This is a genomic window from Micromonospora andamanensis, assembly GCF_016863495.1.
GTDB lineage: Bacteria > Actinomycetota > Actinomycetes > Mycobacteriales > Micromonosporaceae > Micromonospora > Micromonospora andamanensis.
The window spans coordinates 1-57,032 of sequence record NZ_BOOZ01000047.1; the positions used below are offsets into that span (position 1 = coordinate 1).

The window sequence follows — 57,032 nt, forward strand, 5'->3', positions numbered from 1 at the left end:
TTTGAAACAGCAGGTCAGCGGCCTGGTCGAGCGATCTTCGACTAGGCCGCTGATTCGTTCTCCGGCCCGTTTTTCTCACACTTTCTCACATCGGGTTCGCGTGTCACGTTGTCCTGCTCCGTGTCGTCCGCTGCCGTCTCCTTCTCCGTAGTGCCGTACACCGCGCCGAGCGTGCCTCCCGCGGCCTTCAGTGCCTCGTCCTGGGAGTGCACGTAGGTCTTCATGGTGAAGGCCACGTTGGCATGGCCCAGCCAGGCCGAGATCACGGCGGCGGGAACGTTCCGCAGGTGCATCAGCGTGCCGCAGGTGTGCCTGGTGTCGTGCAACCGGATCAGCGGCAGCCCGGCCCGCCTCACCAGCACCTCGAACCGATCGGAGTACGACTCCGGATCCACCTCCTCGCCGACCTCATCCACGAAGACGTGGCTCTCGTTGCAGGTCTGGCACGAGGACCGGTAGTCGCGGCCCGCCTTGAGCCTTTCCTGCGCGCGACGGGACTTGAGGCGGCGCAGCGCCGCGACGAGGGTGTCGTCCAACGGAAGTGTGCGCTTCGAGCGCGCCGACTTCGGCGTGCTGTGGACCACCTGGTCTTTGACGATGATGCGGGTGACGCAGACGGTCAGGGTCTTGGCCTCCAGATCGATGTCACACCACCGAAGTCCAAGCACCTCTCCGCGCCGGAGGCCATAGAGGCTCAAGCACCACGCCGCGAAGAGGCGATCCTCGGCGACGTAGGCCAGGAACGCCGCTGCCTGCTCGGCCGTCCACGTCGACATCTCCTTCTGCGGCGCGGTGCCGGGGCTGTCCACCAGGCGTGCCACGTTCCGGACCAGGATTCCCTGCTTGACCGCGTCGTCCAGAGCCTGCGCCAACCTGCCGAGCGTCAGAGTCACGGTCGCAGGGGCCAGGGGGCGACCCTTCTTGCCGACCCGACGGCCCGACTCCAACATCCAGGTGACGAGGTCATCGACCTGCGTCTTCGTGAGCTTCTGAAGAGGGATGTGACCCAGCCGCTCGATCACGGGTTTGAGTGAGTTGGCGTAGTTCGTGCGCGTCGACTCCTGGAGCTTGCGACGCCCGGCCAGCCACTCCGGAAGGTGCTCGGCCACCGTCTTCGCCGAGTCCGCGACGAACGTGCCCTTAGCTGACTCCGCGATGATCTTCGCGCGCTGCTCGCGAGCCTCCTTCAAGGTGTTGTAGGTGTACGTGCGCTGGTCCCGGCGTCCGTCCGCTTTCCGGCCGACGTCGATGACGAACCGGTAGCGGGTCTTGCCGTTCTTCAGCGTGACCTTCTTGATCGGGTCCGATTTACTCACGTTCTCTCTGCTCCTTCCGCAGATGAGGGGTTGTGGTCGGCCGCTTACGACTCGGCGCCGCACCACACTGGTCCCGATTATAGGTACCGAAATGTGGTACCGCATCCCTGGTCGGGTGGCGGATGGTGATAGGCGATGTGAGATGTGGGACCCTCGACTCGCCATGCGGCCCGTTCGATCTGCTCGCCGAGGAGTTGAGAAATGCCGCGACAGCGACCTGTCGCCAACGACCTGCCGCCGTTGCCCGCACGAGAGAAGCGAGATCAGCAGGTCAAGATCAGGCTGACGCCGTCGGAGATTGAGAGGCTGGGAGAGCTGCGACCCGACCTCACGCCGCCCGGGATCGTTGCCCAGCTCGTCGACGACGTTCTTACCGGCCGGTACCGACCGGCGTGGGCTGCCGGCGCCGCTGAGTCGGCTGAAGAGGGCGGACCTCGGCACTCGGCGTAGGCTCCTGGTCGCCTGTCTCAGAGAGATCGATGCGCTCGACCGGCGGCCGTTCAACGCCGACGAGCCGGAGCAGGTCCACCGTACGGACACGGTAAGCGGTCCCAATCCGGAGCAGCGGACACGGGAAGGCCCCCTGCTTGGCAAGGTCGTAAGCCTTCGTTCGTCCAAGACCCAGCGCGCGAGCGGCCGTCGCCAGATCGACCATCGCGGGTAGCTGTAGCAGTTCGTCCTGGTTGAGCGTGCTGGTGATCATGTCGCTTGGTCCTCCGGTTGAGGTGAGCGGACGCCAAGGCGTCCGGTTGGGGAGGCACCGTCTGGCATGCCTCGGCAACGACCATTCCGTTCAGGCGTTTCCCACCGCGCTGCCGCAGGTGGTAACGGCGGGGGCCGGAAGCGGTGGTAACGCGCGTTCGTTCCCTCGACCTCGGGTGAGCACCGGGGCAAGACGTGTCTCCAGAGAAGGGTCGCTCCCCGAAGGTGTTCACCCACCTGCTCGCTGGCTTGTTCCTTGAGCGTCCGTTCCCTCTCTGCGTCTGCCCGTTCGCCGAGACCGAGCCAAACGCCGCTGTACCCAACCGTGGATGAAGGGACAGCGCGCAGCGGGCAGCGCCGCCCTGCCGCTGTTCGCTAGCTATGCGCAGCGAAGAGCGGAAGCGGCACGAACAAAGGCCCTACAGGAACAACAACCATGATCCCGAGGAGGGACAGGCACGGTCGAGAGCGATCTCTTGGCCCGGCTCGCCTTGCGTAGTGCCGGCCACCGTTCCCACGTACGCCGTTCACAGTGGTAACGGCAACGGCGGCGGCGACGTGTTGACAGCAGCATCCCGTAGCGGCCGTGCCCTTCGTCAGCGGCAACGACTGGCTCCCGACACAGGCGGCCGTATGACGAGACAGCCAGTTCCCGACGCAGCGGACGAGGGCAAGCAGCGCCGTTGCCACGCCGGCCGGCAGCGCAGGACGGTTCTCCGCGAGGGTTGTGAACACCATGGTCCACGCCGGCTCCCAGGGTCCCAGCGCCTCCATTCCTTGATGGACACCGGGCCAGAGGAGAAGAGAACGAACCGGGTCTGGCCGGCGAAGGAACGCTACGGCACGTCGGTGCATCGCCCTGGGAACAGCAGCTCAGGGAACAGCGTCCGGGAAGGGCACGGTCCTGCGGGTGCCCACTGCCGCTGGTAGCGAATAACGCCCGAGTGAACGAGTTCTGCGGCAGCCAACCGGCAACGCTCGATCCCGAGCCTGTACTCCGGTACCCGCAGTCAACGGGGCTGGCGGTGCCGGTGGAGGTGACGGAATGACCAGGCAAGCCGAGGACCGGCGCGAGTGCGCCGCTGGCGAGGGCCAAGGAACAGAGAGCGGTCTGGACGCCCTGGGCGGCTGGGCTCTCGACGTCGGAGCGCTGGTCGCATTCGCGGAGGCCGACACCTTCGTCGAAGCCATGGTTGCATCGTGCCGCCGTCGCGGGCAGACCGTGCTGATCTGCGACACGAGCCTTGCCTCGGCGTTGGCGGCGGTGCCGCAACACCGCGCCCGCCTGGTGCACCTCTGCCAGGAAGCCAGTTCGTGGCTCGCCGAACTGGCGACCGCGGACTCGGCTGCTGTTGTCTCTCGCCTCCCACGTGCTGGCGGCGATCTCGGCCTCGCCCATCTCGTTTATGAGGCGGCGCGGCGAGGCTACGCCGTACTCTCCGATCGCCGGGCCGAGGTCCTTGCTGTCGATGCGTCGCTTCTCGTCGAGGCCGCGTAAGCGGGTGGCCGTTGGGCTGCCTGGCTCAACCTGACGATTGTCCCGGCGGCACTGTCCTTCAGGATCATCCTTGCGGCCAAGGGCGCCGTCGCCGTTCCTTTGTTCTTGTGGAATTGTCCCGCTGTGCCCGGCCGGCGGATGCCGGCCGGGCACAGTTGATCTATCTGCGAGTCGAGCAGTCGGCCAGGCTGTGTTCGTACGGGGTGCCGCATCGCACTGCCGAGACGGCTTGGTTTCGTTCGGCGGGGGTCAGGGCGGGCTCGTGTGGCACTGGCGTGCCGGCACGTCCTTCAACTTCAATAATGCAACGGCCGGTTTCGTCGTACTCACCGCCGCGCCACGGGTTTCGGCTGCCAATGAGGGGCAGGTAGAGGTAGATGACGTGGCCGCAGTGCCGGCAGGTGGCGACCTGGGTGCCGCTTCCGTCGGCGAGTTGGGTGTAGGTTCCCTCGGCCAGCGGCACTATCTGCGGATTGGGGAGTCGAGGAACGCTCTGGTCGGTGTCGGCCTGGCACAGCGTGGTGGCGTGCTGGCCGTACGGCGGTGACCAGACGACCAGGTTGACCGCCGGACGTATGCACGAGAACTCCGTGCAGGTTGGCGCCAGCGGGCTGGTGGCCTCAAGGCAGAGCAGGCACGACAGGCCCGGATCGTGGTGTCGGCGGCAGGGCTGTTCCGCCGGTAGCGTCGACGGCCGGGCAAGGTGGAGGTCGAGCAGGTCGACCAGGCGGCGGGCTTCGACGGTGCCGGACGGGGACAGGATCTCGACGAACACGGCGCCGTCGGGATCCTCCCGGCGGGAGATCACGGCCGAGGGGCGGCCGGTGCTGGGATGCCGTACGGTGTCGCCGAGCCGGACCGGCGTGGTGAACGAGCCTGGGGCCAAAATCATTGATCGATTCGGGGCACCGGCCAGCAGCCCGCCTCGCTTGCCCACGACGAGACCTTCCACGAACAGGTCGCCATCGTGTTCGGCGCGGACGAAGGTGATCTCGATGATGACGTCGCGGGTCAGGATGTTGTGGGTGCTGGCGCTGCGGGCGTGGCCGGCCCGGACGCGGGTGTGGTCACCGACCTGTAGTGCCGGCGTCTGGTGGGTGATGTCGTTCATCGCGGGGTGCCTTCCGATGCGTGGGTGAGGGGTTGTGGACGGCTGCCGTTGTCGGGCCGGGGCGGGGCGGTGACGGCGAAGGCTTCGAGGCATGAGCCGCAGCGCCGCCAGATGCTGGCGTCCGCGTCATCGGCGTAGAGCAAGTGGCCTGCGGTGCGGTTACGGCTGAGGCGGTAGCCGGCCAGTAGGAGCCGGCGGGCGGCGTCGGCGCGGGTGACGAGATGCCAGCCGGCGGCCCGCAGGGCAGCTTCGGCATCAGTGGTGGATCGGCTGCCGATCGGCCGGGCTGGCTGCGCGGCCAGGTTGTCGGCGGCGAGGAGAGGGGCCGAGCGGTCGGCGATGGGACCGCCGTCGGTGTGGGGCCGGATTCCGATGAGGCCGGCGCTGCCGGTGGGCAGATGAAGCCATGCCTTGCCGATGCCGCCGGTGCTGGCGAGCCCTAGCAGCACCGACGTGAACGGGCTGGCCGCCCTCATGGTCGGATCCCCTCACCTGAGGGATCGGCGAAGGCGTGGAGAGCGGCCTGCGCTTCGCGTGCGCGGGCGGTGGCCAGCGGGTCGAGGTCGGCGACATCGACGGGCAGGCCCTTGTGGGACGGGGCGTTGTCCTGCGCCCTGGGTGCCGCGTACATCAAAATCCCGTGGGACAGCCAGTACAGGCCCTCGGTGACGGGGTCTGCGACGGCCGGTTGGCCTTGCGGCCCGATCCGGCACCTGTCGCACAGCCGGCCGGTGGTGCCCGGCGGGGCGGTGAGGCGGCGGGAGCACAGCCAGCAGGCGATTCCCGCCTCGGGGAGCGTGTCGCCGATCAGGTCCCGGTCCTGCACGACGTGCCGGGCCAGCGGTGCCAGTGCGGCCCAGGTCGGGGTGCGTGCGGCGCGGGTCCATTCCGCGTCGCTGAGGTCGTCGTCCTCGTCGAGTTGCTGCTCGCGGAGCGCGGTGACGGCGTCGGCGCGATCCCAGATCGCGTACGCCCACCCGAAGCGGGCGGCGAGCGCGTCGACCAGGAGGCGGGCGTCGGCCTCGACCAGGTCCGGAGGCAGGGCGACGCCGTCGGGCACACCACTGCCCCGGGCGTGCGGGTCTGCGGCAGAAGGCATGGGGAACTCCAATGAATGTTCAAGCGAAGAGGTGAGCTGAGGAGCCCGGCCGGGTGGTAACGCCCGGGGGCGGTAACGGCTGGTCACGCTGGCGGCAACCGTTGCCGGCTACCCTGGGCGGTGCTGACCGTCTGGCGGTCGCACTGGGCTCCATTGGGTTGTAGCGGCCCGGAGCCCCGGCGCTGGCCCACCGACCGTTGTCGCGTGGGCCAGCGCCGTCACCGGCATCAGGCCAGCCACTCCATCTCGTGTTGGGAAAGCAGTTGCTGACCCAGCCAGGTCCGGACGCGGTACCGGTGGACGGCCGCCGGGCCGGACAGCAGGGTGGTTTCCACGTCGACGGGCACCAGGGCGTCAACGACGCGGGTGTACGCGGCGACGAACGCACCCGGAGCGCCGGGTCCGGCGACCAGCCGGGCCTGTTCGGCGGCGGCGATGGCGCTGATGCCACCGAACACGGTCCCGGAGGTCGGGGTCAGCGTGGTCAAGATGATGTAGAACGCCTGCTGGCGGGTCGGGGTCGGATTCTCCGCCGGCATCCACCCGGGGCCGGACACCGGCCGGTTGCCGGGGGCGGTGGTGTCGCCCATGTGCACCTCCTGGGCACGGGCAGCCAGGGCAGGAGCGGCGCGACGGTCGCTCCTGCCGTGAGCTGCGACTGTCAGGGGTGCCGTCCCGGGCACTCGGCGGTGTGGTGGCGCGGGTCGTCGCCGTGGGTGCAGTAGAGGCCGTCCTGGTTGGCCTCGGTCAGCCCGTAGGTGTAGACCGGCGGGTAGGCCCGGTCGGTGTCGGCGTAGACCAGGACCCGCCACCGGTCGACGTCCAGCGGGTACGCCTGCCGCAACGCGACGTCCCGCGCGAGCTGCGGTGCCGGCCCGACGGCCGCGCCGTGGGAGACCGTCTCCCACGCGGTGTGCTCGCGGCCGACCTGCACCGCGTACGCCCGCTCCACCACCATGTCTTGCGGCGCCGGAGCGTCAGCCGGCGCCAGGTCCGGGACGTCGCGGCGCCGGGGGACACCCCGGTCGTAGGCCAGACACAGCGCGGTGCCCCACGGCCGCGAGAAGGTGCGGCGGCGGTCCTCGGCGGTCAGACCGATCACCTTGGCGTACCAGCGGTGGTCACGAGGGTGACCGGGATGGGTGCACTGGTACGCGGTGATGTCGAGGATCCGCAGGTCGGCTCCGTATTCGAGGATCACGTCGCCGACCCGCAGTTCCAGCCGGCCAACCATGTCGTATATGTGGTCGCCGTGCGCGATGGGCCGGGCGTAGTCGGGGTGTACCCGGGGGCCGTCGGGGTGGAACTGCACCCACCCGCCGGGGACGGGCTCCGGCGGTACGTCGTTGAGGTGCGCGAAGACGCCCTTGTCGCGCAGTTCCTCGAAGCCGCTGATCGCCAGCCGGCACCAGGTCTCGTCACCGCGGGCGAAGGGGCCGGCAACGGCATCGGTGACACCGCGCAGCGCCTCGTCCATGGTGTCGTCGGCGTTCTCGACGCCAGCGGCCACACATGCCCGAAACTCCGGCGTGCTGGCCGACTGCTCGATCTCTTTCCACCGCTGCACCGACGTGACCGAGGCCGGTTGTGCGTCCTCGGGGGCCAGCAGGAACGTCTGCGAACCGCTGAGGTTCGGCACGGTGCCGGCGTCGGTGACGACGTCGTAGCGCGTCCGCCGGCCCGCGATGGCGTCGAGGTGGCTGACCGTTGCGGTCGTGGCGCCGGTCTTGACCCGGCTCGGGTGCCACCGGCCGCCGGTGCGCGTGGACGCCTTGCTCAGGTCGTCGGTGATGAGGATGCGGTCGCCGGCACGCAGCCTGGCGGTGGTCTTCTTGCCCGTCGCGGTCACGATGGGCTCCCTTCCGTCTGGCGGTTGGTTGTCGTTGGCGGAACCTGGGTGGTAGCGACACCGAGGAACCGCAGAATGTGCGAGAAGAACGTCGGCGGTAGACACGACCGCCGGGGGTGCTCGGGGCCAGGCCGGGACAGACTGGGTCATGAGTGAAGCCTCCATTCCGTGTCGTGGCGTGCCGGTTGCTGAGTCAGAAGGCGGCGAACAGGTCGAGCTGCTCGCCATGGTCGGCCGGACGGCACGCCCGCCAGACGGCCAGCCCGGCGGCGCTGCACGCCCTATCGATCTCTCGCCACTCGACGCCGAACGGCGGTCCGTCGCAGGATCGGCGCCGTTGCATCGCCACGGCGCACTGCGCGATTAGGTCCCGGGGAACCGGGCGGGCGAAGAAGACCGCCGCGACCTCCGGCCAGGAGACCTTCAGTGGCCTGACCAGGTCGCCATCCCTGATCCACGCACCGCCTGTGCGCGTGTAGTCCAGCCAGCGTCCGCGCGGCAGGGAGCAGCCGCCGCCATCTCCGGGGCACAGCGCCAACGGATCTCCAGTGCGCGACAACCTCAGCGGGTACATCGCGTGCGACGACTCGAACACCCCGACGGCCCAGGCCAGCGTCGGACGGTGGCTGCCCTCGTGCGCGGTGGTCAGGATCTCGCGCGCCTGCATACGAAGCTGCCGGTCAGCGTCCACCGGTTACCTCGCCACGCTCCGGCCCGGCCTGAGCTACGTCTTGCCAGTCCTGCCCGTCCCAGATCTGCCACGTACCGTCCCGATCCGGCGGTGCGTTCCGAATGGCGGCGACCGCTGCATTGAAGTATCCCGATAGGTTGGCCGGAGTCGGATGCTCGGGCATGTGGGTGGCCTCCGGAAACTAAGGGGTCCGTGGCTTACGTATATAATGATACCCCCAAAGAATGTCGAGGGCTGTTGCCTGCCTCACTTTCTATGCGCTTTTCGCGCGATCTGAGATACCTGGACGATAAATTGCTTGACCGCCGATAGCCGGGTTTGTGAAGGCCCGATCGGGCGGCCTGACCTGACTGTCCGAACGGGGCCGCCCCGCTGTGTCAACGCCGGCACCCGGCCCGGGGCCAGCGAGAGGAACTGCGGCTACTCGGTGCTGTAGTCGTCGTAGTCGTAGGGATTGGCGGTTCGTTGCGTACCGCTGCCTTCCAAGCGCGGACGTCCCAGCCGCTCTTGCTGATGGGTGAGGTCGGGGTGCGCTTGGCCGCTGCCCGGATGCGCTTGGCCGCTTCAGGGCTCATTCCTGTTGGTCGGGCCATGACGGTCCTCCGTCGGCTCGGTGCCTCATCAACGTCACGGGCTACGCCGCTCGGTCGCCCGCGCGGCCGGCGATCTATCCCTGGGCTACGTCGGTAGCCCGCCCGCACTGTGCGGGTTGCCCATTGGCCGCCGCGCGTGAGGTCTCCGGTGGGATCTACCGGTACCGTTCACCTCGCGGTCCCGGCTGAGGATGCCCGTCCTTTCGATGATGTCCAGACTGCGGCGTCCAGCGACGATCCGGCCATGCCGCCCGCTCGGAGCAAGATATGCCGATTGCTTATCAATCTGCGACCGAGCGCGGTCGCAGATTGGCAATGGGAGCGGCCGGGCGGCCTTCCGGTAGGGCGGCGCCGCTGTGGCGGTAACGCCTCCGAGGCAGGATCCGCAAGGACGATTGGGTCGGATCGGCTTCAGCTTCCACCTGCCGCACAACAGGCAGGTACCGATTCGACGGAGCGAGGAGTTGGGCGATGCATCGGAGAGACTACGAAGAGGTTGCCCATGCCGTCTCGTCGGGAGTTGCTCGGCTAGAAGAAGCGCTGAGCAGCGGTGCGGTCGGACCAATGGATGAGGCGCAGACCAGGCGCATGGTCGCCGTCGTAATCGGTGGTATGGCGGAATACTTCTCCGATCAAAATCTGATTTTCAACTCCGAGGCGTTCTTAATCGCTGCCGGTCTGCGCGATGACGTCATGGCCCTGGCCCCGGATAAGCCCTCACGCCATCCCGGCGGCCCCATCGACTTCGAGCACGTACGCGTTGGTGACTCTCTGTCCTACGTCACGTCTGGTGGTCACCGCCGCATCGGCGACGTCGTGAAGACGAGTGACCTGACCATCACTGTCGACGCCGTGTGGGACCTGAAGTGGGGCGAGAAGGTCCCAGGGGTAACCCGGCTACGGCGGTCTAACTGGTCGCGTCACCACGTGCACCTGGAGGAGCACCCTGACACGATCGGGGCGGCCGGCCAGCTTGGACAGCGAGGCCCCAATGTTGCAGCCCAAGGATTCCCCAACCCACCCGGGGCAGGCAGCCGCTCACCAGATGTAGAGGCGGTCGCGGCGCAAGATCGGACTTCGTCTGAGGCTGAAAGGCGGAAGCGGCCGTTGCGGTAGCTGGCTCGTGCGGCAACGCCACGGCTCACGCTCCCGGTAACGCCCCAGACGCAAGGTGGGCGGCGATGGACGAGCAGCAGAAGAGTGCAATACCCGCGGCCAGGCACCGCACGCACAACCGGCCGGGTCGCCCTCACGCGATCCTGATTCGGCTCTCAGACGACGAGAAACGGCTCGTAGAGGTCGCCGCGGAGTCGGCTGGGTTAACCCCGACCGGCTACGCCGCGAAGATGGCTGTCGAGGCCGCAACAGGGCAAGAACCGAACGCTGCCAGCGGGGACCTTCGCGAGCTGCAACGCGAGCTGTTTGCCGCTCGACGGGCAGTCAACATGTTCGGAAGCAACGTCAACCAGGTCGCTGCTGCCTGGCATTCGACGGGCGAGTTGCCTGAGTGGGCGGCTGAGGCGGTCCGGCTGTGCGCGCGGGCTGTTGACCGGCTCGACCAGTTGACCGCGCGGATCCACCGGCGATTGCGATGATCTCGCGGGTCCACCCCCGAGGGCGCCGGGTCGCCGGGCTGCTTCGGTACCTGTATGGGCCGGGGCGGCGTGAGGAGCATCGGAATCCGCGCCTGGTGGCGGCGTGGGACGGCGCCGGGGACCTCCAATCTCTGGAGCCACGCATCACCGCTGCGGGGAAGCGGGACTTTCGTCGGCTGGTCACGTTGCTCGAAGAGCCCGTCCGGCGCATCGAGCGTCCGCCGAAGCGGTACGTGTGGCACACCTCGATGCGACTGGCGCCCGAAGACCGCGCCCGCACCTTCTCCGATGAAACCTGGGGGCACATGGCCCGTGAGATGCTGCGCGAGATCGGCGTGGCGACGCCGGCTGACGACGAGGGACTGCGGTGGGTGGTGGTTCGCCACGGCGACGATCACGTGCACATCGTGGCGACGCTGGTCCGCGAAGACGGCCGCATCAGCTGGCTGAGGAACGACTACCCGCGCACCGTGGCGGCGACCTACGACGTAGCCCGCCGGTACGGGTTGCGCCGTGCGGTCGCTCCAGCGGACCGCACCGCGCATCGCCGGCCGAGCGCGGCGGAGTTGAACAAGTCCGCCCGGCGTGGCCGGCGTGAGACACCGCGCGACGAGCTGCGGCGGCGGGTCCGGATGGCGGTGGCGGGTGCCGCGACGGAGACCGAGTTCTTCGACCGTGTGCGTGGTGCGGGGCTTCTTCTTCGCCTGCGGAACAGCACGACGGCGTCCGGCCAGGTCACCGGGTATGCCGTCGCGCTGCCTGCGGACCTCACTGCCGACGGCATGCCGGTGTACTACGGCGGCGGCAAGCTGGCGGCGGACCTGGCCCTGCCGAAACTGCGTCGACGGTGGGCAAGCCCGGCATCGACTGACGTGCCGCCGGTCGGCCGGGCCGAACGTACAGCGGCGCTCGCCGACGCGGCACGAGTGACGCGGGCGGCAGCCGACGAGATCCGGCAGACGGCATACGCCGATCCGGCGCGGGCTCAGGCGGCAGCGTTGGCCGCCTCTGACCTGCTCACCGCGCTGGCGTACACGGTCGAGGGCGATCGGCGGGGCAACCTGACCCGGGTGGCCGAGACGTTCGACAAGGCGGCCCGGGACATCCGGGGCCGGGTGGTAGGGCACACCGGTCGGTCGTACGAGCTGCGGGCGATGTCGCGTCTCGTCGTTCTGATGGGGAGGGTTTCGGGCGACGGCGACATGCTCGCCGCGCTGGCCCTGATGATGGACCTCGCCCGCCTGGCGGATGCCCTGGAGCATCTCCGCCACGCTCAACGCCGCCTCCACCAGGCACAAGCCGCTCGATCGGCCGCCGCCGCGCTCAGGGAACTCGCCGATAGACCAGGCATGCCAGCGGGATCAAGCCTTACGCCCACGCCTGCCACCGGCCCGAGCATGGCTACCCCCCGCCGCACCGACCTCAGCCGGTGACCCGCCGGGCTGACTACCGCAATCGCAGCGGTAACGCCTGAATGTGCCTGGTAACGCCGCCGCTCACGCCACCACCAACGCCTCCTGCTGAGGCTCAGCATGCCGCCGCCGTGCAGCGGCGGCAGAACACGGGAGGTGCGGTGCAACCACAGCAGCACGACGATCCGGTAATCGATGTACGTCATCAACTCATCCAAGGGCTCAGCGTGCTGGCGACGCTGGGAGAGGCCGGAGCACGGATGGGAGCGGTCGGTATCCAGCGACGCGCGGCGGAGGCCGAGCAGGCCGCCGCCCGCGACCGCGCGACCAATGCCGTTCAGCGTCAGGCGCAGCGCCAGGCCGAAAGGCTGGCGGCGGCCGTGAAGGAGGAACGCGAGCGGCTTGCCCGTTCCTTGGATGGATCCTGGCTGACCGAGAAGGCGAGCTTCGTTGAAGCCGCGATGGTATGGCGTACCGCCGCAGCCCACGCTGCCGGCGGAGACCCGGTTGCCGTTGAGGCGGTCCGCCTCGCGCAGGACCGGATCCGCCAGATCCACCCACCGTTCATGGCCACCTACGACCGGCTCCGCGCGACCGGGAAGAGCATGGAAGAAGCCATGCGGTCCGCCGCCTACGACGTGTGGGAAACCGAGGCGAAGGCGACGCAGCCCCACCGCGCGGCACGCCCCCATGGCACTCGCGAGCGGGAGACCCTGCACGCGGGCGCGAACGGGCGGGCGCTACCTGTCGGTGGCGCACGTCTCGACGAGCTTGACGCGGCGGTGCGCGCCGAGGCGGTGAAGCTTGCCGAACACGTCAGCCCCGAGGCGCTGGACCGGCTGCAACGTGCCTACCGGTCCGGCGGCAAAACCCCGGCTGCCGACGCCGCTGGACTCCTCCGCCAGTACGCACGAGACGCGGCGGCAGAGGGCCTGCTTCCTGACGCCGTCGCCGAAGCCACACGGCAACAACTCGACGCCCACGCGTCCCGGCAGCGCGCCGAAGCCACTACGGCATCCGGAACGGCGGACCTTCCCCGGACCGACCCCGACGAGCACACCGAAGGCCAGGAGACTGCCGTCCTGGCGAGCGGACGAGCCGCGTACGACCAGGCCGGAGCGGAGGCGCAGCGCGCGAGATGGGGTCGCACCTTCGCGCCCCTGACCGTCGGCGTACCCACCGCGTTGGCGAACAAGCAGTCCGCCAACGCTGCCGCCGCGACCCTGAGGAGGAGCCGATGACCGACACGACGACCCCGGCTACCGCCAACGGCAGCGAAGACTTCCGGCTCATGGCCCTCGCCGCCCAGGTCGCGCAACTGACCGAGCTGGTACGCGAGCAGCAGCAGATCAACAAGGAGCGGACCGCTGAAGGGGACACGGCCGGACACCAGCCTGCGTACACCACTGTCGAGGAATGGGTCCGGGACTACCTCCTGCCGACCTTCGCCCGACCCGTCGGCGAGGTCGGCATGATCCGCTGGCACTGGTGCGAACAGTGGTGGCGCCACGACGAGGCCGTCACCCGCCTGACCGCGCTCTGGTACGGATGGGAACACGCGCGCCTCGAAATGACTGGCATGCTGGGTTGGCTGAGAGAACTGGACCACCACCTGCCGCTCCTGTGCGGTGAGGACGGACCGTTCCGTGACTGCGCCGTCGGATCGGGTCTGCACGGCGTCGCCCGACACCAGATGCCCACCATCGCGCCGGTACAGACAGCCCCGTCCAACTGGTGGGACTGGTGGAGCTGATCACCGGTCGAGCAGCAAGAACTGCGGCGTCGCGAGGTACCTCAGACCGGTCCGTCGTGGCGTGACCGTGATGCGGAAACGCCAACCACGGCGTCGTGCCTTATCCCGCACCGGACCCTTTTTGGTGACCGTGTGACGGAAACGTAGACCACGGCGTCGTGGATTAAATGGGTTCGGCGGGCTATCTTTAGCCCCAAAGGTAGATGTACGGCGCCGTCGGACATGGTCCGACGACGCCGTACGGGGAAGACCATGCCTCTTTGGTTCCAGGCCGCAAGGCAACGGTCGTTCCGACGGTGCGGGCTTAGCTGGTCATCAGTTGGGCCCGCACCCTTTTTGAGCCAGCGTTACCGCTAGGCCGATGGCGTAGCTGAGCACCTTGACTGCCAGTGCCCCCCACTCCACGACGTCCCGCCACCGGTTGGTGGCGTTCCGCCGGTTCCTACTTGGGCCCGAAGCCCTCCTACGACGCTTTGCCACTGCCACCTCATCCAGCTCGTCGGGTTCGAGGGGCGGATGCACCCCCGGCCGTTGGAGCCATCCGCACCCCAATTAGTGCGAGCTGGTGTTCGAGTCGGCAACTGCGCTGCGCAGGAGACACTGTAGCGAGCCGGTAATGCAAGTGTCCTCTTTGGCGGACAGCGACGCGCGTAGCACTCTTTTTCTGCGTCGCGACGAGCTGTCCCCTTAGCGGCAGATCTTGAACAGGCACCGACCGTCTCTGGTGGTTGCGCCGAGGCGGCGGCGGACTGCAACCTGGGTCTTGATGGTTGCCCTGCATCGGCCCTTGACCAGGTATGGCCGACGTAGATCTATCAACTATTTCGTGTCCGTCCGATGCTGTCCCGGCGTCCGACAGGACGTTGGTCTGCCGGGGCGCGCGCATCAGTCCGGTGCGTTGTCCCGTCCATCCGAAGTGTCGGAAAGGCCAAGATCGCCGCACTTGGTGACCGGTGGATTGGATGCGTCGGTGGGGGTCGGCCAAGGGCAGCTTGTTCGAGCGCGGTGCCGGCGTCGTGGACGGACCTGTCGACGTGTTCGGCCATCGCGATGGCAACGGTGTCGAGGCCGACTCCGAGCCGTTCGGTGACCCGGGTTGCCAGCTCGGTTGCCTGTGCTGCATTGACTGCCTCGAACAGCAGGGGCACGACCGCTCGGACCGCAGCGCATCGGCCGGCGACGTCCTCAAAGAGCCGTGGATGTCGGGTGGTGAGCTTGGTGAGGCGGTGGTCGATCACGGCTTGTACGAGCGGGTACGCCTGATCCTGCACTGCGTTTCGTACCGCCGCGCGGCCACCGTCGGATCGCAGGAGGTCTGCGGGGTCGCCTCCGTCAAGTTCGGCGGCGAGCAGCGGGCCGGGCGGAATGGCGTCGCGTAGCACTGACCATGCGCGTTCGATGGCCGTGTGTCCGGCGGGGTCGTCGTCGTAGGCGACCACGATGCCGCTCCCCGCGCCGGGCATGTTGCACACGATTGAGGCTTGAGCGTGGGTGAGCGTGGTGCCGCAGGAGGCGACACCGATGGCTCCGCTGCGAGAGTTCGAGGGGTGGGACAGCCAGATGGCGATGGCGTCGATGGGGCCTTCGACCACGACTGGGCGCCAGCCTGCCTGTATCCGGTCCTGCTGTTCGGCGACACCGAACAGCACGGTGCCCTTGCGGTAGAGGGCGGTTTCGGGAGTGTTCAGGTACTTCGGGACGGCCGGGCCAGCGGCGGGGGCGGCCCGGCCGATGAACCCGAGCGGGCGTCCTGCTGGATCGCGGATGGGAAACATCAGGCGGTCGCGGAAGCGGTCGATGAGTCGTTGGTTGCGGGTTCGTACCGATAGTCCTGCCGTGAGGAGTTCCTGATCGGTGAAGCCCTCGGCCCGCAGTTGGTGGGTGAGCGCGGTCCAGGCGCGCGGCGCGTAGCCGACGAGCCACTGCGCCGGACCGTCGTCGCTGTCGTGTCGAGCGAGTGTGGCGAGACCTCGGTTTCTCAGGTAGTCGCGTACGCCGCGGGCGTGCTCGCCGCCGAGCTGTTCGCGGTAGAAGGCCACGGCGGCGCGGTTCGCTGCGTGCAGTCGTCGGGGATCCGGCGGCGCTGGCTGGTCGGATATCGGGGTCGGGTGGGCGATGGCCATCGCGACCTCCTCGCGCCAGGTGGTCGATCAGGGGTGCTCGGTGTGGGACTTGGCCTGTGCGGATGTCTTCATCGCTTCGGTGGAGGCCGCTACCGCTTGCGTCAGCCGGGCGGCGAGGGGGCCTTCAAACCAGGGCTGGAGGGTGATCAGCGCTGCCCGCATGCCGGTGGCCAGCAGCAGTGCGGTGCCCTTGGGCAGGGCGCGTACGTGCGCGGCGTCGAGGATGCGTTGCCGCCGGGTGCTCGTCTGCCACGAGTCGTGCCCGGCGCTGCCCCGGGTTCGGGACGCCACCGCGACGTCGTGGTCACCGACGAGCCGCGACAGGTCTTCGGCGAACCGCGCGTCGTCGATGCCCGCACCGACTAGCTTGCAGGTGGCGGCGCTCCACAGGGCGTCCATGCCGCGTTCGCCCCAGACCCGTGTGCCTTGCCGGTAGGACTGCAAAATCGTGATGGCGACGACGCCCCGACTTCCGAGGTGCGAGTACTGGTCCGGAAGGTCGCGGATCTTGCAGATGTTGGCGGCTTCATCGAGGCAGGCGATGAGCGGTGGGTCGAGCCGGCCGCCGGCTACCTCCGCTGCTTGTACTGCGGCGCGCAGGATCTGGTCGGTCAGGCCGGCCACCAGCGGTGCGGCGTTGCCGGCGCCGTCTTTGGACAGCAGGTAGACGGTGTCGGCGGTGCGTGCGAATCCGGCCACGTCCAGTGCCGGTATGGGTCGTGTTGGTGGGGTGACCCACGCCATGATCGCGGGGTTCGCCAGGCAGGCGGCAGCGGTGCGAGCTGTTTCGTAGATGCCCTCGCGCGTCTCGGGGGCACCGGCTTGTCGGCCGGTGAGGGCTCGCGCGGAGGCGAGGTATCCGGCGTCGTGCAGGATTCCGGCGGGGACGCGGCTGGTGGAGTCGGATAGCCAGCGTTGAACGCCGAGCAGCGTCCCGCCGCTGGTGGCGGCGGCGAGGATCAGGGAGGTCAGCAGGTCCAGGGCGCCCATCGACCAGAAGTCGTCGCCTTGGTGCTCGTTGCGGATCTGCTGGATGAAGTGGTCGGCGAGCCGGTGGGCGCTTTCCACGTCGCGAACGACCGTGAGGGGGTTCCACCACCATTCCTGAGCGACGTGGGCGATCTGCTGTGGGTCGAAGACCCACACCCGTCCGTGTTCGGCGCGCAGTGCGGCTGTCGTGGCCCACAGGTCTGATTTGTTGCTGGTGGCGATGGCCGCGCCGGGGGCGTGGAGTACCGCGGGCACCGCGAGCGCGGTCGTCTTCGCGGCGCGGGGAGCCATCACCGCGAGGACGACGTCTTCCCACGAGGCGTAGAGGGCGGGGGAACGTCCGGTGCGTCGCCGTAGTGTGCCGAGCGCTACGCCGGCCGATTCGGGGGCGATGTGCTTGCCCGGCTCGTGGGCGAGGCTGGGCCGTAGCCGTCGGGCCTTGCTGGTAACGGCTGGCAACGTCAGCGCCTCGATATCGCGGGGCGTTGCCAGCGAGCGCAGCGGGTCGTCGGCGGAGGGACGTCGGGCGAGCCACCACAGCCAGCCACCGACGGTGGGGAGCAGGACCACGGCCAGGGTGAGCCCGTACACGGCCGCGACCAGCAGCGGCGGCACGTCCGGCCACAGCGTCGCCCAGTCGCCCCGTAGCAGCCCTTGCACGAAGGGGCCACCAAACGGCGGCCCGGTGTCCCACGGCCGTCCGGTGAGCACGGTGGCGATCCGCCCGGACAGCCAGGCCAGCCACACCATTCCGATGGCTGCCCAGGCGGTTCCTAGCAGGACGTACGGGGTCAACGGGCCACCGGCGTTGCCGCGTGGTTCGACGGGCCGGGTACTCATGGCCGGTCCTCGCGCACGGCGGCGTCGGTGTCGTAGAGGCGCCATTCGTCACCGACCAGGGTCAGTGACACTGGCAGGCCGGGCCGTTCTCCCGTCTTGACGAGGTATCGGCCACGGCCGGGGTGCACGCTGCCGGGAATCCAGGCTTCGGGGGCGGCCCAACTGGCGACCAGCTCCCGTTCCGGGCCGGACAGTCGCACGACCTCGTTGACGCGGGCCAGTTCCCGGGGCGGCAGCCCGGCCAGGATCTTGATGGCGGAGCGTTCGATGAAGCCTTGGGCCTTGCTGCGGTCCTCTGTGGTGGGCAGCGCGTCGAGGTCGGCGAGTGAGTGCGTCACCATGACGCTGGCCATGCCACGTTGCCGGTTCAGGCGGGTCAACGCGTCGGCGTGCTCGACGAGCCCAGACGCGCCGCGCAATGCCCGCCAAAGTTCGTCCATGACGGCGAGGAACTGTCGCCGGGGGGCGAGGCCCTTGTCCGCGAGGACGGCGGCGGCGTCGACAACCCCGAACGCGTACGCCCAGACGGAGAGCATGGCGGCGCTGACGAGCTGGTCACCGGCGGCGGCGACGTGGCTGATGTCGACGGAGACAGCGGGTGCGTCCAGGTCGATGGGCGTGCTCGTCGGGGCGTCGAACACGCCGCGCAGCGATCCCTCCAGCAGCAGGGCGAGGGTGGGGATCAGTTCGTCGACCCGGCGCCGGTACTCGCCCTCGGTGCGGGCACGGGCGGCAGCGCGCAGCTCGTCGCCGCCGTCTTCGACGAGCTTCAGCACGTCGGGCACGGTCGGGTCGCGGTCGAGGCGTTCGGCGAGAACGTCGATGGCTCTGCCGAGAACGACTTCCTCGGGATTGGTGATCGGGCGCCCGCGGACCAGGGCACACAGGGCGAGCAGCAGCGCCATCCGCCGGCCACGGATTTCGAGCCGGAGTTGCCGTTGTTCGAGGCCGCTCATCCGGGTGAGCGCGGCACCCAGTGGTCCCGAGTCCAACGGGTTCAGTCGGTCCAGGCCCCGGCCGATGGTGATGACCTGGCCGCCCAGGTGTTCCACGAGGGGGGTGTAGTCAGGTTTGGTGTCGCCCAGGATCAGGGCGTGGGTGCCGCAGGCGACCATGCCGGTGATCAGGCGCTTGACGATGGTGCTCTTGCCGGCGCCGGGCTGGCCCAGGACGAACATTCCGGGGTTGGTGATTAGTCCGGCGCGCAGCCACTCCAGCGGGTCGAGGCAGACGACCTCGCCCCACAACTGGTGCCGGCCGATCGGGACACCCAGCGTCGGTGCGCCGCTGCCGGCAACGTAGGGGTAGAGGCCGCACAGCTGAACGGTGGTGCCCTGGTACTCCATTCCGGGGTGGACGTGGCTGGCGCGGCCGGCGCCCGGGGCGCGTACGCCCCAGGCGGGGGCGAGCCCAGCGGCGTCCCCGACGGCGGTACGGGTGCGTGACATCGCAGCGTGCTCCTTCAGACGAGCGGTGGAATCAGCGCGGACAGGGATCGCCCGCCCCGCCGCGACGTCCGCGACGAGGGCGAGTAGGTGCGACGGGTCAGCGGGGCCAGTGACGGGCGAGTTGCGGCGGGCAGATGCCGCACGGCAACGTCGCGGCGAAGCCGGCGGATTGACTGGCTCGTAGCCGCCGGAGTCGGATCTTGGCGGTGTCGGCTCGGCTTTCGATGTCGGCGACGGCGCGGCCGAGCTGCTCGTTGTCCAGGACGGTGACGGTGGTGAAGAGGCTGAAGAAGCCCACGCCGGAGCCGGTGGCCTCTTCGCGGGCCGCGCGCAACGCCCGCTCCCGGTCGGCCAGGTCGCGTGCCGACTCGTCGCGGCGCTGGGAGCGGTGGTATGCCTGCCGGAACTGGGCGGCGTTGACCTCGGCTTCGACGATGCGCGCGGCTTCCCCGGCGGGCAGCGGACGGTAGAAGATGGTGACCCGCTTGGGATGCGGGCCGGGCGCGAGCAGCCTCGCCAGCACGTCGGCGTGTACCTGCTGGCGCGGTGCCTCGTGCAGGGCCCACGACACGGAGACTCCCGAGTCGTGCACGTACCGGTCGAGGTGTTCTTCGGCCATGACAGGTCCGGCGGTTTCCCAGTCCAGCCAGCGACTCATGTCGACACCCTGCTGGCTGGACAGGCGGGAGACCTCGCCGCGGATCGCGGGGTCGAACGCGACGCGGACGGTGGCCGCGAGGTGGGCGGCGGTGGCACGGCCGAGCACCGTGACGCCGCAGCCGCCGAGCGAGTCTTGGAGCCCTGGTAGCGCCCGGCTGATCTCGTCCAACGCCTCGTCAACGGTGCGTGGCTTCGCGGGCGACGCGGCGGGGTTGAACGTGATGGTGAGCCTGGTTTCCACGTCGGCCGCAGCGGCGGGGGAGACCTCCACGAGACGCTGGAGAACGCGACGTGCGCTGGCCGGGGCGTTGGGCGCGATCCGCCGGCTGACGTAGTCGGTCAGCCGGGACCCCGGGTCGGGCGCGGTGTCCACCGTGACCGCAACCCACCGTACAACCGGCAGGTAACCGAGGTTCGCCATCCAGGAGCCCCAGTTCGCGACCCACGTGGCAGTCGTGTCGGGGTCCGCGAGCCAGGTGGACGTCGCCGCGCAGCGCAGGGTCACGGTCATCGTGCCGAGCCGCCGGTTGTAGACGACACCGAAGTCACCGCCGTGCTCGTCGGCCACATCGAGCAGGACGGTGGGGGCGAGCAGGCCCGGCAGTTGCCAGGCGTGCTCGCCCGCGACCATCACCCCGGAGCGGTACGAGGTGTAGCCCCGGGTGGTGCCGATCGCCCAGCGCACCCGTTGGGCGATGCCGGCCGACAGCGGCATGCCGTCCCACCGCAGCACGATGAGACCGATGGTGATCAGGCATGGTGCCGCGACGACGGCGAGGATCCGGAGCCCGACGGACCCGGAGATGATCAGTACGGTGATCGCGGCGAGCACGACCCCGGTCTGCATCGGACCGAGCCCGAGCAATCCCATGCCCCGGGACGGGCGCCACCCGCCGTAGGTACGCACGTGTGGCTGGTCGGAGGCCATCTCAGCGTCCTTCCTGCATCGTCGCGCTGGTGGTGTTCGCCGCGGACTTAGCGGCCTGCGTGCCCGCCTGCGCCGCTGCCACTCCGGCGATGACGATCGGCGCTGCCGGACCCGTTGCGGCTCCAGCCGCTGCTGCGCCGCCTGACGCTGCGGTTGTTCCGGCCGGGACGGTCGTCGCCGCGCTGCTGGCGGTGGCGGTGCTGGCGTGGCCGTTGATCACTGTCGGGCTGGGTGAAGGGGGAGGGGACGGCGGGGCGGGCGCCGCGCCGGTCGGACCGTTACCACCCGATTGGGGAAGGGCGGTGTCGATGTAGCGGGCATGGTCGGACGCGCTGCTGCCCCCGACCGCCCGCAACGACGACGCCGCGTGCAGGCCCGCCGCCACACCGGCGCCGAGCATCCCGATGCTGTTGCCACCGCCGGAGCTGAGCGTTCCGGTGAACAGCTGGAAGAACTTGGCCATGGCCGGCAGAGCGATGATCGACAGCAGCAGCATCGCCAGGCCCATGATGAAGTCGCGGCCGTTGCCGCCCATCATCGTGAACGAGGTGGCGTAGACCGTGGCCGCCGCAGCCTTGTACGTCGCGAGCGTCAGTGCCCACGACAGCACCTTGGGCAGCCACGACGAGGTTCCCTGGGTGACCTTGCCGGCCGCCGCGAGTTGCAGGAGGCCGGCGAGGACGACGACGGAGCCCTCGCGGAAGACCATCAGGACCGTTTGCAGCAGGGTCGCCAGCAGCACCACCATGCCCACGACGAGCGTGATGAACGGCGCATCCTTCACCGCAGGTAACAGCACCGCGGCCATTGCCGCGCTCATTGCCTCGTTCGGTGGTTGCGCCGAGTCCTTCAGCACGGCCTCGTTCAGAAGCCATTGGGCGTAGCTGTCACCGGCCTTGAGGACCATGTGCGTGCCGGCGATACCGACGGCACCCCACAGGCCAGCGGTCCAGACACCGCGAACGGCCTGGAGCAGCGGCTCACCCTTGCGGGTGATGGTCATCGTGATCCCCTGCCACACCAGACCGGCCACCAACACCAGGACCGTGATCGGAAGCAGGTAGCCGCGGAGTTGCTGCGCCGGCCCGTCGGCGGTGTTGCACTGGGCGACCCAGTCGCCGGGAGCAGTACCCGCCGGGCAGAGGTTGGTACTGGGCACCAGCAGCCACGACGCCAGGACCGTCACCATCCACCTGACCGCATCCTCGGCCGCCCCAGCGAGCCCACTGACGACCTGGTCGACCATGGAGTCGCGGATCCGTCCGGGAGCGGTGGCCACGGTGGCGGTCCCGGCGATCACGCCAGGGCAGGTGATCGGCATGAACGGGTTACACATCGCTGACTCACCTGCCGCCCGGGAACACCGTGAACCCGCTGGCGTCGGTGACCAGCCACACGCTGGCGTCGAATCTGCCACCCGCCGGGGCGATCAGCGCCCAGTCCGACCCGGTCCAGCTCATCCGGACCGCAGACGCGGCCAGAACGCGCCGATCGGTGTCGGTGGCCGACTCCGTCAGCAGCTCCACCGACGCCTCACCCGGCGTGTACGCCGTGACCCGGTAGCCGCGCAGCGCCGTGTGTAGTTCCCCGACCGGCCCGCCGTAGCTGGCCTGTTCCTGGCCGCGCAGGTCGTCGTACTCCTGCGACACCCGCGCCCGCATCGCCGCAACGTCCGGCCCGACGACCTGTGCGGCTAGCGTCGGGTTGAAGATGTCCGCGCCGACCTGCGGTGCGACCCGCAGCACGATGTGCACGGCCGCGAGGACCGCGCCGCCGCGGTCGTGGGAGAACCCACGGGCCAGGCCGGCTGAGGTGTCGGACGGGCCGCCCTGGGTCGAGGCCGGCACGGCGACCCCCGCAACGTCAACCCAGCGCAGGTCATCCGGTAGATCGTTCTCGGCGCTGCTGCTGCCGGTCGGGGGTTGCGACGCATGCGGAGCGGGGGACGCCGGGGGTGCCGGGGTGGGCCGTGCGCGGGAGATGAAGACGACCCCGGCGGCGGCGAGCAGCAGCGTCGCGATGACGGCACCGACAGCGGTCAGCCGTCGGGCTGCGGTGCGCCGGGTACGGGTGATCACGTCGTCGGTCACGGCTCACATCACCGCCCCGACGATCAGCGCGGCGACGGCGCCGAGGGTGAGGCCACCGAGCACCCACGGAATCCCGGCAGCGCCGTCGGCCGCGAAGGAACTGCGGTTGCGCCGGCCAACGGTCATCATGATCCCGCAGGCCAGCAGGCCGCCGACGCCGCCGACGATCAGGATCCACTTCATCCAGCCGATGAACAGGTTTCCCAGCTCGCCGAGGCCGTCGGGCGCCACGGGGGCGGGGTTCGGGATGGCCGGGTCCGGGGTGGGTGCCGCGACGACGATGTCGGCGGCCAAAGCGAGGTAGTGAGCGAGCACGTCGTCCTCCGAGTCAGTGGTGACGACGCGCGGTGTGCGCGTCTGCTGATGACGCTGGTCTCGCGGCGCTGACGGGCAGTTGCCGTCGCAGTTGGCGGCGGCGTTACCGCCACTGCCTGCACGGTTGGCAGCGGTAACGCCACCGGTGGCCGGCGAGCGTCGGGGCATGTATGCGCGAACAAATCACCGAACACGGGCAGCGGCGTTGACGCTCGCCGTCGTGTCGCTCGTCGCCGGCTGCGGCCGACAGCAGGCCGAATACCCCGACGACAACCCGGGCGCCCAGAGCCCGCCCGCACCCATCCGCCCCGCCGTATCGGTGGCGCCGCCCACGGCCGCCGGATTCGACTACGCCGATCCTGGCCGGGTGTGCCGCGCGTTCGTGGCCGCGTTGTTCAGCGCGGACACCAACCGCGACCCGGGACCAGGCGCGGCCTACCAGCGGGCCGCCGCGTTCATGGACGGTGCGCTCGCCGCGCAGAGTCCGGCAGCGCAGCGAGACGGCCGGTGGGCAACCTGGGTCGCGCACCGCGCCCGGCTGGCCGTCGAGCAGACGGAGCACGCCGACATCCACCGGCCCCCGGACAGCAGCGTCGAGGCATACCGCGCCCAGCGGGCCGCGGTCACGCCGGTCGGCGTCGACGGCTGGCGGGGGTGGACCGAGCACAGCACGGTGTACTGCACGCTGCGCCGTATCGACGTGGGCTGGCGGGTGGCGCAGTACGACCTGGTCCCGGCGAGGCCGTGATGTCCGCCAAGACCCGCAGCCTCTTGGTCCTCGCCGTCACCATCTTCGTGCTCGTTCCGCTGGCCCTGGTCGTCGTCACCGCGGTCGTGACGTCGTCGGCCCCGGCGTACGCCTGCATCAGCGGCCCTGCCACGCCGTCAGCCAGCCCGTCCGGGGCGACGCCGGCAGCCACCTCCACACCGCCGGCATGGCTGGCGGAAGGGTCGTGGGACAGCGAGCAGATCGGCAACGCCGCCGTCATCGTCGACGTCGGCGCGCAGCTCAATGTCCCCAGCTTCGGCTGGGTGATCGCCGTGGCCACTGCGATGCAGGAGTCGTCGCTGCGGAACCTGCCCGGCGGCGACCGCGACTCCCTCGGGCTGTTCCAGCAGCGGCCCAGCCAGGGATGGGGAAGCCCGGAACAGATTCTCGACCCCCGCTACGCGGCGACGAAGTTCTACGAGAAGCTCGTGCGCGTTCCCGGCTGGCAGGGCATGTCGCTGACCGCCGCCGCGCAGGCCGTGCAGATCTCCGCCTTCCCCGACGCGTACGCCAAGTGGCAGTCCGACGCGCAGCGCCTCGTGGACCTGATCACCGCCCGGCTCGGGATCACCTGCACCGTCGGCGCCGGCGGCCCGTGGCAGCTCCCGCTGCCGAAGGGCAGCTACGCGTTCGTCTCGCCGTACGGAATGCGGTGGGGCCGGATGCACCGTGGTGTCGACCTCGCCGCGCCCACCGGCACCCCGATCCTCGCCGCCGCCGCCGGCACCGTCACAAGCGCCGAATGCACAAGCCCCTACTGCGACCGGCCTGGAAGTCCGAACACACCCGGTTGTGGGCTGACGGTGGAGATCGACCACGGCGGCGGCGTGGGCACCACCTACTGCCATGCCAGCTCGCTAAACGTTCGGGCCGGTGACCGTGTCACCGCTGGCCAGCAGATCGGGCGGGTCGGGTCGACCGGCCACTCAAGTGGTCCTCACCTGCATTTTCAGGTGCACCAGCCGGCTCCGCCCATCTCGAACGCCACGACCATCGACCCGGTCCCGTACATGCGTGGCGTTGGTGCGGATCTGCAAGGAACAGGCTGAATCGCAGGCTTTGTGGTGTTTTCCGGTGTCCGGTCGGCCCCGAGCGCCTCCGGGCCCGCGCCTGATCGGGCGCTCCCACTTTCCCCTCTTCTCCGCACCGCCGGCGCCGGTGGTCGAGCGACGTGTTGACACCCAAGGAGTTTGGCGATGGATGAGCGCACGGCAGCCGTAGCGCTGCGGGCGATGGCCCCGCGCCTGATGGGCGCACCGACCGACACGCTCGCGGCAGCGGCGGCATCCGCCTGGAACGCCCACCGCGACGGCACCGTCATGCAGGTCCCGGCCATGCGCGCGGTCGTCGACGTGGCCTGGCGGCCGGGCCATCGCGCGGGCGTGCAGCGTGGACAGCAGGTAACCGGCGCTTTCCTGGCCACCGCGATTTTGCGCCGTGCGGAACCGGCCCAGCCGGGGATGACCGGGTTCCACCGCCTTGTCGCCAACTGGCTGCACGCCGCCCGGGTGGAGCCGGAGAGCCTGCGCGATTATCTGACCCGCGCGGGTTGGCAGCAGGCCGCGACGAAACCGGGGGGCGACGTCTTCGCCCGCGAGGCGCGGCACCACGGCAGCCCGCACCGGCCCGAGATCACCGTGCCGCAAGCCCGGCCCGAGGACCACGAGCTGGCAGTGCTCACCGCCGCCACCCTTCTCGCCGGGCTGGAGCAGCGCGAGGTCGCTCAGGTGCTCGAAGACCTCGCCCCTACCCAACCGGCTCGCGCGCCGATGAGCCCGCAGGCGCTCGACCTGCTCCGCATGGCGTATCAGGCGACCAAGGAAGTCACCCTCGCCGCCCCGACCGTGCTAGACCAGGGGCCGCACCACAACGACTACCGGGTAGCGCTCGGGGACTGGACCGACGACACCGAGGCCGGCCGCCTCGCAGCTGCCGTCCGGGTGGGGTACGTCCACGGCTTCCGCGACGGGCACAGCGACGCGAGTTGGTCGGTGGCGGGCCGGATGCTCACCGCAGTCGACAACCTGGTTCCCGAGCACGTCCAGCGTGCTGTCCTCATCGACGGTCGCAGCGGATTCGACTGGTTGCGCGCCGCCGAGGTGGACGCGCGGTGGGCGGCGGAAGCAGACATGCTCGGCCGCGTCTCCAACCCCGGGTACCACAGCCCGCCCGGTGCGGCTCCGCTCATCTCCTTCCCGGCAGCCGCACCCAGCACCTCCGATGCCGCCGCAGCCACCACACATCGCGCCCCCGCAGCCCGGCTGGCGTTCGGCCCCCTCCGCGTCGATCCGGCAGGGCAGAACGCCACGTCCACCTCCGGGCATTTGCCCGACGCGCCACACCGGCTACCGCCCACCCCGCGGAACGTCCGATGACCAGCCCGTCGAACCACCGAGAAAACCCGGCGACGGATTTGACGGACGGCCCCGACGCCGCGCCACACTATGAGTACGCAGCGGAGGAGCCCAAGGATGCTGAACCTGTACGGAGCACAGGCCAAGGAGCACTGGACGCAGACCTGGCCGGACCGGGTTCGGGAGATGGAGGACCCGGAGGCGTTCTTCGCCCGACTGGGCCAGGACATCGAGGCCGCGATCGAGACGACGACGCGGACGCTCGCGGGCCCGGCCCCGGCCGGGGAGGGCTACCTGAGCAGGCTCCAGCGGCTCAACACCGCCCGCCACGAGGCGGAGAGCCACGTGATGCGGCGAATGGTCTACCTGGAACCCGACGAGACGGAGTAGACCCGGACCGCCTCCGATTCCGGCCGAACGGGCAGCGTGACCTTGCGCCGTCGGGGGAACGCGAACGGGTCGAGGCGAACCTCGCCGCCGTCCGGATCCTGCGTGCCCTGCGGGCCGAGCAGCGGCCCGCGACGGCGGCCGAGCAGGCACAGCTCGCCCGGTGGTCCGGGTGGGGCGCCACCCCGCAGCTCTTCGACGAGCGGGACAAGTACGCGCACCGGTTCGCCGACGAGCGCGCCGAGCTGCGCGAGCTGCTCGGCGACGACGGCTACCAGGCGGCCAGGACCACGACGCTCAACGCCCACTACACCGACGCGGCCTACGTCGCCGCGATGTGGGATGCCCTGCGCGCCCTCGGCCTGACCAGCGGCAGGGTCCTCGAACCCGGCTGTGGCAGCGGCAACATGATCGGCCTGGCACCTGAGGGCATGCAGATGGTCGGGGTGGAACTGGACCCGACCACCGCAGCGATCGCCCAGGCGTTGTACCCGGACGCCCGGATCCTCGCCGAGTCGTTCGCCGACACCCGCATCAGCGAAGGCGCCTTCGACGCCGCGATCGGAAACGTCCCCTTCGGCAGCCACAAGCCCCACGACCCGCAGTACAACCCGGACCGCCGGCACTCCATCCACAACCACTTCCTGCTCAAGTCACTGCACCTGGTACGGCCCGGTGGCATCGTCGCCCTGATCACCTCCCGCTACACGATGGATGGCACCGACGACGCCCACCAGCAGGCCCGCGCACAGATGGCGGACCTGGCTGACCTCGTCGGCGCCGTCCGGCTACCCGCCACCGCGCACGCCGTGGCGGCCGGCACCGAGGTCGTCACCGACCTACTGATCCTGCGCCGCCGCTCGCCCGAGGCCACGCCCACGTCTGCCACCTGGCTGACCGCCCGTGCGACCGAGCTGCCCGGCGCCCGCGAGGGAATCGCACCGGCCAGCATCCCGGTCAACGAATACTTCCTCGCCCACCCCGACCTGGTGCTGGGAGAAAGCCTCGTCGACAGCAGCCGCCACGGGCCCGCACTCACCGTCCGGGGCACCGGGCCGACCGGTCCGGCACTCGTCGAGGCGCTGCGTCACATCACCACCGACGCACGCAGCCGCGGTCTCGTCGTCACCCCCGCTGCCCGGGCCGTCGAGGACCAGCCCGACGTGGTGTTCCACAGCGACCTCCAACAGCAGGAAGGGCTTTTCCAGGATCTCGGCGACGGACGGTTCACCCAGATCCGCAACGGCCGCCCGGCCCGCCACGACCCACCCAAGACCCAGATCGCGGAACTGCGGTCGCTGATCCGACTACGCGAAACCGTGGTCGCACTGCTCGACGAAGAGGCCGCGCATCGCGAGGACACCCCCACGATGGCCAGGCTGCGCGCCGACCTTAACCGCTACTACGACACCTACGTCTCCCTGTATGGCCACATCAACCGGTACAAGTCCTCCACCAGCACCCGCCGGGACGTGAAGACCGGTCAGCAGGTCGAGAGCGAGCAACGCCGGTACCCGCCGATGGGCGGATTCCGCTCCGACCCGTTCTGGCCGTACGTCGCCGCGCTGGAGGACTTCGACGACGAGACGCAGGAAAGCAGCAAAGCCGACATCTTCCGGGGCCGGGTCGTTGTCCCCCCGACGCCGGCCACCCGCGCGGAATCGCCAGACGACGCCCTCGTCATCTGCTGGGACACCTACAACGAGATCCGCCTCGACCACATCGCCCAACTACTCGACCTCGACAACGAGGAACAGGCCCGCCAGGCGCTCGGCGACCTGGTCTACGACGAGCCCGGCACCGGGCGGCTGGTTCGCAAGACGGAGTACCTGTCCGGCAACGTCCGGCGCAAACTCGCCGATGCCCAGGCCGCCGCCGAAACCGACGAACGGTTCGCCACCAACGTCGAGGCGCTGCGCCGGGTCGTACCACGAGATCTCACCGCCGGCGAGATCGAGGCCCGCCTCGGCTCCCCGTGGATCGACGCCAGCTACGTCCAGCAGTTCCTGCGCGAGATCCTGGAAGACGACCGGATCACGGTCAGCAACATCGGCGCCCGCTGGGCCGTCAGCGGCGGCAGCAAGGACACCGTGCTCGCCCACACGGTGTGGGGCACGAAGGCCCGTTGCGCCCAGGATCTCGCCGCGAACTTGCTCAACAGCCAGACCATCGAGGTCACCAAGACCAAAGACCTCGGTGGTGGCAAGAAGACCACGGTCAAAGACACCGAGGCCACCGCGTTCGCCCAGGCCAAAGCGCAGCAACTCGACGCCCGCTTTCGTGCCTGGTTGTGGGAGGAGCCGCAGCGCGGCACCGCCCTCGGCAAGACCTACAACGACCGATTCAACGCCCTCGTTCCACAGTCCTTCGACGGCGAGACCGTCACCGCGCCGGGCATGTCCGCCGCCTACCGCCTGCGCCCACACCAGATGGCGGCCGTCGCCCGGATCCGGAACACCCCCGGCGTCGGGCTGTTCCACGGCACCGGCGCCGGCAAGACGCTAGAAATGATCGTGGGCGGGATGGAACTGGTCCGCCTCGGGCTGGTCAGCAAACCCGCATACGTCGTCCCGAAGGACGTGCTCGGCCAATTCCAACGCGAGTTCCTCCGCGCCTACCCCCGAGCCCGGATACTTGCCGCGGACTCCGAAGACCTCCGAGGCCACAAGCGCCGCCAGTTCGTGGCCCGCTGCTCGACCGGCACATGGGACGCCATCATCCTGTCCCACAACGCGTTCAAGAAGATCCCGGTCAGCAAAGGCGTTCAGGTCGACTACCTGAACGCCCAACTCGACCGCCTCAAGGCACACCTCGCCAACGCCGAAGACGCCGACCGGTTCACCGTCAAGGACATCGAGAAGCAGGTCGAAAACCTGAAGGAGGAGATCAAGGAACTGCTGGCCAAGCCCAGCGACGCGGGCGTCGAGTTCGAGCGCACCGGAATCGGATACCTATTCATCGACGAAGCCCATACCTACAAGAACCTGCGGGTGATCTCATCCATCACCGAGCTTGCCCACAAAGGCAACCAGATCACCGCCGACCTGGACATGAAGCTCGGCTACCTGCGCCGCACCTACGGCCGCCGGGTGGTCACCCTCGCGACGGCGACACCGCTCGACAACTCGCCGGCCGAGATCATGACCATGATCAAATACGCTGCGCCTGAGCTGCTGGCCGACGCCGGCATCGAAGAGGACGACCAGTTCCACGCCACCTTCATCCAACCCCGACGCCGCGTGGAGATGACCGCCGACGGAAGCCGCTTCGAGTCCAAGACCCGCTACGCCCGCTTCGTCAACATCCCCGAGCTGCAACGACTGCTCTTCAGCTTCGCCGACATCAAGACAAAGAAGGACCTCAAGCTCGGCGAACCGACCATCATCGGCGGCCAGCAGGAGATCCTGTCCGTCCCCGCCTCCGCGGAACTCCGCGAGCACATGGCGGGACTTGCGATGCGCGCCCGCGTGGTGACCGGCGGCAAACCTCCGCTGCGCCGAACGGTCAACGGGGAGATGAAGGAAGACAACATCCTGTGGATCTCCAACGACGGCCGAGCGGGATCGCTGGACCTGCGCCTTGTCGGCAGGTCGACCCGAGAGACACAGAAGGTCGACGTCACCGCCGACCGCATCGCCGAGATCTGGGCCGAACACAAGGACGATGTCTACTTCGACGAGAACGGGGAGCCTGAACCACGACGGGGCAGCCTCATCCTGGTCTTCTGCGACCTCGGCGTGCCCAAGGATGGCTGGAACGTCTACGAAGAGCTGCGTGACAAGCTTGTGGACCGGGGTATCCCGGCCGGAGAAATCCGGTTCGCCCAGGAAGCCAAGGACCAGAGGAAAAAGGCACAGCTCCAGCAGGATGCCCGGAACGGCAAGATCTCCGTCCTCGTCGGCAGCCGGGCCAAACTCGGTACCGGCGTCAACATCCAACGGCGGGTCATCGCCATCTTCCAGATGGACCCCACCTGGAAACTCACGCCCATCACCCAGAGCTTGGGACGCGGCCAACGTCAAGGCAATGCCAACCCGGCCATCCACCACATCTTCCTGGTCACCGAGAACTCCTACGACCCGTTCTTCTGGCAGAAGGTCGACACCAAAGCCAAGTTCACCGACCAGATCCTCGACCAGAACAACACCGCCCGCACCATCGACGCCGTCGAGGACGACAACGGCGGGCGGATCGAACCCGCCGTCATGTTCGCCGTCGGCGCCGGACGACCCGAACTGTTGGAACTCGCCCGAGTCGAAGAGACCTTCAGCGCCCTGGAACTAGAACGGCGCATCTGGCACAACGAACAGTTCACCTTCAAGACCACCATCGCGCAAAGCCATCGGACAATCGCCGACCTCGAACAGAGAATCCAGCAGGCAGAACAGGTCATCGCCCGCCGCCCCGACCTGCGCGGCGACGCCTTCTCCATCACCCTCGCCGACCGCACCTACGACCGGCGCGTCGACGCGGGCGCCGCGCTCATCGGCGGCCTGCAAGCCGCCGTCCGTAACCTCCCGCGCGGCGGCAAGAAACACCTCCAACTCGGCGCGTTGGGGCCGTTCCCGCTCAGCGCCCTGGTCGACTACCCCGTCATCGGACCAACCAGCGTCACGATCACCCTGCACGACGTGCCGGAGGGGATGCTCTGGCTCGACGCCAAAGACCTACCCGACCAGGACCCCACCGGACTCATCCGCAAGATCGAAAACCGGCTGACCAACGTCGAGGCCATCCGCCAGCGCGACACCGAGCACATCGAACGCCTCCGCGCCAACATCGAGCAGGCAGAAAGCCGTGTCGGGCAACCCTTCCCCCGACAGGACGAACTCGACCAGAACGCGGCACGGCTACGGGAACTTCAGGCAGACCTGAAAATCCTTGACGGACCCATCGCGGCCCCAGAGTCCTCGCCCGACCCCGTCGACGTCGACCTGCCCACGACGGCGGTCACATCGGCCCCCACCACCCGGGGTAGCACTGGCGGCTCCACCCGGGCGAGCGACCTGACGACCGCGCCCGACACCGACTCCCGCAGCATCGGCCGAGACAGCCAGGACGAGGCTACGTCCCAGCCGGAAGGAAACATCGCCGACGAGCCGCACCCGCAACAGCCCGAGGTCGCCCAGCCGGCATTCCGGGCCGACCACCCGGCGATCGCCGCACTGCTGGTACGCGCCCTCGACGACAACCTGCTGCGGCAGACAGCCCGCGTCAACGAACTGGACAACTTCGCCCACGTGGTCGGTCCCTGGCTCAGCGACCAGATGATGGCCGCGTTCGATGACGACCCGAACAGCGAACTGGCCCGCGCCTACCTCGCCGACACCCGCGTCGCCCGCCAGATCCAGCAACTGGTCACCGAGCAACTGTGGAACCGTGTGCGCCACCACGACGACGCGCTCCCTGGCAGTGCCGAAACCAGCACCGAGACGCCAACCGATCACTCGCCCGATGATCACACCAGTGAGGCCGCACGGTCAGACCCGTCGTCGGCTCCAGACGCCGCAGATGCGACCCACGCTCCACCCAACTCACCCGCCGTCGACAACGGTGAGCAGCGCACCCCCGACCGGGGCCAGCCCGACGCCGATCGCGCGAACCGCTCCGCGCAATCCGAGGCCGACGCGGATCGCGACGGTGCCGCCGTAACACCGGTCCAGCACCGCCCGAATGCCGTACCAGCATCCGCGCACGACGACGCCATACCCGTCGCGGGCGAGGGGCCCGATGCGTTGGGCAAGCCCCGGCACGAACGGCAGGGCCAGTCCGAGCACGCGCTGCCCGAGACGCAGCGTGCTCGCCGTGGGCACCCGTTCTACCCACCCGCCGACCTCGCCGTGCCGGCGTTGTACGCCACCGAGCAGCAGCCCAACGGCGACAAGATCATTTATTTGCACTACTTCGGTGGTGGCAACGACTGGTGGATTGCCGAGTACGACCCACCCACCGGGGAGGGCTTCGGCTACGCCTGCATCAACGGCGACGCCGACAACGCGGAATGGGGTTACCACAGCCTGGTCGAACTCGAACAGATCCGCAGGGGCCTCCTGATCATCGAGCGAGACCTGCACTGGACTCCCAGACCGGCCCGCGAGCTGCGCCTACCCGGTTGGCGAGCCGACACCGGCCCGATCGCCACCCCCGCCGAGGCATCCGCGCCAACAGAACCGGTCGAACCGGTCCGCGGTCCCGCAGCCGAAGCTTCGGAATCCCCAACGCTGGACAGAACAGCGTCCGACAAGGCGTCCACCGCAACACCGGCCTCGGTCGCGCCGGCCGCACCAGCTTTGCCCGACGAGGATGACCAGGCCATCGCCGGACCTGCCCGACAGCCGCAGACCGCAAGCCCGGCCGTACAGGACGAAGGCAGCAGCACTGCCGCGACCTCAGTAGGCGAGACGCCCTCCGCCGGCCAGGAACCGCCGCCATCCCTCACCACAGTGCCCCCTGCCGCCGCCGGCGCCGCCGCTACGCCCACACCCGGCGGTACTCCCGCGCTCGCCCCGGACATCGCGGCATCATTCGCCGGGGGCACTCCCTACACGAGCCGCAACCGGATCCGTGGTCCGCTGCGTGGCACCAAGACAGCGGCGAACCAGCTCATGCGCCTGCCCCGCTGGAAGACGATCATCCAGTCACCGGGCGGGCAGTACCAGGCCGAGAAGGACCTCGCCCACACCATCGACGAGTTCAAGACACTCACGGTCGACGACAGCGACCCGCGCGAGATCCTCGACCTGTCCGTACGCCTCGCACGCCAGTCCAGAGACCTGCGCGCGGCCCGAGACCACCCCGGCGTCGACCCCGTCCTAGCGATGCTGGACAACCTCGCCCGGATCTCGTCCATGCTCGCAACGGACCTCGTGGCCACGGCTGTGACCCCGAAGCGGTGGCAGCGAGTCTTCCCCGACGCCCCGGCCCGCCCACTTCCACAGGCCGACCCAATCCCAGCAACCGAACCCGCCGGCACCGAACAGGTGACCCCGCACTGCACGGTCGAACCCTCCGCGCCAGCGCTTGGCCCTGCCGCCGCGCCGGGCGAGGCGGCGACCGAACTGCTGACCACGCCGCCACCAGCCCTCGACTCGCGACCGACACCCGCGGCGACGACTCCACCCATCGACGTCGGCGCGGCAGGGGCGGACGAACCCGCCGCCATTCCGGACACCGCCGTGGCCGAGGCCGGCGAGACATGGATCACCCGTATCCAGATCACCGTCGACAGTACGGGCGTCACCGTCACCGGCACCCGGGGAGGACCACGCGAAGACGGACTGCGCTCCCTACTGAAGGGACACCGGTTCCGCTACATCGACGGTCAGTGGCGGTACTTCGGGCGACGCGCCGACCGTGACCACGCGGTGAGCGAGATCCAAGCCTGGTTGCAGGAACAGGACCAAGCGGACAAGAGGGTAAGTCGTCGGGCGCCGCAGTTCCCGCCGACCGAGCAACAGCAACGCATCATCGACGCCTACCAGCAGGGTAAGACGATCGTGGTGCAAGCCCTCGCCGGTACCGGTAAGACCTCCACGCTGCAAATGCTGGCCCATCTCGATGACCGCCGCATCGCCTACATCGCCTTCAACCGCAGCATCGCTGACGAGGCCAAGCGGAAGTTCCCGCGCAACGTCACGGCCGACACCTCCCACGCCTTCGCGCGGGCCGGACTTCAGAACTCGCCCCTGCGCGACAAGGTCTCCAAGGTCGGGCCGCGCGGCGAAGGCGCCCAGTGGCCGGAAGAGTGGGCAGAGGTCCTCGGAGTGAGTGCCCCGCTCGGCCCACAGGCGCTTGCCCCCGAGGCGGTCGCCCGGCTCGTCATGGCCACGGTGCGCAAGTTCCGGGAGAGCGACGACGACAAGATCGCGCCTCGACACCTCCCCGACAGCCTCCACCAACCCGACGGGCAGACCGTCGCCGCCGCCGTGCTGGCCCTCGCCGAGCGTGCCTGGGCCGACCTCAACGACCCGGACGGCCGGCTCCGGATGCGGCACGACGACTACCTCAAGATCTGGGCGCTGGGCCGGCCGCGCCTGCCGTACGACGTGATCTTCTTCGACGAGGCCCAGGACATCGCCCCGGTACTCGGGAAGGTCATCAAAGACCAACCGGTGCAGACCGTCGTCGTCGGCGACTCGAACCAGTCGATCTACGCGTTCCGCGGCGCTGTCGACGCCCTGCGAGGATGGCCAGCGGACATCACCTTGCCCTTGACCCAGAGCTTTCGCTTCGGACCGGCCGTCGCCGACATCGGCAACCAGTTCCTCGCCCGGCTCGACTCGCCATGGCGCCTGGCCGGCAACCCCGCGCTCACCTCCACCATCGGTGCCGTCACCGAACCAGACGCGATCCTCGCCTGGACCAACGCCGGAGCCGTCGCGAGCGTGTTCGAGTCGTTCGACGCCGGCCGCCGCGTCGCCCTCGTCGGCGGAGGACGCGCCATCGAGGACATCGCCAAGGCCGCCAAAGACCTGCAAGCAGGCCGCCGAACCACACACCCCGAGCTGGCCAACTTCGCTCACTGGGATGAGGTACGCGAATACGTCGAATCCGATGACGACGCTCAGTCCTTGCGCGCGTTCGTCCGCCTCGTCGACCGCCGTGGCGCCGACGAGCTGATCTACATGGCCAAGGAACTCATCCCCGAAGAGCGGACCGACGAGCACGGCAACCCGGCGTACGACGTCATCGTCAGCACCGCCCACAAGTCGAAGGGCCGCGAATGGCGCAGCGTACGGATCGCCGACGACTTCCCCCAGCCACAGGAGAACACCGAGACAGGGGAAGTCGTTCTGCCCGCCGCTGAGATGCTGCGTCTCGCCTACGTGACCGCCACCCGGGCCAAGGAACGTCTCGACCTCGGGTCGCTGGGATGGATCCAGGACTTCGCCAGCCAACCGGCCGCCCAGACGCCGCCGCAACCCCGCCCGGGTACCGATCGTGCCCCGGCGCCCCGCCAGGCGGGCAGGGCCGTACAACAACTCGACCTGTTCGCCACCGTTGAGCCGTCCCAGCCCGCCCACGACCGCAGCGACGAACCGGACGCGGCGCCGGTCGCGGGCCCACCGCAGCCGGCACCGGCCCACGAACCAACGGCAGCCGCCCCTGCGGCCCTTGAAGACCAGCCCTCGCGAGCCGAAGCCCTCGGACAGGCCACGGCCGTCACCGAGGCCGCCGACGCGCACGCCGAACTCTACGTGGCTGACGAGGACACGCACTCGGCCTCCGCCCCACAGCCCGATACGCCGAGCCCCAGCTCACGGTCCACGGCCGTAGCCGTCATGACCCGCTACACCCCGGCCGGAAGCACCTTCACCGTCGAACGCGGCACACGCTGGATCAAGGTCGTCAACCAGCACCAGTCCGCGTACGCCTTCGTCGACCCGGCAACCGACGAGTGGTACTACGCCAAAGACTGGCGCAGCCCGAACAAGAGGCATCCACTCAACGCCGAGGAACGTGCCTGGCTCGCCGCCCAGCTGCCCGACGACCTACCCCAGCCCCAATCCACCATCGCCTCGCCCGAACCATCCGTGGACGACGACGGCCTCGCCGAGGACCGCGACGATCTACCGCAGGCGGACTCGGGCGACAGGCCGTCGGTGCAGTCCACCGGCCTGGACCAGGAGAGCGTGGTCGCCTCGCCCGACCCCTCCGACGCCGTACCGGCCAACATTGCCGGAGACGTACCCGGTACCGAACCAGCACCGGCCACCACCGACACCCTCGACCCTGCACCGGCCCGAGTCGAGGACGAGCCCGAACCACCTACATGGCCGACGCCCGCCCGCCGGGCCCAACTCATCAAGGCCATCGAGGACTACGCACCCCGCTACACCGCGCAGAACACCAACGGATACGTCAACTCCCCAGCCTGGTACGTCGCCACCACCCACGTGCCCGGCGGCGCCAGTGACGAGGAGTGGGCATGGATCTCCGACTACATCGCCGAACACCCCGAGGTGCTTAGCCGCCGACCGCTGAGCCACGACGAGCTGCGCGAGCGAGATCGCGCCGTTTCCCAAGACCTGTCTGTCCGCGCCGCTCAGGCACTCGAAGCAGGCGACTATGATACCGCGCTGACCATCGTTGACCAGGCCGAACCCCTCTACCTGCACATCGAACCGTGGGACGAGTACCGCCAGTTCATCCACGATGAAGCGGCCTCGCGCCCAGCCGCCCCACCACCCACCCCCGACCTCTCCCAGGAACAGACCGCGACGGCCGAAACCGCACTCGGCGACCGGGCCCTCTCACTTACGAGCCAGTCTGGGGCGCCGGACATCCCGGAGCCAGCCGCAGGTGCCGACCAGTCCGAGGACGACGTCACGGGTGCGCCGGGAGAGGCCGACACCGAGGCGACGACGGCAACTACCATCCCTACCAGTCGGACACCGGAGCCAGCGCCGCAAGCAGGTGCCCAGACCACCCCCCGGCCGAACCCAGCGACCGATCGATCGGAAAACGTCGTACCGCCGGATCCGTTCGCACCATTCACCGCCGTTGAAGCGGCCCGCATCGCCCACGCCGTGCAGGACTGGGCAGCCAATTGGTACGGACAGGCGGGCGCCTTCACCTTCAGCCGGGAAGACGCGGTCCGGTACGTCGCCGAGGGGCACCTCCAGCAGCTTCATGGACACTCCCTCGCCGAGGTGATCGCGGCGGTCGACGCCTACCTCGACGCCCATCCGGAGATCCTTCAAGCCGGCCGCCTCACCGACGAACAGCGCGCGCAGCGACAGCGAAAGCGCAACGAGCGGGCACAGCAGCTATCCAGAGCCAGCTACCGTGCCTTCCAGGCTGGCGACCTCGACCAGGCCGAAGCGCTCATCGACGAAGCTCAACTCGCATCCCCCGACTACCAGCCGCCCAGGACGACCTGGGCCGAGGTACGAGCGCGGATCGCCGCCGCCCGCGACACCCGAACACCGTCGCCGACCAACCTCGCCCCGCCCCAGCAGGCTGCCCCGAAGACCGCCACCACCAGACGCCAGCAGGATCGCACCGATACCAAACCAACCGGCGACCACGAGCCAGCACCACCGCGTACCTCAACGGCTAGCAGTACCGAACGCATCCGGCCGCCCGCCACGCCGGCCACACCCCCGCGGCCTGCAGCCTCACGCCGGGTACAGCAGAGTGCCGGACCCGACGACCTGCGCCAGTGGGAAGACCGCGCCGCGATGTATGAACGATGGGCGCAGCTTGCGGCCATCACCGGCCAGCCGGGCATGTACCTCCATCGCCCCGGCCAACCTCCCCAGCCGCTCACCCCCGCCCAGGCCATCGACGCCTTCAACACCATGATTGACTGGGTGCGCCGTACCGGCGGCGTCGGCGCCAGACTCGCGTACAACGGCGTCTACATCAGCCTCGGCGCCACCGGCGACCCCAACCCCCAGCTCCGGATCGCCGTCGGCCATCGCACCAGCTTCACCGACCTTCCGCTGGCCAACCCCTGGCCACCCCCCGCAACCCGCGGCAACCTCCTGCGGAAGATCATCAACTACGTCGACGCGGCCGAAGACCGAGCGATCAAGCTGCGCCGCCGTATCGCAGAGGCCCTGCGAGGCACCGCGAATCTCCGACGCCACGCCGCCTCTCAGAACGGCAGCCAGGCACCGGCCGGCCTGCCCACCACCCGGACCGCTCCTGCGGCCCGGCCACCGCACAGCGCCCACACCGCCACAGCCGAGCGAGACCAACCATCGACCGGTCCCCAGCCGCCGACGTACCCCCCGGCAACCGGAGAACCCGAGCCCAGGAGCTTGGCGGGACTACGCCAGCAAGTCAGCGCGTGGGTCGCCCAATCGGTCATCTACGAGCACATCGCCACCGCCGCCGAAGCGCACCCCGGGGGATTCGCCCGTCCGGGGCATTCACCGTTGACCGAGGCTGAGACGGCGGCGTGCCTTGCGGCAGCCGCAGCCCAGGTCCGGCAGGAACACACCGCCACCACGCCCGTCACGTGGGGACGCGTCCAGGTCGGCCTCCGCCCGGTCGATGATCGAGTCGAGGCACATCTTTCCCTCGACGGAATCAACGGTGTCCCGGTCCCGGTTTCGGACGAGCCGAGCCGGACGGTCAGCGCGATCACCGAAGCGATTACCAACGCCAGGTCGAGATCGGCACAACTCGCCAGACGAGCCGACGACCTCGCCGCGCGGATCGCAGACCAGCCAGCTTCCGTGAGCAGGCCACCGCGACCGTCGCTGTCGTTTCCCGCGCTCCGTCGTCCAAAGCCTGGTTACGGCACCGACAACGGCCGACAGGATGCCACCCTTGCAGGTGCCCGCTCACCGGCCGCCGACATCCAAAAGGGGCCCAGTACGAGGGAAGGGCTGTCGCCTCGTGCTCCGAACGTAGCAAGTACCAGCCGCACCCGCCGATGACGCCGAGCCGATCGACTTCGACGAGATCAACCTCCAGCCGACGCATGACCCGCCGAAGGCCGGCACTCGGCAAGTCATGATCGGCAGCCACTAGTCATCGCATGCTGCCACTGTATCGGTCGCTAGCGGAGCGCCGAGTCGGTGCGTGCCCGGGGGACGGGCGCGGGCCGTGGTCCGGAAGAATGGGGGCCGTGACGAAGCGTTCCGTCGCGTCGGGCAAGCCGATCGAGCACCGTGTGCCCACGCCTGGCACCGTTCGGCAGCTCTACGGCACTGCGTTCGCGTGCGCGAAGCCTGGATGCAGTGCGGAGCTGTACACACTGAACGTGGACACCGGTCAACATGTCCTCAACAGCCGTGTGGCCCACATTCACGCGCGCAGCGAAGGCGGCCCTCGCTGGGACCCAGCCATGAGCGAAGCTGACAACCGCGGTGTCGGCAATCTCCTCCTGCTGTGCCTTTCTCATGCGTGGGAGATTGATCAGGTCCCGGACGAGTACCCCGCGGAGATGCTGCGATCCTGGAAGCAGGACCAGCTGGCCGCCTCTGAACGCGCGCACCGTAGTTGGCAGATCAGCGATGAAGAGGCCCGCGAGGTGGTCGCACCCTTTGACCTCGACGCCGTCATCGAGAAGATCAGCGCAGTCGTGCCGTTCAACCCACGGATGCGCAGCCGGATCGAGACGTGGCAACTGGCTATCCGGCGAGGCCACGCCATGCGAGTCTCCCGGTTGACACCGCTCGTGCCGATGGAGCGGCGGCCGGCGGTACTCGCGTGGATGGTGGCGAGCCAAGAACCGCTCGTTGAGGTCCCAGTGGGGCAGGTCCGCGTTCTGGTGGGCCGGCTTGGTGCCGGCAAGTCGGAACACGCACTGCGCTGGTGGGGGCAGGCTCTCCAGGTGGCGGCCAACGACCCGGACACCGAGATTCCGCTGTTTCTTCCCGCTCGGCACATCACTGCCAGCTTGGAATTGGCGATCGCCAACGAGCTCGGCGGGGACCCCTCCGGCCGCTGCCAGGTGGTCATCGATGACCTGGACAGTGTCCCGTTGCAGGAAGCAGCCCGTCTCCTCGCCGAGGCTCGCCAACTCGTCCACACGTGGCCCGAGGTCAGCGTGCTGGCGACCGCACGGCCGGGGATCCCCGTGCCCGACGAGGAGAAGATCCTTATCCAGCCGTGGCCGGCCCAGCGTGGCGCCGAGCTGGCGAGGTTGGCGCTCGGTGACGATATCCCCCGGCAGCTGTGGAACACCGAAACGGCTGACCTGCTCACCAGTCCGCTGACGGCTCTTGGCCTGGCGGCCCGACTACACGCTGGCCGCGACGTCGAGGTATCCCGGGCTCAACTCCTGGCTGAACTCGCGACGATGGTGATCGACGCGAAGAGCCACGAGTTTGCTGATGACACGTGGCAGGACCTAGCCCGGTTAGCCGTTCGGATCCTTGGACAGTCGCAGCCAGTTACCTGGGCCTCGTTCGGGTCGTTGCCCCGCGTCCGTCGCCTCACCGCAACGGGCCTCGTTGTCGGCGACCACACGGAGCTGACTTTCGCGTTGCCGGTCTTCGAGCAATACTTCGGATCCGAAGCCCTCCGGATGGGCCTGGTTGACCTGGAAACGATCGCGGCGGCCAGTTCGTTTCCGCGGTGGCGGTACGCGCTCGCCTTCGCCGTGTCCACCGCCATTGAACAGAGTCAAGAACGTCTCTTCGTCGGCCTTGCGACGGTCAATCCGGCGGCAGCATTCTGGGTCCTCGATGAGATCGCCGACGCCGGTGCGGACCGCACCCATGACGGTCCATCTGATGAGGCGATCGCGGCGCTCATCAGTCGTCGCGACCCTACCGGCGAGCTCACCGTCGAGCCCGACCTTGCCATCCGTGCAGGGCAGTGGCTGCGCGGCGCGGAACAGGCCCTGTTAACCGGACTCGGGCCCCTGGCTGAGTCATTGGCACGACACCGCGACGGTCGCCTCGTTCAGTGGGGCACCTGGTTACAGAACGGCTATCTGACGCTCGCTCGCTCGCGCGACCAGTTGCCGCCGCCGGACGTCGTCAAACTTCCCGAAATGTTCCCCAGCCTCGGCCGATGGCACCGCGTCGAGGGGTTTCGCTTTCCGACCTCTGACTTTGGTCGCTGGCTGCGCGCCCAGGCCGCGCTGCAAGAACAACTCCAGAACGCGATCAGGAGACGGACCCTGCCCGTTCCCCGCACCTCATGGCTGGCCCGGGAACGGCTTTACCTACTCGCCGAGTTCGTCTACAACTTCAGCGCCACACGCCGGCGCCGTACCATCGACCTCGCCGAACTGCGCGACACCGTCACCGAGTGGATGGAGCGGGTGAACCAGTCGGTGTGGGCGACGTGGCAAGGCACAGGCCGCTCCGTCGACTCGGACGACATCCGGTGGCTCGCCGCTCAACTGGTCATGGAGGACGGCGACAGGCTCCTGCCGCCCTGGCCCGAAGGCGATCAATCCACGACAGGCAGGTGGAGTTGGCAGACGTACTCACCGGAACTGACCTTGACCCTGGCGACGGACATCGTGCGACAAGCCCTGATCGGCTACCGGCAGCTGGTCGAAACCTCGTTCCCTGCCTTCGGTGACGCCTTGGGGCTCTACAGCATGCTGCCCGTACGAGTCGAAGGACTCCTCCGGCGCCCCGTCAATACCGAGAACGCGTACACGATCGACATGATCGTCAGCCTGGACCCCGACCGCGATGCGCAGCGATCGGACGTGCCGTCCGTCGACCTGCGACTCGTACCCGACGAAGGTCATGTGTTCTGGACCTTTATCCAGGAACGCCGCAGCACAGCTCGGACGACGTTCGGCCAGAGCCCGCTCCAGAACGTAGACCTGCCCCTGGGCCACACATGTTCGGCGACCAGCCTGGCGTACCGATGGCTAGTTTACGATCTTGCCGGAGTCGGCTGGCTCAAGGATCACCACGGTCTCCTCGATTGAAGCTGGTCGTCTCCCGTAGCTTGTCGCGAGGCTGCCGAAGGGCGAACCTCTCGCAGGAACCCTGCAAGACATCGTTCGAATTGTCGTTCGCGATGAGGAGTCGATGCAAATCATCGGCAAAGCTCGCATCGCTCGCAACTTTCTTGCGCATGAAGGCATGGCGGTTGACCCAGTTTGGGATCTTCTCCTGCAGGACATCGCGGAGCGGGCAAGTCTTCTTCGGGCAGCGGCTGGTGATCTCGTTGGCGGTGACCACCTGACGTGCCGCATGCGCGTTTCGCGGAGGGGGTAACCGTCGTAGTGCGACGCCGACGTCGAGCATGTGGTGAAGGTGTACCTGAAACGTTAGAAACCTGAGTTTTCCCAACATGATGTTCCGCCTAGAATGTTGCTATGCAGCGGACGCCACAAGAATGGATGAACCCCGCTTTGCCACTTCCACCGGCGGCGCTCAGCGCACGCGAGCTCGACGAGCTCATGCGGGCGGTAGAAGACCGCGATGAGCCGCTGGTCTCCGACCAGCATGTGGTCTCTCAAGTCGTCCTGCGCGAGTTCTCCGAGAGAGACAAGAACGGCGGCGCGAGCCTTGCGGCCTACAACCTTGAGTTCAAGTCGCGGAAGGTACTCGGCACTCGCGGATGCGGAAAGATTAAGGATTGGATGCCTGTAGCGTCTTCTTCTATCGAGAAGCTGTGGCAGAAGACGGAGACACATCTCGCAAAGGCGTTGCGCTCTTTAAAGGATGGGAGCATCTTCGGAGACGACGTCTCGGCCAGCATCCTGCGAGATGCAGTGGCGCTTCACTACGTAAGAAGTGTCCACATGCGCTCTCTCGCTCAAAATGCCGCGTCCGAGGCTTATATCGGCCAATTTCCGGGAATAATTCAAAAGTACCAGCGCAGGCTCGCGTTAGAGTTCTTTCGGCGTCACGGGCGCCTTCCATCCTCGACGGAGGAGTATCAGCAAACGGTGGAGTGTATCGTGCGAGACCGTCAGCAGGAGATGGTCGAGTCCTTGTTCCGGGTGAAGGCCGAGGAAGCTTTTCGTCGCGTCCAGCGCATCTTCTCGCAAATCACGTTCGAGATCATCGCAGCACCGAAATCCAAGGAATTCCTGATCGCGGATGCTCCGGTTTGCGGAACCAGTCCTCATGGTCGACGGCACGAAACGGGGCCGCACAACGGGCTCGGCCTCTACGCCGCACGTGAGTGGACGATGCCGCTCACGCCGAAATACGCAATTCGACTGCCGTCACAAGAGGCAGTCTACTCGAAGGCGAACAATAAGAAGATAGACAAAATAAACGCTGCTCAGGTGCGCAACTCGTACCGTCATGTCTATTTTCGGCCTCCTGGGAACGCCCTGGTCGAGTTCGTTCTGCAGAGCGCGGATGAGTGGAGGAAGCCGCCCGCCGTTGGGCCCCTTCGCCTATTTGACTGAGCGACTCAAATTAGCTATTCACGGAAGGCATGAGCGCAACCGGAGAGTCCGGCTGGTGAACGTTCGTGGTCAGCGCACTGGCGATCATCGTCGCCATCCAAGGGCCCAGTAGCGCGGCACGATCTCGCTGGCGAACATTCTTGAGTTAAGCTCCGGCTCGTTTGTCCAATGGGCCGGGGCTGTCGCAGCCGAGGCACCTTACTGGTCCGTCTCCCGCTCTGCCTGATCCCCAGTCCAGTCACGCAAGACCTTGCCCAGTGCGGCGGCTTTCTTTCTGCGGTTGTGGCCCTCGGGCGTCAGTTTGAGCAGGCGATGTCCGTCGTTGCCTGGGACGACCTCTGCCAACCCGCCGGCTTCCAGGCGTCGGACGGTGCGGGTTAGCTCCCCGTCGGCGATCCGCGAACCCGTCCACTCGCTGATGGCAGTTCCTAGCTCCCCGTAGCGCATGGGGCGCTCGCCGAGGCAGGCTACGGCGGCGACGACATGCTGATACTGGACCAGTTCGCGAATCTCGATGAGGTCGACAAACTCCACTGCACCATCCCTCGCCCCCCGTCGCCCCGAGCAGTGCTGCTTACTCCAGGTGTCGGGCATCTGACATTGCGCATGCCATGTCATCGGGGTACGGCGGTGCTGTCAAGGGTTTAGGCCATGCTTGGCAGCAAAGAAGGACTGCACTTGTCGGGGTATGCACCCAAATGGCCTGGAAAGAAAGTTACCCGTGCGTCACCACGTCGAGGCTCGATCCGTGGCCGGCTTCGACGGCTCTATCTGGGCCCGCCCATGGTCGCCGTGGCGATCAACGAACCACTCGCCAATGTCGTAGCCGGATCCCACCACTTCGTCTACCAGGTCGCAGACCTGGACACCCTTGGCCGTGAGAGTCAAATGCCGTACGCCGGACGCGGGTGGGCCCTCCACGCAGTGCACCGTCCCGTTGGCAGTCAACACCTCGACGGCGTGCCGCACGATCTCGTCATCGCTGGGAACCGTGAGGCAGTCGTCGGCCTTGGTGCTGTCTCTGACAGCTCTTAAGAGATCAACGATCAGCGGCGTCGCGAAGAACTCGACGGCGTGTCGTAGATCATCGCGCCCCTCGGCGACGTCCATTCGATCCATCCAGAGCTAGGTATTGGTGAGGGTGCATGCCGCGCTGGCGTCAGTGTGGACCTCGATTCGTCAGGCGACAAGTGGTCACCTTGCCTCATGTGCGCGACCTGCGTTGCCCGGGGCCTCGTGCTTGACCGGCGGTGTGCAGCAAGCCTCGCCTCCGCTCCCTTCGGTGCGTACCCCGGTGAGCGTTCTCCTGTGTGCGAACACGTTGGTCGTGCCCGGAGGTGCGTACATAACGGTGCGTAGCGGGACGGTTCCAAGATGAGGTAGGACCTAACGGGTGCCTACGCCGTCGGGGGGGAGGTGACGTGGTGGCCAGCAGCCTGTTTTGGCCGGTTCCTTGGCTGTCGTTCTGCGACCACACCGGGACAACGTCCCGTTCATCGCGCCGCGAGCCGCGCCCGCATCGGCGATATCGATGCGCGGTCGCTGATCGGGGCATCGGCAGTGCCGTAACTCCGGTGAGATCCTGCCGTAGGGCGGGACAGCCACGGCCCGGTCGTCCTGCCCTAACGCCGCCAACCGGCGGCTACACGAGGCAGGAGGCACTCAGGTGATCGCACGACGACGGCACCGACTCACCATCGCGGCAGCGGTGGCGGTGACGGCTGCTCTGTTGGCCGGCTGTAGCGAAGAGCCCGGCACCGAACCCGGTACGGCGCCATCGCCGACTTCGGCGCCGTCAACGGCTGCGCCTCAGGCTGACACGGCTGAACAAGAGGCGCGTGCCAGCGCGTTGGCGGCTTACGACAACTACCGCAAGGCATATGTCGCCGCCGCCGCTGCCGACGACCCCGATGGCGACGAGTTGGCCAAGTACACGGCCGATCCGTTGCTGCGCCAACTCAAGTACGAGCTGATCCAGAAGCGTGACCAGGGGCTGACCACGAAGGGTCAACCGAGTTGGAACGCACAGGTCATCAAGGTCAACGTCGACAGTCGACCCTTTACCGCCACTATCGAGGACTGTTTCGACGGCACCAACTGGCAGACCGTCTACAAGTCGAACGGTAAGCCTGCTGGTGTCCCGGGACAGGCGAAGCGGTACATCGTCACCGCCGAGGCCGCTCTGTACGACGACGGTCGTTGGCTCATTCGGGAATCCACCGCCCAGCGGGAGCGACCATGTTGAGACGCATCGCGGTCGGTCTGATCGGCCTGGTGATGCTGGCAGGCGGCCTGGTGCTCGTCGGTTCGCCTGCCTACGCGGACTACGTCTATTGCCCGCCCGACGGTGGCGACTGCTACATCGTGGTGGAGACGCCGGGCGGGCCGGCGAGCCCTGGTGATTCCGGTGGTGGTAGCGGCGGCGGCTCATCCAAGACCTGCGAGAGGGAGCCGTGGCCCGGCTGCTACAAGCCTGGCCTCGGCTGGTACAACCCGGAGGACGAGTGCTTCTGGGAGTTGGCTGATCCGCAGCCGCCGGCAGGTGATCCCATCTGGCAGGGCCACGCACCAGGTGACGGCCGCATCTACCTTGCGGCCTGTGGCTGGCCCGGCCTCACCGGCTTCACGCCGTTCTGGAGGGCCGCACCGCCACCCGGCTTCGGTGGCCTGCCCACCCCGGCGGAGCTGGCAGCCCAGGCGGTGAACCAGCTCCCGATCCGGGGTCCGGACATCGGCATCGCCCCCGACGACTCGCCCGGCAGCGCGGGGCTGGTGGGCCTACCGGTCTGGCTGTGGACGCCCGCCTCCGCGGAGACGTGGGGGCCCGCCAGCGCCACCGCTTCCGTACCGGGGCTGTCGGTCACCGCGACGGCGCGTGCCGAGAAGATCACCTGGAGCATGGGCGACGGCAACCGCGTGACCTGCGACAACCCCGGCACCGCCTACAAAGCGTCCTTCGGCCGGGCCACGTCGCCGACATGCGGATACCACCAGGGTTACCGCCAGCCGAGCAGCACCCGGCCCGGAGGCCGCTACACCGTCGAAGGCACCACCACCTGGCAGGTGACCTGGGCCGGCGGTGGCCAAACCGGAGCGCTCACCGTCACACGCACATCATCGACAACGATCGCGATCGAGGAGTTGCAGGTGGTTACACGATGACGACCGCGACGGAGCCTTCCGCCCGGGGCACGACGTCTCCGGTCGCCGCCTCGATCACCGTACCTCGGGTGGCGCCGCAACGACGGTGGCGTCCCGCCCTGGTCTGGCTCGCCGTGGCCCTGATCGCAGCGGGGGGACTCATCGCCTGGCGAGTCCTTCTTACCGTCGGCGCCACGGGCGAGTACCTGGCGGTAGTGCGGCCTGTCGCGATGGGCGAGGTCATCACGGAGGCGCACCTCACCACGGTCCGGATCACCGTTGACCCGGCGCTCAAGCCGATCCCCGCAGACCAGCCCGACCAGGCCGTGGGACGGCATGCCGCCGTCGGTCTGGTACCCGGCACGTTGCTGGCTGCCGATCAGCTCACCGAGCAGGCGTACCCCGGGCCGGGACAGCAGCTCGTCGGCATCAGCCTGGCGCAGAACCGGCTACCCCACGAGCGTCTTGCCCCGGGCGCCTCGGTCCTGCTGGTGATTACTACCGACGACAACGGGACGCAGCAGCAGCCGGCCGCCGGGCCGCCAGTGAACATCCCGGCCACCGTTACCGATGTGGCCGATGGCAGCAAGGACGGGACGATGCTCGTCAACGTCACCGTGGCCGACCGCGACGGGCCTCTCGTCGCGGCCCGTGCCGCCGCTGGTCGGATTGCCGTTGTCCTGATCCCCGGAGATTGACGATCATGGCAGTGATTGCGATGGTGTCGGCCAAGGGGTCACCGGGGGTGAGCACTCTCGCGCTCGCCTGCACCCTCTCGTGGTCCCGTCCCACCTTGCTCGCCGAATGCGATCCGGCCGGCGGGGACATCCTCGCCGGCTACCTATCGGGCCTGGAGATCCCACCCAGAGGGCTGCTGCCCCTGGCCGTCGCCGACCTGCGGGGGCGGGTACGCGAGGAGTTCCCGAGCCAACTGATCGACCTCGACTCGGGTAATCCCGGCCGTCGGCTCGTCCTGCCCGGCATCACCGATCCGGTCCAGGCCGGCACCCTGCGCCCGACGTGGGAGCGGCTGACCAGCTTCTTCGCCGACCTCGAATATCAGGGCCGGGGTGTGGACGTTATCGCCGACTGCGGCCGGCTGACGACGTCGACCGCGCCGTGGCCGCTGCTGCATCGCGCCGACCTGATCCTGCTCGTCCTGCGCCCGTTGACTCTACGCACGATCTCTCCGGTTCTACCGGCGATCGCGCACCTACGCCGCGAGCTGACGGAACACGGCCGCGATCCCAGCGCGATAGCTTTGGTGACGATTGGCGAGGGCGCCTACGCCAGCCGGGACCTTGAACAGCGGCTTCAACTCCCGATTCTGGCCAGCGTGCCCGATGACCCGCGTACCGCGACGGTGCTCAGCGACGGCGGCCGGCTACGACGCAACCCCGAACTGCTGCGGGCCGCCGCGTCGATCGAGCCGGTCGCCAGCCGCGCCATCGCGGCGCGCCGCGCCCGGCTCTCCGCTACGGCCTCCCAGAGCGAGGTGAGTCGTGCCTGATCGGCAGCACCTCAACGGCGCCGGCTGGCAGTCGCCCGCCACGACGGCGAACGGTGCGCGCCCGCCAGCATCCAGGCCGCCCACCCCGACTCTGGAGGAACCCGCTTCCTCGGCGTCGATCGACTACACGGTTGTGCGGCAACTGCGCCGCAGGATCTCGGAGCAGCTCACCGCGGTCCTGCGCGAGACGCCGAACGTGTCGCACGAGCACCGCCAGGCGGAGGGGGAGCGGATCGCGGCGCGGGTGGTCCGCGAACACGTCGACGCCCTCGGGCAAGCCGGCCAGCCGGTATCCCTGCGGCAGGAAACCGAACTGCTCGACGCGGTCGCCGCGGACCTGTTCGGTCTGGGCCGTCTTCAGAGCCTGCTCGACCGTCGAGACATCGTGAACGTGCACATCGTCGGCTGCGACAACGTTCGGATCGAACACATCGACGGGCACATCAGCAGCGGGCCGCCGGTGGCCGACAGCGATGACGAACTGGTCAGCATGTGCCAGGTGCTCGCGATGCGCGCCGGGGCTACCGAGCGATCGCTGTCGGCCAGCAAGCCGTGGCTCGACATGCAGCTTCCCGACGGCAGCCGGCTTACCGTCATCTACCAGGTCGCGGTCCGACCGTACGTCGTCATCCGCAAGCACACCCTGATTGACGTCACGCTGGAGGATCTCCGCGACAAGTACGGGGCGATCGACGCCCTGCTGTACGACTTTTTGACGGCTGCCGTCGACGCCGGCCTCAACATCATGATCGCCGGCCTGGCGGACGCGGGAAAGACCACCATGCTGCGCGGGCTGTCCGCCCGGATCCCGGAGGATGAGCAGTACATCACCCTCGAAGAGAGCCGGGAGCTGGGCACCCACCGCAAACGGCGGTGGGTGATGAGCCTCGAAGCCCGCGAAGGACACGGCGCCCGCGCCGCCGATGGGCGACCTGCCGGGGAAGTGACCATCTCCGACATGATCCCGATCACGCTGCGGCTGTCGGTGCAGCGGATCATCGTCGGTGAAGTCCGGTCCCGCGAGATCGTGCCGATGCTCCAGGCCATGTCCACCAGCCGCGGATCGATGTGCACCATCCACGCCCGCAATGCGCGCTCGGTCATCGACCGCATCATCGAACTGGCGCTGCAACACGGCCCGGAGATGACCGCCGACCTCGCCCGGCGCATGGCGGCCGGCGCCATCGACCTGATCGTCTACATCACCGTCGAGGACGAGACCCGTCTCGGTGGCCGCAAGCACCGCCATGTCTCGGAGGTGGTCGAGGTCGGCGGCATGCACGACGACCGCATGGTCACGACAACGATCTTCGGACCCGGACCAGACGGGCGCGCCGTGCCCCGCCACCTTCCCGACCGGCTACGCGACCAGCTCGTCCGTGTCGGCTACGACCCACGGGTGCTCACCGGCTACATCCAGCTCGGCGACTCCAACCACGGCACCTGGACAACGCCGCTGCTCAGCCTCACGAGGCGGGCATGATCCTGGACCTGATCGCCATCCTCGCCGGGCTGCTCGCCATCGGCGGTGTCGTGGTCGGCATTGTCGGCGTGGTCGGCACCACCCGCCCGCCCCGGCCGCCGTCCGCGCTTGCCGTGCGTCTTCTCGAGCTGTGGACCGGCGCCGGCCGTACACGCCGTGAACAACGCGCCCACCAATACAAGATCGTGGCGGGAGTCGGTGGCGGCGCGATCGCATGGCTGCTGTCCGGATGGCCCGCAGCCGGGCTCATCGTCGGGGTAGCGGTACCCGGCATCCCGTGGCTGTTCTCGGCCGCCAGCATCGAGCAGAAGGCACTTAGCCGGTTGAAGGGCGTCGAGTTCTGGACCCGGCGGCTGGCCGACATCGTCGGCCAGGGCATCGGACTCCAGCAGGCGATCGTCGCCACCGCCGCCACCGCACCCCGCGCCATTGAGCAGGAAGTGCGGGACCTCGCCGCTCGGATACAGGCCAACGTCGAGCCCGCCACCGCGCTGCAACAGTTCGCCGACGAGGTCGACGACTACACGTGCGACCAGGTCATCGCACCGCTGATGCTGCACCTCAAGGACCGGGGCCAAGGGCTCCACGAGGTGCTCGCCGCGATCTCCCGCTCAATCGCCGCCGAGATCGACATGCGGGCCACCATCGACGCGAAACGTGCCGGCCCACGTTTCGCGGTGCGTTTCCTATCCGGGATGACGCTCGCGCTGATCATCTACGGCGCTTTCAACCCGGACTACCTACGCCCTTACAGCACACCACTCGGGCAGCTCGTCCTCCTCGGACTCGCCGGGCTGTACGTGTTCCTCATGGTCCTCGTCCGGCGGTTGAGCCTGCCGCCACCCCGACCACGCCTGCTACCGCCCACCGGCGCCCCCCAGACGGCGGCCCTGGCATGAGCGGCACGCAGATCGCCATGCTCCTCGCAGGAGGCATGCTCGGCCTTGGCGTGTTCCTGCTGCTGATGCAGGCGATACCCGCAGCGCCCGCCCTCGGACCGGCCCTGCGCCGACTCCATCCGGTAGCCGGCGTAACCCCACCACCGCCCATGGTCGGCTGGCTCCGCCGCTACACCCAGGTTCCACACACCGACCTGCGTCTCCTGGGCCGCACCCCAGAGCAGTATTATTTGACGCTCGGCCTGTCCGCGCTGCTCGCGCTCGCCTTCCCGGCCCTGCTCACCCTTGCGGTCATCGTTCTGCGGATCTCCATTCCGCCCGTCATTCCCGCAGGCGGGGCCGTCCTTGCCTCGCTCGGCGCTGCCTGGCTCGCCCACCGCGAGGTCTTGACCAAGGCCGCCGCAGCCCGCAACGAGTTCCGCCGGGCGATGTGCACCTACCTTGATCTGGCTGCACACCAGGTCATCGCTGGGCACGGCCCGGTGGAATCCCTCGATCGTGCCGCCTCGATCTGCCAGGGCTGGGTCTTCGCCCGCACCAGAGATGCGCTGTTGAACGCACAACTGCAACTCTCACCACCGTGGGACCAGCTCAAAGCCCTCTCCCGGGACATCGAGGTCATCGAACTCGGCGATCTCGCCGACATCATGAGGACCGCAGGCTCCGACGGCGCCGACGTGTACGACACGTTGCGGGCACGCGCGGACTCCCTCCGCGACCAACTCCGGACGGAAGCGCTCGCTGAGGCGGAACTTCGCACCAGCAAGCTGGACGTTCCCGCCGCCGCCCTGATCTTCATCGTTCTCGTCCTCGTCATCTATCCATTCATGACCCAACTGTTTCAGCACTAACAGGGCAATCGAAACGAAAGGAAACGACATGAAGCAGGGACGTCGACTGCTCGTCGTACTGACACAGCGCTGGCAGGACATCATCGACCCGCAGCAGCGCGAGCGCGGCGACAGCCCTATCTCCACCGCCATCATCACCGCGATCATCGCTGGGCTGGCCGTCACCATCGCCGGCCTCATCGTCGCTGCCGCCAATGGCTGGGTCGCCCTGATTCCCCAGGCAGGGGAGTGACCATGGCCCTGTCATCGGGAGCCCGACGGCCGCCGAGAGCGCGGTGGCCGGCCCGCTTACGGTGGAGACTCCACTCGGAGCGCGATCGGGGTAGTTCCCCCGTCGAGTTCGCCATCGTCGCCGCCCCGATGCTGCTGCTCGGGTTTGGCGGCTTCCAGGTGGGGATCGTCTACTACGCCAACTCGATCGCCCTGGCAGCCGCCACCCAGGGCGTCAACGTCGAACGCGGCTACAACGCCCCACCCGGCAGCGGCGCCGACCACGCGAACAACTTCCTCGCCAGCGCCGGAACGGGCCTGTCAAACTCCCATGTCAGCGTCACCCGTACCGCGACGGATGTCCGCGTGACCGTCACCGGAAACTCCATCTCCCTACTACCCGGGATGACCTTTTCGATCAGCCGCACCGCCCACGGCAGCATCGAACGCGTCACCGACCCCGCACCATGATCCGCGCACCAGCTCCGCCCTCCGACCGCGGCTCGGCATCCGTCGAGCTGGCCGTGGTCGCCCCCGCCGTTCTCGCGCTCATCGCCGCGCTGTTCATCGGGGGCCGGGTGAACCTGGCCCGCCAGTCCATCGAAGCCGCCGCGTTCGATGCCGCCCGCGCGGCATCGCTGGCCCGCGACGCCAGCACCGCCCAGTCACAGGCGACCGGCGCCGCGACCTCGACCCTCGACGCACAAGGACTGAGCTGTAGCAGCCTCACCGTCACCATCAACACCCAGGGTTTCAGCGTGCCGGTCGGCGAACCCGCCACCGTCACCGCGACGCTGACCTGCCACGCCACCTTCACCGACATCGCCCTGCCTGGCATGCCCGGCAGCGCACCCCTGACGGCCTCCTTCACCAGCCCGCTCGACCAATACCGGAGCAGAGGATGACCCGCACGGTACGCACCAGGCTCCACGACGACCACGGCCGAGTCACCGTGTACTTCGCCATCCTTGCGCCCGCGTTCCTCGCCATGCTCGGTCTCGTCGTCGACGGCGGCGCCAAGGTACGAGCTCTCCAGCGAGCCGACAACATCGCGTCCGAAACCGCTCGCACCGCCGGCCAAGCCATCAACGCTGGCCAGGCCATAACCGGCGGATCCAAAGAGGTTGACCCTGCGCTCGCCGCAGAAGCCGCCCAGGCGTACCTCGCCGGCCTCGACGGAGTCACCGGCTCCGTGACGGTAGCGCCCGACCGCCAGAACCTCACCGCCACTGTGTCACTGACCTGGGACCCACTCCTGCTCGACCTCTTCGGCGCCCTCGGGAGCACGACCGTGACCGGAACAGCAACCGTCACCCTCGTGGCCCAATAGCAGCAAACAAGGAGCAATCCGTGGCACCAACCGCACCGATGGCGAAGAACCGCCGCCCCAGCCAGATCCTCACCGGGCTCGGCGCGCTGGCCGCCATGCTGCTTATCGTCGCCCTGCCCCTACTCCTGCTGTGGGCGGCAGGCAACCCGCTCCCCGACCTTGCTGCCTGGGCGACGCAAACATGGAACGACCCAGGTGCGAGCCTCCACCAACTCTGGCAAGCGGTCACGACCAGGGACGACGGCTCCCTGTTCATCCACGCCCTCACCCTCCTTGGGTGGATCGCCATCGCGCTCGCAGGCTGGGGCTGGCTCAGCTTTCTGGTCGCCCTCACCGTCGAGATCCCCACCCAAATCCGCAGTCGCCGCACCGGTGGCATCCCACCTCAGCCCCGACGACTCCCCGGCATGCGCCTGCAACAGCGCGCCGCAGCGTTTCTTGTCGCCGCCGCTATCGGCGTCTTCGCCGCCCCGGCGCTGTCGTCGGCGTCAGTGTCGACCGCCCCGGGACCAGCCCCGACCGCCATCACCGCCAACCACAGCGCCGAGGATGCCCGCACCTCAACCAGCACCCGCGAGCATTCACAGCCCACCCACGGGTACGTCGACCACCGCGTCGGCCGAGGCGAGAGTCTGCTCGACATCGCAGACCGCTACAACGTGCCCTGGAAGCGCATCGCCGAGGCGACCTACGGCATCGACCAGCCCGACGGTCGGCAACTACAGCCAGGCAGCACCCGCGTGTACCCGGAGTGGACGGTGCGAGTGCCGGTGTCCGGCACCGGTCAGCTTTTCCACAAGGCTTCGACCCAGGGTGCGGCCGAGGCAGCCACCAGCGAACACGTCTACACGGTCGTCCGCAACGACTGGCTGTACTACGTCGCCGAGCGGTTCCTCGGTAATGGCGACCGATACCCCGAGATCGCCGAACTCAACCCCGACCTCAAGGCCAAAGATTCACGGTTCCCCGACCACATCGTCCGCGGCCAACAGATCCGACTTCCCTCCGACGCACACGACCGCGGAGTTCGCGATCACGCCCGAGGACGTCTCGCCAGCGACACCCCCATCCCGCAACAGCCCGCCCCCTCAACCGACCTGGAAGCACCCGCCCCGCAGCCCATCCCCGAGCCGTCAGCCACAGCATCAGAGCAACCGGCAACACCAGAGCCCTCGTCACCCGCCCCTGCACCACCGGCTGAGCTGGGCACGGATCACAGCACCACCGAGAACCCGGAAGCCGGCGCCCATGACCGCCCCTCAACAGATGAAGACGACGACAGCAACGCCATCGTCACGGTCACCGCATTGACCAGCGCCTCCCTCGTGGCCGCACTCGTTCTGACCACCGTCCGTCGGCTCCGTCGCCAGCAGCGTCAACACCGCCGACCAGGGCGACGCCTACCGCACCCCCGAAACGGCGCCATCGAGAAGACCCTCCTCGTCGCGGAACAACCCGCCGACGTCGACCGACTCGACACCGCACTGCGCAGCCTCACGCAGACCCTCTCAGACCGGGATCCCGCGGAACTTCCCGACGTCACCGCCGCCGCGATCCATGACGGCACCATCAACCTGATCCTTGCGCACCCTGAGCCCCATCCACCGGCGCCCTGGACGGCGGACGGCACCCACTGGACCCTGCCCACCGACGCCAGCCTCACCGCCGCCGAGGGACAGCTCGCCCCGCTTCCGATACTCGTCGCCGTTGGCTCGGAGCCAGGCCGCCACCTCATGCTCGACCTCGAACGTCTTGGAAGCCTCACCATCGGCGGCGATGCCGAACGCGCCCTCGCCCTTCTCCGATACATCGCCAGCGAAGCGGCCTGCAACAGGTGGAGCGATGACGTCGAAGTCATCCTGGCCGGATTCCCCGTAGACCAAGCAGAGCAACTGATCGCGCTCAACCCTGATCGCATCCGAGCCGTCAGCAACATAGCGGAAACAACCGCACGGCTACGGCGCCGAGCAGTGGCAATCACCAGTGCCCTCCGCCACGCCGATGTGAGCGACACCCTGCACGGCCGCATTGCCGATGTCGGCGATGCGTGGGCTCCGCAACTCCTGCTCGTCGCCGACACCGACGAGCAGGCGAGGGACGGCCTCGCTGAACTCGGCAACGACCTCGACAACCGCGGCCGGTGCGCGGTCGCGGTCGTCACCATCGCGAAGCCGGGCCAGAGCATCGGGCCTAACAACATCACGGTCGACAGCGACGCCACACTGCACGTCGCGCTGCCCTTCCTCCAGACCACCGCCATCGCAGCCGGACTGCCCGCAGCCGAGCTGGAACCGCTCGCTGAGATCATGCGCCAAGCCCGAGCCGCCCTCGACGAGCCCACCCCGGTGGCAGCCGAGACCGAATCTTGGGCGACGGACACCGATGCCGCCGGCGGTCTTCTTCCATTCGCCGAGGACCTACCCGACCCGGACGATGAGAAGGCGCAGCGCTCCACCTCCGCAGAGCCCGAACGCCGACCGAGTTCGATTCTGCACATTCCGCATCAGCCGCTCGCCGCCGGGCTAGCAACCACTGCCACCCAACGAGCCGTCACCGCAGCCGCCCGCCAGCGCCGCAAGCAGGCCGACCCCAGGCTCGACGCAGACCTTGACGCCTGGCAGCAACATGATCGCACCCGACCCCGCGTCGGAATCCTCGGCCCAGTCACCGTCGATGCCCCGGGCGCCGTACCCGATCAACGCCGCCGATTCCACGGGGAACTCATCGTCTACCTTGCCCAACGAGGAGCCCGCGGCGCCACGAGAGAACAACTCACCGAAGCCATGTGGCCAGACCAGCAAGTCAAAGACACGTCCCGCCGCGTGGCTATCACCCGTGCCCGTCGATGGCTCGGCGAGACACCAGACGGCAGCCCGTGGCTACCGGAGATGGGCCCGGACCGCGTCTACCGCCTCGAAGAGGGCTATCTACTCGACTGGCATCTGTTCAAGCGGCTCCGCAGTCGCGGCGAAGCTCACGGCCCAGCCGGGATCCGAGACCTACGGGCAGCCCTCGACCTGGTCCGTGGCGTACCGCTCGACGGCGCCGACCGTGCCTATGCGGCAGGAGCCAGAAACCCATACACATGGCTCGCCGAATCCGACATCTACCCCGGACACATCACCTCCGCCATCGTGGACACCGCCCACCGGCTCGCGACCATGTACCTGGACGCCAGCGACACAACGAACGCCCGCTGGGCCGTTCAACAAGCTTGGGCAGCCGATCCCCACAGAGGCGACGACGGGCCGTGGCACGACCTCATGCGCGCCGCCTACATCGAGGGGCACTCCGCCGAACTTCGCAACCTACTCGGCGAACTCATGAGCGCACGCGAGGCCGAAGTACCCGAAGATCTAGCTCCAGACACGTACGCATGGCTACTGCACCTTTTGCCAGATGTCCTCGGGGTGAACGCGCCTGTTGGATGAGAAAGCAACTTCTCGGACCCGACCAACGACTTGGACTGTCCACGCACCGACGTGGTGGCCTATTTGAGGTGACCAAGTAACACATCGGAGTCGATCTCACCCAGGAGGGCCAGCGCGACAGCCATGAACGTGGCCGCCATTCCGGTCACTGCGGCTAGGACGGCGGCGGTTCGCTGTGTGCTGTCGGTCAGCCTCGTCATGGCCACTGCGAGGCGGCCGGGCGGCTTGACGAATGTCTCGACGCCGGGCTTCCCGTCTTCGTCGAACGCCTGGACTCGGGAGGCGAGTTCGCACAACAACGATGTGCGGTTCGGCTCTACGAGCAGTTCCAGCACCATGCGTAGTGTCTCTCGCACGTCACCGGGGAGCGTGGGATCGCACGATTGAGGGCTTTGCAGGTGGCGGCGGATCGACGTGCTGACGGCACGGAGCACGGTCGCCGCAGGGTGCGGTGCGAACCCTGGTGATTGTCGACGGTCCCAAAGCATTGCAGTTTGATCGAGTAGCACAGCGATCTCGACAAGCTGGCTGCGGTGGGCGTCGGCCAGCGTGCTGAGGGTTTCCGGAAGCTCCAGCGGGTCGTCCTCCTCTTGCTCGTGGGGCGGTGCCAGCACCTGACAGATCTCCACCGACAACTGCCATCCGGCAAGGCGACGGCGCAGACGAGAGGCAGCGATATGCGCCGGGATGAACAACGGCGTCAACGCCAGGACGACGACGATGATGCCAAGAAGCGGCGGAAGCGACGTGTCGGCCTCTGACGGCTGGGCGGTGAAAGTCTTTAGGTCGGCCAGCACCGCAAACAGGACCAGGACGGGATATATGCCAGCGAGCAACTCACCGGTATCCACCGCCC

At 68.5% G+C, this 57,032-nt stretch carries 45 protein-coding genes; 25 read left to right on the plus strand and 20 right to left on the minus strand.

The window, feature by feature from the left end; translation table 11 throughout:
* Positions 1 to 41: 41 nt before the first annotated feature.
* A complete protein-coding gene (locus Van01_RS27065) occupies positions 42 to 1,382 on the minus strand; it encodes a site-specific integrase (protein ID WP_204013362.1) in 1,341 nt (446 codons plus the stop codon).
* 304 nt (positions 1,383 to 1,686) lie between these two features.
* The gene (locus Van01_RS27070) at positions 1,687 to 2,019 is read right to left on the minus strand and encodes a helix-turn-helix domain-containing protein (RefSeq protein WP_204013364.1); all 333 of its coding nucleotides are present in this window, start codon (positions 2,017 to 2,019) and stop codon (positions 1,687 to 1,689) included.
* A gap of 1,044 nt (positions 2,020 to 3,063) precedes the next feature.
* Between Van01_RS27070 and Van01_RS27075 the strand changes: the two genes are divergently transcribed.
* Positions 3,064 to 3,516, plus strand: coding sequence for a hypothetical protein (locus Van01_RS27075; RefSeq protein ID WP_204013366.1), 453 nt, complete (start codon positions 3,064 to 3,066; stop codon positions 3,514 to 3,516).
* Positions 3,517 to 3,676: 160 nt separating this feature from the next.
* Here the strand turns inward: Van01_RS27075 and Van01_RS27080 are convergent, their stop codons facing one another.
* The 6 genes from Van01_RS27080 to Van01_RS27105 form a co-directional block, all read right to left on the minus strand.
* Positions 3,677 to 4,627 (minus strand): hypothetical protein, encoded by a 951-nt coding sequence (locus Van01_RS27080; RefSeq protein ID WP_204013369.1) that lies wholly within the window; start codon positions 4,625 to 4,627, stop codon positions 3,677 to 3,679.
* Positions 4,624 to 5,103, minus strand: coding sequence for a hypothetical protein (locus Van01_RS27085; protein ID WP_204013372.1), 480 nt, complete (start codon positions 5,101 to 5,103; stop codon positions 4,624 to 4,626). The genes Van01_RS27080 and Van01_RS27085 overlap by 4 nt, the downstream gene beginning before the upstream one ends.
* Positions 5,100 to 5,726 (minus strand): hypothetical protein, encoded by a 627-nt coding sequence (locus tag Van01_RS27090; protein WP_204013374.1) that lies wholly within the window; start codon positions 5,724 to 5,726, stop codon positions 5,100 to 5,102. Before Van01_RS27090 ends, Van01_RS27085 begins: the two co-directional genes overlap by 4 nt.
* A gap of 227 nt (positions 5,727 to 5,953) precedes the next feature.
* Positions 5,954 to 6,316, minus strand: coding sequence for a hypothetical protein (locus Van01_RS27095; RefSeq protein WP_204013377.1), 363 nt, complete (start codon positions 6,314 to 6,316; stop codon positions 5,954 to 5,956).
* 71 nt (positions 6,317 to 6,387) lie between these two features.
* Positions 6,388 to 7,575: a hypothetical protein gene (locus Van01_RS33275; RefSeq protein ID WP_239099335.1), complete on the minus strand. Its 1,188-nt coding sequence runs from the start codon at positions 7,573 to 7,575 to the stop codon at positions 6,388 to 6,390.
* 193 nt (positions 7,576 to 7,768) lie between these two features.
* Positions 7,769 to 8,266 (minus strand): hypothetical protein, encoded by a 498-nt coding sequence (locus Van01_RS27105; protein WP_204013380.1) that lies wholly within the window; start codon positions 8,264 to 8,266, stop codon positions 7,769 to 7,771.
* 1,157 nt (positions 8,267 to 9,423) lie between these two features.
* Between Van01_RS27105 and Van01_RS27110 the strand changes: the two genes are divergently transcribed.
* The 5 genes from Van01_RS27110 to Van01_RS27130 all read left to right on the plus strand — a co-directional run bounded on the left by Van01_RS27110 (position 9,424) and on the right by Van01_RS27130 (position 13,619).
* A complete protein-coding gene (locus Van01_RS27110) occupies positions 9,424 to 9,975 on the plus strand; it encodes a hypothetical protein (protein ID WP_204013383.1) in 552 nt (183 codons plus the stop codon).
* A gap of 65 nt (positions 9,976 to 10,040) precedes the next feature.
* On the plus strand, positions 10,041 to 10,454 hold the full coding sequence (locus tag Van01_RS27115) for a plasmid mobilization protein (RefSeq protein ID WP_204013386.1): 414 nt from the start codon (positions 10,041 to 10,043) through the stop codon (positions 10,452 to 10,454).
* Positions 10,455 to 10,639: 185 nt separating this feature from the next.
* Entirely contained in the window at positions 10,640 to 11,887 is a 1,248-nt protein-coding gene (locus Van01_RS27120) for a relaxase/mobilization nuclease domain-containing protein (RefSeq protein WP_204013389.1), read from the plus strand.
* A gap of 140 nt (positions 11,888 to 12,027) precedes the next feature.
* Positions 12,028 to 13,107: a hypothetical protein gene (locus tag Van01_RS27125; RefSeq protein ID WP_204013392.1), complete on the plus strand. Its 1,080-nt coding sequence runs from the start codon at positions 12,028 to 12,030 to the stop codon at positions 13,105 to 13,107.
* Positions 13,104 to 13,619 (plus strand): DUF4913 domain-containing protein, encoded by a 516-nt coding sequence (locus Van01_RS27130; RefSeq protein WP_204013395.1) that lies wholly within the window; start codon positions 13,104 to 13,106, stop codon positions 13,617 to 13,619. Before Van01_RS27125 ends, Van01_RS27130 begins: the two co-directional genes overlap by 4 nt.
* Before the next feature lie 815 nt (positions 13,620 to 14,434).
* Here the strand turns inward: Van01_RS27130 and Van01_RS27135 are convergent.
* From Van01_RS27135 to Van01_RS27165, 7 genes are all read right to left on the minus strand, one after another.
* Positions 14,435 to 15,742 (minus strand): toprim domain-containing protein, encoded by a 1,308-nt coding sequence (locus tag Van01_RS27135; protein ID WP_204013398.1) that lies wholly within the window; start codon positions 15,740 to 15,742, stop codon positions 14,435 to 14,437.
* Positions 15,743 to 15,769: 27 nt separating this feature from the next.
* Entirely contained in the window at positions 15,770 to 17,572 is a 1,803-nt protein-coding gene (locus Van01_RS27140) for a type IV secretory system conjugative DNA transfer family protein (RefSeq protein WP_204013401.1), read from the minus strand.
* Positions 17,569 to 19,020, minus strand: coding sequence for a TraG/VirB4 family ATPase (locus Van01_RS27145; protein WP_204013404.1), 1,452 nt, complete (start codon positions 19,018 to 19,020; stop codon positions 17,569 to 17,571). The genes Van01_RS27140 and Van01_RS27145 overlap by 4 nt, the downstream gene beginning before the upstream one ends.
* Positions 19,021 to 19,117: 97 nt before the next feature.
* Positions 19,118 to 20,608, minus strand: a complete 1,491-nt coding sequence (locus Van01_RS27150; RefSeq protein ID WP_204013407.1) for an SCO6880 family protein — start codon at positions 20,606 to 20,608, stop codon at positions 19,118 to 19,120.
* 1 nt (position 20,609) lies between these two features.
* A complete protein-coding gene (locus tag Van01_RS27155) occupies positions 20,610 to 21,854 on the minus strand; it encodes a hypothetical protein (protein WP_204013410.1) in 1,245 nt (414 codons plus the stop codon).
* 97 nt (positions 21,855 to 21,951) lie between these two features.
* Positions 21,952 to 22,698 carry a DUF8175 domain-containg protein gene (locus Van01_RS27160; RefSeq protein WP_204013413.1) on the minus strand — a complete coding sequence of 249 codons (747 nt, stop codon included), beginning with the start codon at positions 22,696 to 22,698 and terminating at the stop codon, positions 21,952 to 21,954.
* A gap of 3 nt (positions 22,699 to 22,701) precedes the next feature.
* On the minus strand, positions 22,702 to 23,013 hold the full coding sequence (locus Van01_RS27165) for a hypothetical protein (RefSeq protein ID WP_239099336.1): 312 nt from the start codon (positions 23,011 to 23,013) through the stop codon (positions 22,702 to 22,704).
* 220 nt (positions 23,014 to 23,233) lie between these two features.
* Between Van01_RS27165 and Van01_RS27170 the strand changes: the two genes are divergently transcribed.
* From Van01_RS27170 to Van01_RS27185, 4 genes are all read left to right on the plus strand, one after another.
* Positions 23,234 to 23,761, plus strand: a complete 528-nt coding sequence (locus tag Van01_RS27170) for a hypothetical protein (protein ID WP_204013415.1) — start codon at positions 23,234 to 23,236, stop codon at positions 23,759 to 23,761.
* Entirely contained in the window at positions 23,761 to 24,831 is a 1,071-nt protein-coding gene (locus Van01_RS27175) for a M23 family metallopeptidase (protein ID WP_204013417.1), read from the plus strand. Before Van01_RS27170 ends, Van01_RS27175 begins: the two co-directional genes overlap by 1 nt.
* 147 nt (positions 24,832 to 24,978) lie before the next feature.
* Positions 24,979 to 26,157 carry a hypothetical protein gene (locus tag Van01_RS27180; protein ID WP_204013418.1) on the plus strand — a complete coding sequence of 393 codons (1,179 nt, stop codon included), beginning with the start codon at positions 24,979 to 24,981 and terminating at the stop codon, positions 26,155 to 26,157.
* Between the two features lie 96 nt (positions 26,158 to 26,253).
* Entirely contained in the window at positions 26,254 to 26,526 is a 273-nt protein-coding gene (locus Van01_RS27185) for a hypothetical protein (protein ID WP_204013420.1), read from the plus strand.
* Here the strand turns inward: Van01_RS27185 and Van01_RS27190 are convergent.
* A complete protein-coding gene (locus Van01_RS27190) occupies positions 26,499 to 26,831 on the minus strand; it encodes a hypothetical protein (protein WP_204013422.1) in 333 nt (110 codons plus the stop codon). The two genes, Van01_RS27185 and Van01_RS27190, sit on opposite strands and share 28 nt — an antisense overlap.
* 27 nt (positions 26,832 to 26,858) lie before the next feature.
* Between Van01_RS27190 and Van01_RS27195 the strand changes: the two genes are divergently transcribed.
* A complete protein-coding gene (locus Van01_RS27195; protein WP_204013424.1) occupies positions 26,859 to 38,915 on the plus strand; it encodes a helicase-like domain-containing protein in 12,057 nt (4,018 codons plus the stop codon).
* Between the two features lie 191 nt (positions 38,916 to 39,106).
* A complete protein-coding gene (locus Van01_RS27200) occupies positions 39,107 to 41,881 on the plus strand; it encodes an NACHT domain-containing protein (RefSeq protein ID WP_204013427.1) in 2,775 nt (924 codons plus the stop codon).
* Here the strand turns inward: Van01_RS27200 and Van01_RS27205 are convergent.
* Positions 41,853 to 42,203, minus strand: a complete 351-nt coding sequence (locus Van01_RS27205; protein WP_204013429.1) for a hypothetical protein — start codon at positions 42,201 to 42,203, stop codon at positions 41,853 to 41,855. The genes Van01_RS27200 and Van01_RS27205 overlap by 29 nt on opposite strands.
* A gap of 71 nt (positions 42,204 to 42,274) precedes the next feature.
* On the opposite strand from Van01_RS27205, the gene Van01_RS27210 reads away from it, so the two are divergent.
* Positions 42,275 to 43,321, plus strand: coding sequence for a DUF4238 domain-containing protein (locus Van01_RS27210; RefSeq protein ID WP_204013432.1), 1,047 nt, complete (start codon positions 42,275 to 42,277; stop codon positions 43,319 to 43,321).
* 198 nt (positions 43,322 to 43,519) lie between these two features.
* Here the strand turns inward: Van01_RS27210 and Van01_RS27215 are convergent, their stop codons facing one another.
* Both Van01_RS27215 and Van01_RS27220 read right to left on the minus strand, forming a co-directional pair.
* Complete coding sequence (locus Van01_RS27215) at positions 43,520 to 43,855, minus strand: hypothetical protein (protein WP_204013436.1); 336 nt, start codon at positions 43,853 to 43,855, stop codon at positions 43,520 to 43,522.
* A gap of 192 nt (positions 43,856 to 44,047) precedes the next feature.
* The gene (locus Van01_RS27220; RefSeq protein WP_204013439.1) at positions 44,048 to 44,431 is read right to left on the minus strand and encodes a hypothetical protein; all 384 of its coding nucleotides are present in this window, start codon (positions 44,429 to 44,431) and stop codon (positions 44,048 to 44,050) included.
* A gap of 739 nt (positions 44,432 to 45,170) precedes the next feature.
* On the opposite strand from Van01_RS27220, the gene Van01_RS27225 reads away from it, so the two are divergent.
* Genes Van01_RS27225 through Van01_RS27280 form a run of 12 tightly spaced genes read left to right on the plus strand, consistent with a single transcriptional unit; the run spans position 45,171 to position 56,176 of the window.
* Positions 45,171 to 45,566, plus strand: coding sequence for a hypothetical protein (locus Van01_RS27225; RefSeq protein ID WP_204013442.1), 396 nt, complete (start codon positions 45,171 to 45,173; stop codon positions 45,564 to 45,566).
* Positions 45,560 to 46,483: a hypothetical protein gene (locus Van01_RS27230; protein WP_204013445.1), complete on the plus strand. Its 924-nt coding sequence runs from the start codon at positions 45,560 to 45,562 to the stop codon at positions 46,481 to 46,483. The genes Van01_RS27225 and Van01_RS27230 overlap by 7 nt, the downstream gene beginning before the upstream one ends.
* Positions 46,480 to 47,160: an SAF domain-containing protein gene (locus Van01_RS27235; protein ID WP_204013448.1), complete on the plus strand. Its 681-nt coding sequence runs from the start codon at positions 46,480 to 46,482 to the stop codon at positions 47,158 to 47,160. The genes Van01_RS27230 and Van01_RS27235 overlap by 4 nt, the downstream gene beginning before the upstream one ends.
* 5 nt (positions 47,161 to 47,165) lie before the next feature.
* A complete protein-coding gene (locus Van01_RS27240) occupies positions 47,166 to 47,972 on the plus strand; it encodes a CpaE/TadZ family protein (RefSeq protein WP_204013450.1) in 807 nt (268 codons plus the stop codon).
* Complete coding sequence (locus Van01_RS27245) at positions 47,965 to 49,455, plus strand: TadA family conjugal transfer-associated ATPase (RefSeq protein WP_204013453.1); 1,491 nt, start codon at positions 47,965 to 47,967, stop codon at positions 49,453 to 49,455. Before Van01_RS27240 ends, Van01_RS27245 begins: the two co-directional genes overlap by 8 nt.
* Complete coding sequence (locus Van01_RS27250) at positions 49,452 to 50,354, plus strand: type II secretion system F family protein (RefSeq protein ID WP_204013457.1); 903 nt, start codon at positions 49,452 to 49,454, stop codon at positions 50,352 to 50,354. Before Van01_RS27245 ends, Van01_RS27250 begins: the two co-directional genes overlap by 4 nt.
* Entirely contained in the window at positions 50,351 to 51,205 is an 855-nt protein-coding gene (locus tag Van01_RS27255; protein ID WP_204013460.1) for a type II secretion system F family protein, read from the plus strand. Before Van01_RS27250 ends, Van01_RS27255 begins: the two co-directional genes overlap by 4 nt.
* A 28-nt stretch (positions 51,206 to 51,233) precedes the next feature.
* Positions 51,234 to 51,437, plus strand: a complete 204-nt coding sequence (locus Van01_RS27260; RefSeq protein ID WP_204013463.1) for a hypothetical protein — start codon at positions 51,234 to 51,236, stop codon at positions 51,435 to 51,437.
* A gap of 2 nt (positions 51,438 to 51,439) precedes the next feature.
* Complete coding sequence (locus tag Van01_RS27265; RefSeq protein ID WP_275410403.1) at positions 51,440 to 51,886, plus strand: TadE/TadG family type IV pilus assembly protein; 447 nt, start codon at positions 51,440 to 51,442, stop codon at positions 51,884 to 51,886.
* Positions 51,883 to 52,320, plus strand: a complete 438-nt coding sequence (locus tag Van01_RS27270) for a TadE/TadG family type IV pilus assembly protein (protein WP_204013469.1) — start codon at positions 51,883 to 51,885, stop codon at positions 52,318 to 52,320. The genes Van01_RS27265 and Van01_RS27270 overlap by 4 nt, the downstream gene beginning before the upstream one ends.
* A gap of 47 nt (positions 52,321 to 52,367) precedes the next feature.
* Positions 52,368 to 52,745: a TadE/TadG family type IV pilus assembly protein gene (locus Van01_RS27275; protein ID WP_204013472.1), complete on the plus strand. Its 378-nt coding sequence runs from the start codon at positions 52,368 to 52,370 to the stop codon at positions 52,743 to 52,745.
* Between the two features lie 20 nt (positions 52,746 to 52,765).
* Positions 52,766 to 56,176: a LysM peptidoglycan-binding domain-containing protein gene (locus tag Van01_RS27280; RefSeq protein ID WP_204013475.1), complete on the plus strand. Its 3,411-nt coding sequence runs from the start codon at positions 52,766 to 52,768 to the stop codon at positions 56,174 to 56,176.
* A 59-nt stretch (positions 56,177 to 56,235) separates the two neighbouring features.
* Here Van01_RS27280 and Van01_RS27285 read toward each other — a convergent pair.
* The coding region (locus Van01_RS27285; protein ID WP_204013479.1) for a hypothetical protein at positions 56,236 to 57,032 on the minus strand (797 nt) is incomplete at its 5' end.

Coding starts and splice junctions, on each gene's coding strand:
- Van01_RS27070 (WP_204013364.1), bottom strand. CDS start 2,019: ATGATCACCAGCACGCTCAACCAGGACGAACTGCTACAGCTACCCGCG.
- Van01_RS27075 (WP_204013366.1), top strand. CDS start 3,064: ATGACCAGGCAAGCCGAGGACCGGCGCGAGTGCGCCGCTGGCGAGGGC.
- Van01_RS27080 (WP_204013369.1), bottom strand. CDS start 4,627: ATGAACGACATCACCCACCAGACGCCGGCACTACAGGTCGGTGACCAC.
- Van01_RS27085 (WP_204013372.1), bottom strand. CDS start 5,103: ATGAGGGCGGCCAGCCCGTTCACGTCGGTGCTGCTAGGGCTCGCCAGC.
- Van01_RS27090 (WP_204013374.1), bottom strand. CDS start 5,726: ATGCCTTCTGCCGCAGACCCGCACGCCCGGGGCAGTGGTGTGCCCGAC.
- Van01_RS27095 (WP_204013377.1), bottom strand. CDS start 6,316: ATGGGCGACACCACCGCCCCCGGCAACCGGCCGGTGTCCGGCCCCGGG.
- Van01_RS27110 (WP_204013383.1), top strand. CDS start 9,424: ATGGATGAGGCGCAGACCAGGCGCATGGTCGCCGTCGTAATCGGTGGT.
- Van01_RS27115 (WP_204013386.1), top strand. CDS start 10,041: ATGGACGAGCAGCAGAAGAGTGCAATACCCGCGGCCAGGCACCGCACG.
- Van01_RS27130 (WP_204013395.1), top strand. CDS start 13,104: ATGACCGACACGACGACCCCGGCTACCGCCAACGGCAGCGAAGACTTC.
- Van01_RS27135 (WP_204013398.1), bottom strand. CDS start 15,742: ATGGCCATCGCCCACCCGACCCCGATATCCGACCAGCCAGCGCCGCCG.
- Van01_RS27140 (WP_204013401.1), bottom strand. CDS start 17,572: ATGAGTACCCGGCCCGTCGAACCACGCGGCAACGCCGGTGGCCCGTTG.
- Van01_RS27145 (WP_204013404.1), bottom strand. CDS start 19,020: ATGTCACGCACCCGTACCGCCGTCGGGGACGCCGCTGGGCTCGCCCCC.
- Van01_RS27150 (WP_204013407.1), bottom strand. CDS start 20,608: ATGGCCTCCGACCAGCCACACGTGCGTACCTACGGCGGGTGGCGCCCG.
- Van01_RS27155 (WP_204013410.1), bottom strand. CDS start 21,854: ATGGTCGACCAGGTCGTCAGTGGGCTCGCTGGGGCGGCCGAGGATGCG.
- Van01_RS27175 (WP_204013417.1), top strand. CDS start 23,761: ATGTCCGCCAAGACCCGCAGCCTCTTGGTCCTCGCCGTCACCATCTTC.
- Van01_RS27180 (WP_204013418.1), top strand. CDS start 24,979: ATGGATGAGCGCACGGCAGCCGTAGCGCTGCGGGCGATGGCCCCGCGC.
- Van01_RS27185 (WP_204013420.1), top strand. CDS start 26,254: ATGCTGAACCTGTACGGAGCACAGGCCAAGGAGCACTGGACGCAGACC.
- Van01_RS27195 (WP_204013424.1), top strand. CDS start 26,859: ATGTGGGATGCCCTGCGCGCCCTCGGCCTGACCAGCGGCAGGGTCCTC.
- Van01_RS27205 (WP_204013429.1), bottom strand. CDS start 42,203: ATGCTCGACGTCGGCGTCGCACTACGACGGTTACCCCCTCCGCGAAAC.
- Van01_RS27210 (WP_204013432.1), top strand. CDS start 42,275: ATGCAGCGGACGCCACAAGAATGGATGAACCCCGCTTTGCCACTTCCA.
- Van01_RS27220 (WP_204013439.1), bottom strand. CDS start 44,431: ATGGACGTCGCCGAGGGGCGCGATGATCTACGACACGCCGTCGAGTTC.
- Van01_RS27230 (WP_204013445.1), top strand. CDS start 45,560: ATGTTGAGACGCATCGCGGTCGGTCTGATCGGCCTGGTGATGCTGGCA.
- Van01_RS27235 (WP_204013448.1), top strand. CDS start 46,480: ATGACGACCGCGACGGAGCCTTCCGCCCGGGGCACGACGTCTCCGGTC.
- Van01_RS27240 (WP_204013450.1), top strand. CDS start 47,166: ATGGCAGTGATTGCGATGGTGTCGGCCAAGGGGTCACCGGGGGTGAGC.
- Van01_RS27250 (WP_204013457.1), top strand. CDS start 49,452: ATGATCCTGGACCTGATCGCCATCCTCGCCGGGCTGCTCGCCATCGGC.
- Van01_RS27255 (WP_204013460.1), top strand. CDS start 50,351: ATGAGCGGCACGCAGATCGCCATGCTCCTCGCAGGAGGCATGCTCGGC.
- Van01_RS27260 (WP_204013463.1), top strand. CDS start 51,234: ATGAAGCAGGGACGTCGACTGCTCGTCGTACTGACACAGCGCTGGCAG.
- Van01_RS27265 (WP_275410403.1), top strand. CDS start 51,440: ATGGCCCTGTCATCGGGAGCCCGACGGCCGCCGAGAGCGCGGTGGCCG.
- Van01_RS27270 (WP_204013469.1), top strand. CDS start 51,883: ATGATCCGCGCACCAGCTCCGCCCTCCGACCGCGGCTCGGCATCCGTC.